Raw genomic sequence first — 57671 nt, forward strand, 5'->3', positions numbered from 1 at the left:
ACAACCAGAACCAACCCGCCAATCAGGCCTCCTGTTAAAAAAGCCCTGCGCGCTTGATCAGGCTGATCTACAAACGGAAAAATCATGAGAAAAACAATATGGGTCAGAAACGCAATACTAATAAAGGACAAGGCGGCAGACCAAATGGGTCCAACTCCCTTCTCCAGCATCGGTTGGATGTTCTCCAGCTTGATATTGGATACGATTAAAACGACAAAAGCTGTATACAGCAAAATGAACAAGGGAAACAATAGTTCAGCAGAACGGGCTACCGTTTCCAGTCCCAGGCGCACGCCCATCAATACAATGAGCGCAAAGAGGATGTTGACCGCTTGCATCGGCGTTTCCGGCATCATTTGAGTAGTCAAAAAATTCCCCAAATCATACAACACCGCAGCAGGACCCCCCAGAAAAAACATAACCATAAACAGTAGAGCAATGGATTTCCCCAACCACTTGCCCAAAAGGGTCTCCATGATTTCGATCAGGGTCATCTGCGGATACAGGATGGTGATCGTGTTGTACAGCCATATCAACAGCAGCCCGGCGCCCACTCCGACGAGTGCAGCGATCCATGCATCCTGTTTAGCTGTAGCGGCCATAACAGAAGGGATGACGAGAATTGCAGTGCCGATTGTAAATAATATCGTTAAGATCAACAATTGACGTGTGGAGATTTTGACTTGCTTATGCACCATCCTCACCTCTATTTTCACGTTTATCATCCGGCTTGTTATTCTTGTTTGTCCCCAGCCTTTTCAGGGCATGTATACTGAGCAGCAGTAAGGGTAAAAACACCCCGAACGATAGTGCATAGGGAATCCACGTCTTGGTATCATAAGCTTGTTGATAAGGCACATTGGGATATACGATGGTCGACAAGGCGACTAAAAGAATGCCGAGAGGAAGCACTAGCTGGCGGTCATTTTTCAAGCGAAAGATTTGGGCTATGGCTGTCACAATGGAGTGCATATACAACGTGATCCTGAAAAAGAGCGAAATAAACCACATCGTAGCCATGATCGCTTCGATACGTTGTAGAAAATTGCCGATGCTAATTTTTTTGGCTAACGCATAGCTTGGATATATATTTCTTGCGGTTAGATCAGGACCTAGTACCAAAATAGCCAATGAAACGACCACGACCAACATTAATCCGCCAATCAGGCTTCCTGTGAAAATAGCTTTACGGGCTTGGTCGAAACGATTGACAGAAGCCGGGAAGATCATGAGCAGAATGATGTGAGGCAGGAACGCTGTGCTGACAAAGGACAGGGCAGCAGACCCAATAGGCCCGACTCCAGCCTCCAGTACAGGTTGAACATTTTCCAATTTAATATTGGACACTATCAAACCCGTAAAAGAAATATAAAGCAGAATAAATAACGGAAACATCAATTCGGCAGAACGAGCTATCACTTCCAGTCCCAGCCGGACAGCCAACAATATAATAAGCGCAAAAAGAATGTTTACCGCTTGAATCGGTGTTTCCGGGATCATTTGAGTGGTCATAAAATTCCCCAGGTAGAATAAAACGGGAATAGGAGCATTGATGAAAAATGTGGCGAAAAACAGAAGACCGACAGCTTTGCCTAGCCACTTTCCGAGCAGGGCTTCCATAATTCCAATCAGGGTCTTCTGCGGATACAGCGACGCAAGCTTGATGTACAAATACAAGACGAGAAGCCCGGCCACGACCCCGACAAGCGCGGCCATCCACGCATCCTGCTTGGCTACCTCCGCCATGCCTGACGGGATGATGAGGATTGCGCTCCCGACCGTATATAAAGTCGTCAAGATCATAAGTTGACGTGCTGAGATTTTGATCTGCCCGGGCACTAATTTCACCTCGTCTTATTTTATTAGACCGATATGGGTCAGGAAATCGCTGAATGGTCTATACACGGCTGCGATCCAATCCAGAGGAGTAGGAATAAACCCACTTAATACCTTGGCACTGCTGATCCCGACCCCAAGAAATAGCAGGATGTAAAACAGCCAAAGTTCTTTTTTAAACCCTTTTTCCGCATGTACGGGACCTCAAACATGCTGATTGCAACAGCGACCAGCAGTATGCCCAGCACGTTCATTATTTTAGGCAGCATCTTTTAACACCTTCTTTGGTAGGTTACTCCTTCATATCATTCAGGAATGAGCTGCCAATCGTGCCCAAGCGTCGAATTTTGAAATCGACCTTGATATCTACAGGCAATTCTGCGAAATGCTCACGATCCCAATTTTTTTTCAGTGCACTCCAGGTCTTCGGATCAGCACGGTGAATGGCTTCGCCGAATCCGAAAATGTCAGCTTTGTACGATTTTTGAGCTTTTCTGACGGCTGATTTCATAATCCCTTCGACCTTTTCTTCCTCTTTCTTCTCCAGCTCATAAATCGTGCTCACTTTAGTTAAATCCAGGCCCTGACATTCGACTTCTCCCACATTGGCCTCAACATGCATTTTAATATTGATCCGGGGCTCCCCCCTATGCACGTTTCCTTTTATGGCAGTTTGGGTCCGAATGATCTCCGTGACGACTTTTCCGCCTTCGGGGCAGGCCACAAAGCCGACAGAGCTTTGCACTTTGCCGAGAATGAAGTTGTAGCCCCTGCTTTCCGTTTCGTCTAACCATCCGATTAATTTGTCTTTTTTGAACACTGCAAGTCCCGAGTACTGTAAACGGACAGGTGGGTCGATCTGTTGGACATTGCTGTTCGATTCTCCCATTTCGGTATTGCCAACGATCCGAAGTCCTGTCAAGACAGGCTGCATTCCTTCGCTGGTGAGAGCTGCAATCAATTCATCCAGGGTTACCGTCATACTGGGCGACCAGTTTTTCTCTGATGTTTCCAGGGCGGAGAAAAGATCATTCGCCGGAATCGGGTCCAGGGGTGTCATAATTTTCAATGTGTCCTCCGCACTGGTGCCCTTTGACACCACAATATAAAAGTCGGTGCGAAACTGATGATCCCTGGAGAGTAAATCGAGAGCTTTCGCCATCCCTTCCGTTGCTATCGACTCACCGATTACGCATATGCGCAGGTGAGAAAAATACATTTTTCGGGGACTGAGCGTCGTAATTTTCCGGATGGCTTCAAACACAGTATCCGCTTCCGTGGTGTACAACGTGGCTGGAGCCCTACTGCCTGATCCTTTTTTGGATGCTGCTTCTCCGGGGTCCACAACCTGGACGGAGACACGGAATTGATCTCCATGTTTATCGATCCCCATCCCGACGGCGATAGCAAGCTCATTCAGCTCCCTGCGGTTCCAACAGCCCGTCAGAAGCAAGACGAGTGTAAGCATCAGGAACAGAAATGCCGTCTTCTGTTTCATGCTTGTCTACTCCTTTCCGTCTGTTCCTGTCTTCTTCGCTTTATTCCCGTGGTTTCCGAGGCGGGGTGCTGTTTCGGCGATTCACATTTTTCTGATTTATCAGCCGGGGACGTGTAATCATCATCCAGTGAGGAAGCCGAAAGATGGTATCCTTGGTGTCCGACGGTATTAAAGGGGCAAAAGGAGCCATATAGGGAATGCCAAACGAACGAAGGCTGCACATATGCAGGATGAGGGCAATGCCGCCGACGATAATCCCGAATAGTCCAAATGAAGCGGCAAGCCCCATCAAGGGGAAGCGCAGCATACGAAAAGCGATGGACATATTATAGGCAGGCAGGACGAAGCTGGAAATCGCAGTAATGGATACGACAATAACCATCGCCGCTGATATGATCCCGGCCTGGACAGCCGCTTGTCCGATGACGAGCGTGCCTACGATAGAGACGGCTGCCCCGATATACTTTGGCATGCGGACGCCGGCTTCCCGTAATATTTCAAAAGTCAATTCCATCATGAGCGCTTCGATAAAGGCGGGAAAAGGAACGGACTCCCGCTGTGCCGCCAGACCGATCAGCAGTGAGGTTGGCAGCATTTCCTGATGAAACGTAGTGATGCTAACATATAAGGACGGACCAAGCAGGGAAATGAAGACCCCGGTGTAACGAAGAACCCGGATGAAACTGCTGATGTCCGCACGCTGATAATAATCCTCCGCCGCATGTAGAAAGGAAACAAACAGCGCAGGTACGACAAGCACAAACGGGGTTCCATCTATCAGGATCGCGATCTTGCCTTCCAGCAGCTCGGCGGCGATGACGTCCGGGCGTTCGGAGTTGTATACTGTCGGAAAAGGGGTAAATGTTTCGTCCTGAATTAACTCCTCGATATATCCGCTTTCAAGAATGCCGTCTACATCAATGCGATTCAGCCGTTCATGTACTTCTTCGACCAATTTATGGTCCACGATTCCCTTGATATACATGACTGCGACATCGGTTTGGGTCACGCGGCCCAATTTGTTTTGTTTCCAGCCACAGGTTCGGATCTTTAATCTTACGTCGGATCAAGGCTGTATTCGTGCGCAGTGTTTCCGAAAATCCTTCTCGCGGCCCACGGACGACATTTTCCGAGGCGGGCTCGGTGACCCCGCGATCCTTCCATCCTCGTGCGCTGGCCACGATTCCCTGCGTCTCACCGTCAACCAAAATGATTGCATCTCCGGATAACAGAGCGTTATATAAGGTTTCAAAGTCGGTAACATCCCGGATGTCCCCGATGGTCAGGGCGTAATCTTTTAAAATCTGCAATACATGGGAGGAGGTTTGGATGCTACGCTCCACGTCGCTGGACAAGCTGCTATCCAGCATCATCGACTCCATAATGAAGTCAGAGACTATATTTTTATCCGCCAAACCGTCGGTATAGAGGATCGCAATGATTTGTTCACCATCCTTGCCGATACGAACCTCTCTTATGATGATGTCGGTGCTGTTACCGAGTGCTTGTCTGATCCGCTGAAGATTTGACCCGATATTTGGACTGAGCTGCGCCTCTGAATGTGCAGGCTTACTCTCGGTGTGCTGGACAGGTGGCTTTTTAAACTTGTTGTGGATGCTTCTATTCCGAAAACGCATGAATGTTCGCCCTCTCCTTGCGGATGTTTTTTAATCCAGTATGGACGCAGTGGGCTTCTCATAAACTTACTATTGGAATTTCGATGGGTAGAAGGGGAATATGAAAAGAACCTCTTTCACAAGAATGAAAGAGGTTCTCAGGCATTTGCACCAATTACAATTTAGGATTTTTCCCATATTTGTTCTCAGCGGGTTGACTGTCTTGGCATAAGAATACAATCAGGATAATAGTACCAACAAGAGGGATTAAACTGATCAAAATCCACCATCCGGTTCTGCCTGTGTCGTGCAGTCTACGGGCTATAACGGCCAGAGACGGCAACAGGACAGCCAAAGAATAAAGGTACGTCAAGATCGGAGTTAAGCCCACAAGACCATCGATCAAACCGATTATAAAAGCCGCGATCACATTGAACAGAGCAAACATCCAGTATTCTGTACGTCGTGCTCTACCTTGGAATCCTACATAGTTTTTTAATCCATTTAAATACCATTGCATATATTTTCACCTCCTCAAAAAAATTTAAAGGTTTACTTTAAGGTAATTCAAAATTGTTCTTTTAGGTATATCGGCAGGAAGGAAATAGAATTTTACTTGTAAAATTATGGTTCTAAAATGGGCGTATACACAACTAATTTATTAATGTTAATAATTTAATGAATAATTTATAAAAATATAAAATTATATATTGAATTTTCCACATTCATTGAATAATATAGAGGTACGGTTAACCGTCAGGTTTGAATCCGCCTTCTTAACAGAAGATACTTTTATTTTCCGAATGAATTGAAAGCGCTTTAATTCAAGATGGGGGGATGAGCGACATTTAATTCGAGGGTGAAGAAGCTAATACAAACATAATCCTGACCGCCTTACTTAATATCGTCTTATGTTTAACAATCAGGTATGTTCAAAAACGAGAGGAGATTAGTTTATGAAGCCATTATTTTTTCGCAAGGTAACGGCAGCTTCTCTGGCGGGTGCGCTGCTGCTGCCTGCCTCTTATGCAGGCGCCGAACAAATGCTCAATCCGGATACAGATGGGATTCAAGCTGCAGGGCAGATTACCCTTCAAGATCAAAACCAAGAGAACATTTCCATTCAAAGCAAAAAGACCGTTTCTTTCAAGGAAACTTCCGTACATGATCCATCCATTCTGAAAGTGAAAGATACATTTTACATTTTTGGTTCCCATCTTGCTGCTGCCAAGTCCAAGGACCTCATGAATTGGGATACGATTGCCACAGGAGTAGCGAATGGTAATGTATTGATTCCCAACGTCAAAGAGGAATTAAAAGAAGCGCTGGATTGGGCCCAGACAGACACGCTGTGGGCAGCGGATGTCATTCAACTGGCCAATGGAAAGTTTTACATGTACTATAACGCCTGCAAGGGTGACTCCCCGCGTTCAGCAATGGGTCTAGCAGTTGCCGATAAAATTGAAGGGCCTTATAAGAATAAAGGCATTTTCCTGAAATCTGGCATGTGGGGTCAACTGGGTGAGGATGGGACGATCTATGACGCAACCAAGCATCCGAATGTCGTGGACCCGGACACTTTTTACGATAAGAGCGGCAAGCTCTGGATGGTATACGGCTCCTACTCAGGAGGCATTTTCATTCTGGAAATGGATGAAAAAACAGGGAAGCCGCTGCCCGGACAAGGCTACGGGAAAAAGCTGACAGGCGGTAACCATGCCCGTATGGAAGGGTCGTACATACAGTACAGTCCGCAAACGGACTATTATTACTTGTTCCTGTCTTATGGGGGCTTATCGGCAGATGGAGGATACAACCTTCGTGTGGCTCGATCCAAAACACCGGATGGTCCTTTTTACGATGCTGAGGGCAACGATATGATCAAGGTCAAGGCGAATCCTGACAAGCCTCTTTTTGATGACGCTTCCATTGAGCCGTACGGTGTCAAGCTGATAGGGAACTATCTGATTCCAAGAGAAATTGGGGACTCGGGTACTGGACTGGGTACAGGCTATGTTTCACCCGGACATAACTCGGCTTATTACGATCCCAAAACGAAAAAGCATTTTCTGATTTTTCACTCCCGTTTCCCGGGCAGAGGCGAACAGTTTGAAGTGCGGGTGCATGAAATGTTTATGAACGCTGACGGTTGGCCTGTAGTTGCTCCTTATCGTTATTCTGGGGATGAGGATTCACTGAAGAAGTTGTCGGAAAAGGATGTCCTCGGTCAATACTCGTATGTAAATCACGGGAAAGAAATCTCGGCCAATATTAAGCAAGCCGTGACCGTCAGTTTGGAAAGCGGCGGCAAACTGTCCGGCGGCGCGAGCGGTACATGGAAGCTTGGTACAGGTAATCAGCTGGAGATTACGGCGGATGGCACGAAGTACAAAGGTGTATTCCTGCGGCATCTTGATCCAGATACGGGCACCAAGACGCTTGCCTTCACTGCCCTGTCCTCCAAGGGTGTTGCGGTCTGGGGTACGTTGAAGCCTGAGCAGAAGGCCAGCAAAATTGTAGCCGCGGTGCAGAAGGATTTGAGCTTGGGCGATACGAGCAACGTTTTTTATAATCTGACGCTTCCTACTCAGGGAACACAAGATACCACCATTTCGTGGGAGTCCTCACGTCCCGAGAACATTTCCGTGACAGGTGAAGTGTACCGTCCAGAAGCGGGCTCCCAGCCTGCAACGGTCACATTGACCGCGACCATAAAAAAAGACAAAGCAACAGCGAAGAAAAGCTTTATAGCCACGGTTCCCGAGCAGGCTCAGGGTCCGCAGCTCGCGCACTATTCATGGAGTGAGGATCAAGGGACAACGGTCGTGGATAGCACATACAACAACTATGATGGCAAGGCATTTGGGGGAGCCACATGGGACAAGGAAGGGAAGTCCGGCGGAGCTCTTGTTTTGAACGGCAAGGATGGTTACGTGCAGCTGCCGGGCATGGTAACGGATGCCGAGGACTTTACTTTTTCCGCGTGGGTAAACTGGAAGGGCGGCGCAGCCTGGCAGCGGATTTTTGACTTTGGAAATGGACAGAGCCGCCATATGTTCCTGACTTCATCCCAAGGAAGCGGAGTGCTACAGTTTACGATCCATGAAGGTACGGATCAAAGCTTGCTTTCGAAAGCACCGCTGCCATTGAACCAATGGACGCATGTAGCGGTTACACTGGAGGGGAACACTGGAAAGCTGTATGTAAACGGTGAAGAGGTAGCTGTTAATGATAGCGTTACCTTTAACCCGAGAGAACTGCTGACGAGCGAGGCTTATCTCGGCAAAAGCCGCTTTGCTGCCGATGCCAACTTTAATGGCAGTCTGGATGAGGTTCAATTGTATAACAAAGCGCTTACAACAGATGAAATTAAGGCATTGGCAGGTCTTTGATGCTGGTAAAACAATAACGTAACCGAGTAGATGCAGGAGACGGGCTTATTATAAAAAAAGTTCGTTTCCTGCATAAGTTTTATATATTTATTTTTCTTTTGCTGGTATAATAATAAGCAGTCGTGGATATACTGTTTTAAGTAGGCGTTGATGAATGACTTTCGCCTCATGAATACGGCCTAGAAACGTAAATAGATGACAAGAGCACTCTGCATAATTTAAATTCCCCAGTGCTTGCGTTTTCAATACACTTATGGTAATATGAGTATATTGAAATTGTGACCTGAGATTCGCATATTGTAGAGGGTTATTGTTTTAGGTTGAAATAACCTTGTACAATATGTGAATTTTTATTTGTAAAAAATAAAGGTCATATAAATATATTTTGGAGGTAATTCCATGCAAACAGGTACAGTTAAATGGTTTAACGCAGAAAAAGGTTTTGGTTTCATCGAGGTTGAAGGTGGAAGCGACGTATTCGTACATTTCTCCGCAATCCAAGGCGACGGCTTCAAATCTTTGGACGAAGGCCAACGCGTAGAATTCAACGTAGTTGAAGGAAACCGTGGACCACAAGCTGAGAACGTTGTAAAACTGTAATTTAAAATTACAGCCTACTTCAAATGCCCCGAACATAGCGTTTGGGGCATTTGTTTTTATCTGTTCACAGGGCCGTTTTTGAACTGATTACATCTTATCGCTTTATAAATCATGAAGAAAGAGGGATGTTTATGTACAATTCACGGAAAAAGCCAATGGATGAGATTCCTGAGGAAATTACAACTGTCTGGAATTGCGCCAGTGATACGTGCAACGGATGGATGCGGGATAATTTCGCTTTTTCTGTCGAGCCGACATGCCCCATTTGCGGTTCTGCCATGGTGAAGGGCGAGAAAAAGCTGGCCGTTTTGAATAATACGAGCTTTAATCATACCAAACAATCCTAATTGGATATATGTTTGTAGTAAAGGATGCCCCATAGCCGCTAACGGCGCTGAGGCGTCTTTTTTGTTTTTTGGAGAATGCACCGCAAGGTGCTATTTTTTTGTACATCAGGATTTTGCAAAATCCTCACGTATGAATGTCTTGGTTCTCCGATTATGGCATGGGGGAAGGTTGAGATAGTATGCTCAGTAAGGTGGAATTAAATTCGGGGAGCGCGTCGTAGAATACAGCATGACCGCTTCGTTCAAAAGGAATAAGCCTCGATCCGGCAATTCCTTTTTGGGTTTCGATTGCCAGCGGGAAAGGGCAGACCTGATCCAGCTTCCCGTGTAAAATCCAGGTAGGTACACGGATATATGGCAGATCCGGACGTAAATCAGAATCACGCAGTGAATATAAAGTGAAGGCCATGCTGTTGACAGAGGATGCAAAGCCTTGGTCACGTATCCAATCGCGTAAGCTCTGGCTGACGGGGTTGGCAAACAATAGTTCGCCAAATGAAGTGACCAGTTGCGGTCGATCTGTATAGGCTTGCTTGATGAGCTTATCCACCTCCGTGACCGGAGTGCCTTGAGGAAAGTCGCTGGATTGAGTGAAACGGGGCGTAGCTGCTCCAAGAAGAATAAGCTGAGTGACTCCAAATCCCCGGTGCCTGCTCATATAGCGTACGACAACAGCCCCTCCCATGGAAAAACCAATCAGCCGCACCTGTCTTAGCTGGAGCGACTGAATGACAGCTAGCAGATCGTCCGCAAGCCGATCATAGTTATAGCTTTGCCACGGTCGATCTGACCTGCCGAATCCCCGAAGATCCACCTGAATACAGCGATACCCGTAAGAAGGCAGCAGAGCCGCCTGATATTCGTACATTCGATGATCCAGCGGCCATCCGTGCACCATCAGAATGGGGATGCCATCTCCTGTATCTTCTACATACAGCTTGACGCCGCGTTCTACCTCAACATAATATCCCATTGCTTTCACCCCTTTAGAGTCACGAAAATTCGTTCTTTTTCACATATATGTACCCGGGGCTTAGCTCATTCGAAAAAGGGATGGCAGCAGTCACGATTTGAACGTATTGATTGTTAAAAAATGTATGTCATCCCGTATAGCGATAAGATATAATGATGGGATGAAATAGCAACGGGAGAGTGGAACCATGGCACCATCAAAAACTTTAAAATGGATTACAGGCGGTCTAGAGCTATTTTTAGCTATTCCTGTTTTGGGTGGATTCATCGTCTTAAACTCTGCGTATACCGTATTGTTTTTTATGATGATTTTCCATATTGTTACATTAGTGCTCTCGGTGGTAAACAAGGAGGCCTATTATGGATCTATCTTAGGGATCGTGACCTCTGTTGTCGGATGGATTCCGTTCGTGGGATGGTTAATGCATTTGTTTTCAGGTATATTTTTGATGATTACCGCAGCACAGCAGCCGCGTTATCAAGATCGCAACTCCTACGATGATTATTATCGTTACTAAAGTACAGACAGTTGAATCAGCAACCTGCTCTGTGGGATTACGCCGCTTGTGAACATTTTGTGTGAAGTGAGAAGAAGGCTCTGTTGTTAAGAGAGCTTTGCGAAACGAATACAGTATCTGTAAAATGAAAATATAGTTACTCGTTGTTGCATAAAGCTAGACAAGTAACTACATCATTTCATACAGAGTTGTACAAGCTCGTGCCGGAAGATCCGGTATCGGACGTTTCGCAGTTGTCACGTTTCCGAAATCATCGGTTGGGAAGTACGTATTGAAACATGTGGTCCGTCAGTGCATTGAGCAGGGCCTGGAGATAAGCAAAACCATTCTCATGGACGCGACATACGCGTATGTAGGCAGCCAAAAACAGAGGCCGCTCAACGTACTGGGAGTGCAGCTAAGCGCTGTTTTGCTTCGTCGCCAAACAGCAGTCAAAGCTGGTAAGAAACTGCCCAAGTTGCCGTACGTCAAAAGCAACAAGTAAAGAAAAAATCGAGCAGAGCAAAAGTAGCCCCTCCTCGGTAGAGGATGGACTACTTTTTTTGTATTACATTAGCTTTAATTCCGGTTCTGAGTCTCGTTTATGAAAAAGCTGAGAATCTCGAAATAGCTACATGACCTGAGCTGTTAGCTATTACTGGTGAATTAGCAATGGTAATAGGAAACCCAGATATATTTCTAAATTGAATTGTATCTCCGACAGCAAGAGCCTCAATTTGAACTAAAACCAATTGACCACTTGTTGCCGTGGTTACAGCAGGAGCGAGATATGCTGTAGAATTATTTAGTGATAACCCAATTGTTGCTTCTGGTAGTGTGGCAGTTGCAAGATTTATTACAACACTAATGTTATACAACCCCGCATTTTGTATTGTGAAAACACTTGTTACTGCGTTATAAGTAAGTGCAGTAGATTGGTTTGGAGTAATATTTAAAATGTTTGATCCCGAAGCAATTGTCTGAGGTTGAATATTACCGTTAAAGTATGCGTCTATAAACGTAGGAGGTGGGCCAGTGGGGCCGGTTGAACCTGTTGAACCTGTTATACCAACACCTGTGGCACCAGTAGGTCCAATAGCCCCGGTAGCACCGGTGATGCCAGAAACTCCGGTAACACCCGTAACGCCAGTAACACCCGTGACTCCAGTAGCGCCAGTAGCCCCGGTAGCGCCAGTGACTCCGGTAACACCCGTGACTCCAGTAGCGCCAGTAGCTCCGGTAGCGCCAGTGACTCCGGTAACACCTGTGACTCCAGTAGCGCCAGTAGCTCCGGTAGCCCCAGCCCCGGTAACGCCAGTAGCTCCGGTAACTCCGGTAGCGCCAGAAACTCCGGTAACTCCAGTGACTCCAGTGACTCCGGTAACACCCGTGTCGCCAGTAGCTCCGGTAGCCCCGGTAACACCCGTGACACCAGTAGCCCCGGTAGCGCCAGTGACTCCGGTAACACCCGTGACTCCAGTAGCGCCAGTAGCTCCGGTAGCGCCAGTGACTCCGGTAACACCTGTGACTCCAGTAGCGCCAGTAGCTCCGGTAGCCCCAGCCCCGGTAACGCCAGTAGCTCCGGTAACTCCGGTAGCGCCAGAAACTCCGGTAACTCCGGTAGCGCCAGAAACTCCGGTAACTCCAGTGACTCCAGTGACTCCGGTAACACCCGTGTCGCCAGTAGCTCCGGTAGCCCCGGTAACACCCGTGACACCAGTAGCCCCGGTAGCGCCAGTGACTCCGGTAACACCCGTGACACCAGTAGCCCCAGTAGCGCCAGTGACTCCGGTAACTCCGGTAGCCCCAGTGACTCCGGTATCACCCGTGACGCCAGTAGCGCCAGTAGCTCCGGTAACGCCAGTAGCTCCGGTAGCGCCAGTAACTCCAGTAACTCCAGTGACTCCGGTGACTCCGGTAACACCCGTGACGCCAGTAGCTCCGGTAGCCCCAGTGACTCCGGTAATACCCGTGACGCCAGTAGCTCCGGTAGCCCCAGTGACTCCGGTAGCCCCGGTAACGCCAGTAGCTCCAGTAGCACCAGTAACTCCGGTAACGCCAGTGACTCCGGTAATACCCGTGACGCCAGTAGCTCCGGTAACGCCAGTAGCGCCAGTGACCCCAGTAGAACCCGTGACGCCAGTAGCTCCGGTAACGCCAGTAGCGCCAGTGACCCCAGTAGAACCCGTGACGCCAGTAGCGCCAGTAGCTCCGGTAGCGCCAGTAACTCCAGTAACTCCGGTAGCACCTGTGGCTCCAGTAGCGCCAGTAGCTCCGGTAATACCCGTAACTCCTGTGGCTCCGGTAGCCCCCGTGACTCCGATAGCGCCAGTGACTCCAATAGCCCCGGTAACTCCAGTAACTCCGGTAGCCCCCGTGATGCCAGTAACTCCGGCTGCACCTGTTACGCCAGTAACTCCGGTAGCGCCAGTGACTCCAGTAACTCCGGTATCACCCGTGACGCCAGTAGCTCCGGTAGCCCCAGTGACTCCGGTAACACCCGTAACGCCAGTAGCTCCGGTAACGCCAGTAGCTCCGGTAGCGCCAGTGACTCCGGTATCACCCGTGATGCCAGTAGCTCCGGTAACTCCAGTAACACCAGTGACTCCGGTAACACCCGTGATTCCAGCAGCTCCAGTAGCGCCAGTGACTCCGATAGCCCCGGTAACTCCAGTAGCCCCTGTTACGCCAGTAGCTCCGGTAGCGCCAGTGACCCCGGTAGCCCCCGTGACTCCGATAGCGCCAGTGACTCCGATAGCCCCGGTAACTCCAGTAACTCCGGTAACTCCGGTAACTCCAGTAACTCCAGTAACTCCAGTAACTCCAGTAACTCCAATAACTCCAGTAACTCCAGTAACTCCGGTAACGCCAGTAGCTCCGGTAACGCCAGTAACTCCGGTAACTCCGGTAACACCCGTAACGCCAGTAGCTCCGGTAGCGCCAGTGACTCCGGTAACACCCGTGACGCCAGTAGCTCCGGTGACACCAGTAACTCCGATAGCCCCGGTAACTCCAGTAACTCCGGTTGCACCTGTTACGCCAGTAACTCCGGTAGCGCCAGTGACTCCTGTGATGCCAGTAACTCCGGTAGCGCCCGTAGCCCCGGTAGCACCGGTGATGCCAGTAACTCCGGTAACACCCGTGATTCCAGCAGCTCCAGTAGCTCCAGTAGCGCCAGTGACTCCGATAGCCCCGGTAACGCCAGTAACTCCAGTAACTCCGGTTGCACCTGTTCCGCCAGTAACTCCGGTAGCACCTGTAGCGCCAGTAACTCCGGTAGCACCTGTAGCGCCAGTAGCTCCGGTAACTCCGGTATCACCCGTGACACCAGTAGCCCCAGTAGCGCCAGAAACTCCGGTAGCCCCGGTAGCGCCAGTGACACCGGTATCACCCGTGACACCGGTAGCCCCGGTAGCCCCGGTAACACCAGTAGCTCCAGTAGCGCCAGTAACGCCAGTAACTCCAGTAACGCCAGTGGCTCCGGTAGCGCCAGTAGCCCCGGTAACGCCAGTAGCTCCAGTAACACCAGTAACACCAGTAACTCCGGTAACGCCTGTGATGCCAGTAACTCCAGTAACGCCAGTAGCCCCGGTAACGCCAGTGACTCCGGTAATACCCGTGACGCCAGTAGCTCCGGTAACGCCAGTAGCTCCGATAGCCCCGGTGATGCCAGTAACTCCGGTAACTCCGGTAACGCCAGTAGCCCCGGTAACTCCTGTGACTCCAGTAGCGCCAGTAGCCCCAGTAACGCCAGTAGCTCCGGTAGCGCCAGTGACTCCGATAGCGCCAGTAACTCCAATAGCCCCGGTAACTCCAGTGGCCCCCGTAACTCCTGTGGCTCCGGTAGCCCCCGTGACTCCGATAGCGCCAGTGACTCCGATAGCCCCGGTAACGCCAGTAACTCCGGTAACTCCAGTGACTCCGGTATCACCCATAACGCCCGTAGTTCCGGTAGCGCCAGTGACTCCGGTAACACCCGTGACGCCAGTAGCTCCGGTAGCGCCAGTGGCTCCCGTTAGCCCTGTCGGTCCCGCGCCTTTTGCTACAAGCAATTCGGAAGATACAACACGGTGAGCTGTCACTAACTGCCCCATTGAATTTTTACCCCAGACTGAAACTTGAATCTCATTTTCTGTAACACTTTCAGTGGTAAAAACAAACTCAAATGAATTAAAATCAGCATAATAATCTTTTGTAATCACTTCATTTGAATTTACAGTTATAAAATCAAGCACATATAACGTTCTTGTACCATTTAGATAAAAACCCTGAATCAATACCGTAGAAGAATTCACAGTATCACGATTATCAATTTTCACGGTAACTCGATGAGTAGGCCGAATACCACTGACATAATTATTTTCTATGGGTCCAGTTGATATAACCGCCATATATTGGATTCTCCTTTTGTCTAAAGTAACGAAGCTATAATCCTATCACTAATGCCACCTCTTCTATAACTAGTATTGAGATTCGAATGTTCACGATTTATATAATATGTAACATCTATATATACGTGTGGACATTTCCTATGTGATAAAAACCCCTTTTGATAAGGGAGCCTTTTTTGTGGGGCACAAAAAATACCGCTCCGCCTGCCGAAAAAGCAGGGGAGCGGTATTTTTTTAATTCGTATGCTTTTGTATGGGAAAGCCGGATCATGAGAAACGTTACGGGTAGCTGTATGTGATGACAGGTTACTTCGTTGCCGCTGACTTAGCTGGAGCTTTACTTGTTCCTACTGGCGGTTGGGACGGTTTAACGCCGTTTACTAAATCCGTAACTATTTTCTCTAGGTTAGAGATTCGATTGTTGTATTCGGTGTCAGTAACTTTACCGTTTTTCTTTTCTTCAGCCATCCTCGATTTCGTGTCGGAAACGAGCAAACTAATGACTTCTTTCACGTTCACGCTTTGTGCCTTTGCGATCGCAGCGAGCGTTTTACCGGCTTTCAATTGTGTGTTCAGTTCGCTGGAAGATAGACCTAGCAGCTTCAAAAGGGCTTTATTCTCCGCATAATTACCGCCCGCCGCTTTCGGGCCGTTGGCATCGCCAGGAAGTACATTCCCTTTGGCGGCGAGCAGTTTCTCGGCCATAGCGGAATAGTCCGTTGTATTGGATGCGTTAGCTCCGGCAGGAGGATTTTCCTTCAGCCATGTGGAGAGATTCGTTTTCAGCTTTTCTTTGGACACGCCTTGCTTCTCAGCCACTTCACCCAAGGTGTTTTGTTTAAGTTGGGTTCTAAGCGCATCGTTATCAAGGGACAATAGCTTGCCCAGCTTGTCCTGAAATTGACCGATTTGTCCAAATTGTCCTTGTGCATCCGTAGGCGGCTTTTGTGAAGCATTAGCAGATTTGTCAGCTGTAGCGGCAGCAGCGTGAACCGCGCCCGCAGAATAAAGTGCTCCACCTCCTAGAAATGCCAATGCCATCGTTCCAGCCAAAATTGCTTTCCTGGTGTTCTTCATCTTCATTTTCCACCTTTCGGTTAGGGTGTGTTTGGTACGAGATTTATCATAAGATATGAACTTGAATGCTGTCTGAGTGCAAGCTGAGCATTTGCTGAATAGGTTTTTTTTGGGCGGCATGACTAAAATTTTAACTGAACATTTACTTGTATTATGTGTATTAAGTGATATAATACACTATATGCACGATAGATGCAGCGGATTAGGGGGAAAAACCCATGGAAGAGCAAAGGGTTGGCTCGCTTCGGTTTTTAATTGATTTTAGCCAGCCATTATATGAACAAATATTAAATCAGGTACGAAGCTCCATTGCCAAAGGGGAGATTGAAATGGGAAGCAAAATGCCGTCCGTTCGTGATCTGGCACAGGAATTGCGTATGAATCCGAATACTGTGATGCGGGCGTATCAGGAGCTGGAGCGGGACGGACTGACTGAGAAGCGGCGCGGCTTGGGAACCTATGTTACGTCGTCCAGTGAGCGGGTAGACAGCTTTCGGGAACAACTGGCCCTGACGTATATAGATCAGTTCCTGGGACAGATGAGCAGTCTGGGGCTGTCATGGGAGGATGTACAGCGGTATATAGGAAGCAAACAGAACGGGAAAGATGACGAAGGAGGCGAAGGGGCATGACGGAATCTATTGTGGTTGCGAGTCATCTGACGAAGCAATATGAAAGTAAAAAAGCGCTGGACCACTTGGATGTCGTCATTCCGGCGGGACGCATTGTAGGGGTGCTTGGACCCAATGGTTGCGGGAAGTCAAGCTTGTTTCGGGCGATCACCGGATTGATTCGGCCGGACGGAGGCGAGCTTTACGTGTTGGGGCAAAAGCCCGGTTGGGAAACCAACCGTGGCATATCCTACCTGCCTGACCGGGCCCGCTGGTACCCCAATCATACGGTGCAGCAGACACTGGAGTGGGGACAGTCCTTTTTGCCCGGCTTTAATATGAAGGATGCGCATAAGCTGGCTGATCATATGGACGTAGAGTTGGAGTTGAAAATGACCGGGTTGAGCCGCGGGCAGGAGGCCCGTGTGCTGCTGATTCTGTGTCTGGCGCGTGAGGTTCCGCTTATGATCCTGGATGAACCCTTTGCTGGCATTGATGTCCTTTCCAGAGAAGCAATCGTGGCCGGTATTATTGATTATTTGGAGGATCGGCAGCAATCCATACTCATGAGTACACATGATATTCAGGAAGTGGAAGGTTTATTTGATTACACGATTATGATGGACCGCGGACGGGTGATATGGTCCGGTGATTCGGATGATCTACGTGGAGAGCATGGATCACTGAATCAGGTGTTCCGCAATTTGTACAAAAAGGAGTGGAAGGCGTGAATTCATCAGGGCTGTTCAAAGATTTGATACGCCATGAATTTCGAAATAAAGGAAGCTGGAGAAAGCAGAGCCGCAATCGACTGCCCAGAACGTGGAGACTTGTATATTTCTCACTATTTCTAATTGCGGCGTTCGTTATTTCCTTGTATTTCGCGCTTCACAACCAACTCGAATTGACAAGGCTGTGGTATGTCACCCTAGGCTTGCCGTACATGATCATTTTCATGGGTGTGGGAAGTCTGAGAAGAGAATGGGAGAATGACACCTACGGATGGTGGCTGACCCTGCCCTATCCGCGCATGTGGCTGATTAGCGCCAAATGGATTGCTGCTATTTTACAAGCCATGGTCGTGACATTGTTCCTGTTTGTGGTAGGTTCTCTGTACGCGCTGTTCATCTCATCAACCATCCAGCCTTATACGTTTGCGGATGCAGCGTCCTTTATTATAGCTGGATTGAACTGGTTTGTGATGATTATCGCTTTCACACCGTTTGTTATTGCGCTGGGTCTGCTGACGGCCAGTACCAAATACAGCACTTTGCGGCCGATTAGCCCGATACTGTGGATTCTTTTGATGGGTGGTGGGAGTGTCTTTTATTGGTCAGGCGATCAGGGGCTTTATGAGCAGTTTGACCATGTTCAGACAGGACAATGGTTTCCTTTTACTTGGCATTTCCCGGTTGCGGTGTTGATCAGTTGGGTTGCTGCATACGCATTAATCCGCTTGAACGCTTATTTGCTGGAGAAAAGGCTGTCAATTTAGCAAACGATCCAATGACATATATATAGGAAGGGAGTTTCACTATGGCGACGATATTCATCTATGCATTGTTGGCTGTTTTGGTGGGGCTGATGATCTGGTTGAGAACCAAAAGACGAGGGGGGCCGGTCAAAGGAAACGGAGTGCGTCTTTTGCTTCCCTTGTTTATAGCATTCCCACTCATGATGATGTCTGTGTACCAATTGATGCATATTCCCGGCCAAACGCATGCGCTTCCCGCCTTTTGGGAGCTGCTGGCTGCCGGGCTGTTAGGTGCGGTGTTTGGTTACGTCATTCTGCTGCATACGGCATATGAGAGACGGGACGACGGACACATTTATCCCAAGCCGAACCAATATTTTAAATACATTATTATCTCCATTATTTTGCTTCGCGTCGTTTTGACCCAGTATCTTAGTAGCTTGGGTACGACCGAGATTAGTCTACTGGCGATTACGATGGCGGTCGTCTACATCTCCATCTGGCGGATTGGGAGCTTCGTTAAGTTTCGGAGAACGTTATCGGTATAAATGGTATAAATCGTGTAAAGAAGCGGGTTTTCTGTTCAAAAGCGTTCATTCGCTTGGTGATAGAACCTGTTTCTTTGTGGCTTCATCATAAATTCAACGGGCCACAAGTATAAAAATTTGAAAGGAGGGAGCATTGAGGTTTCAAAAGAATCGATTGGGGTTTAAAGGATAGGAGAGGATGTTGTAAATTATTTTTTTTCGTGGTAAGCTGTAACCATATTAGTTACATAAAAGGGAATCGTTTTCCATATTATTTTATAAGATGAGAGGGGCTTACATTCATGAAAAAACATACGGTTACCGCTGCACTCGCGGGCTTGCTTGTGCTATCTTCTGCTGTACCGGCCTTAGCTGCCGAGGTAAAACCCGCTACAGGTATTCAGGTTTGGGTAGATGGCAAGAAAGAGGCTTATCAGATCGCTCCTATTGTGAGAAATAAGCAGGTCTTAATTCCTTTGAGACAATTGGCCTCCAGTTTGGGAATTCCGCTGGATTCCAAGCATATTACGTTCAACACAGCGCGTCAAAGCACGACAATCCGTTATGGTCAGGCTACCGTTGTCCTGGTATCAGGAAGTCCGGAAGCGCAAATCAATGGAATTAAGGTGCCACTGTCCACTTCGACGATTTTAACCAAACAAGGGGTGACCTATGTTCCGGTGGATGTCGTTAAGGAGGCATGGGGCAAGCAAGTGACTTGGGACCCGGCCAGCCAAACTGTGCAAATCGGGATAAGCAACAAGGATAAGGTTGTTGAGATTCTGACAAGCTTTGAAACCGGAGATACGAAAGCGGCCGAAACTTGGGTTAGCAAGGATCAATATATCCAGCATAATCTGAGCTTTGCCAACGGTAGAGAGGGCCTGATCGAAGGTATTAAACAAATGAAAGGAGCCAATACACAGGTTGATATCCAAAGAATCATTCAGGATGGAGACTATGTAGCCGTTCATTATAAGGAAACTGATGATGGCAAACCAAGCGTATTGTTTGATATTTTCCGGTTCGACAAGAACGGTAAGATTGTTGAGCATTGGGACAATAGTCAGGAGCTGGCTCCAGCCAATCCGAGCGGCCGTACGATGATTGACGGAACGACAGAAATCACAGATCTTAACAAAACCGAAGCGAACAAAGCGTTGATTCGTAAGTTTGTGGATGATGTTCTGGTGGGCAAGAACCGCGCTGCACTGGAAAGCTACTATAACGGTGATCATTACATTCAGCATAATCCTTTCTTCGGGGATGGCGTAGCCAATCTGAAACAAGCATTTCCTGCTGTGAGTACCACGGGAACCACTTCTGGATACGATAAGGTTCACATGATCATTGGAGAAGGGAATTTCGTACTGGTTGTGAGTGAAGCGAAAACGCCTCAAGGTACTTCCGGCGCTGTCTACGATCTGTTCCGGGTGGAGAACGGCAAAGTAGCAGAGCATTGGGATGTAGTTCAGGACATTCCGTCTAAATCTGAGTGGAAAAACACAAACGGCAAGTTTTAAAAATGGCATTCACGGCATGACTGATCCTGAAGGTGATTCCCTAACTACCCTATCCTTGCTAAAATGATGGAAACATGATGAGTGGGGATGGGATGATGGGGAGTTTTAAACAGCGGGTAGGCTGTCTGCATGCGCATCACTCGAACATTGCCTATGTGGAAAGGGCTTTTGCCCCTTATGAGGTGGAAGTGAAGCATTTTGTGGACCCTGCACTCATGTACAGAGTTTCAACTGATCCAGACTTCTCGGCGGTGGATGCCAGTCGAAAGGTAGAAGAGCAACTGGAATGGATGGCTCAAAGCGGCATAGATGTTATTTTGATTACATGCACGAATTATATAGTCTTCGCGGAAAGGGTTCAATTGACGATGCCTACACCCGTGATAACGCTGGATGAACCCTTTTTCCATGAGATATGCGATGGATCCGTTGCCACAAACCTTGGTATTTACGAATCCGGCTACTGTAGAGGGGACGATGAAACGTCTTTATCATATAGCGGCCCTGTTAGGTAAGTCAGATATCTCTTCGTTGATAGAGGTCAAGGTGGTGGAGCACGCTTTTGAGCTGATTATGCAAGGTCGCAAAGACGAGTATATGGAAGTGCTGGTCCGTTCATTGCATGAACTGAGAGAGGCTGATCCAGACAGAACGCTGGCTGTGGCGCAGTTATCTATGGTTGATGCTGCATTGCAGGTGGAGCTGGAGACGGGTCAGGCGATTGGCAATCCCTTACGGTCGTTGATGAATTTGCTTGAGAATTTGTTAGGTTGAACAATAAGCATGACCAAAAGAACTTCCAACCCGTATTCCGGGGCAGTGGAAGTTCTTTTTTTGCAGGATAGCGTGTGATTAGGCGTGCTTCTATGGTGTTCGTCATAAGGTATTCTGTTGATCTGGAGTGCTTAGTACTGCGCCTGCTGATTCTCTCTGGATGAGCGTAACGTATAGCCGTTCATGCTCCACGTCTTCCCCCGCTATGATTTTGAGAACTTGTTCGGCAGCTACTGCGCCCCATTTATGTTTGGAGTAATCAATGGTCGTCAGACGGGGCTGAATATATTGTGCCAGCTCGATATTATCAAAGCCAACGATATGAATGTCTTGGCCGATTGTAAGTTCCGACTGAGCCATTCGATTGTAAAAGCCTACTGCCATCTCATCATTGAGGCAGAATACCGCGACGGGTTCAGAATCCGGGCTGACATGTTGCTGTAAAATGATCTCGGCCGCCTGTTCACCGCCCGATTTTTCAAAATCGCCACCAATCTCGATCATTTCGGCGGTGCCGCTGCGCTCGATCGTCTGTTTGACCGCCTGCATCCGCTGCCGTGAATCATAAGAGCCGTCCGGCCCGGTGACAACGTACAGCTTGCGGTGTCCCATTTCCAGCAAATGCTCTACCGCAAGAGCGGCACCTGCTTTGTTATCCAGCAGTACCTGATTAATGTTAGGATGATTCAGCTCACGGTCCAGCACGACCATTTTATGCCCGCGCTCGGCGTAATTCAGCAGTTCCTGACTATCGAACGTCTGATCCAGTATGATGGCTCCATCAATCATGCGCTCCGGCAGCATTCGGTGAGACTGCTTGCCGCTGCATACGATGAGGTCATAGTCTTTTCGGTTCAAAATTTCCTTGATGCCGTACAACAAATCTCCATAAACGTCTCCACGGAAATCGGTCAGGAAGACGCCGATAATTTTGGTTTCCCTTTTTTTGAGATTACGCGCGGCGGCATTTGGCACATAGTTAAGCTCTTTGGCAATAGCTAAAATACGTGCGCAGGTCTCTTCCGTTACCTTATCACTGCCGTTCAATGCGTATGAAACGGTAGATATGGAAACGCCCGCCTGTTTGGCGATATCTTTAATGCTGACCACATCGTTTCCTCCTTTTCGCCAGTCTTATACTTGCTATTGTATACCTGATTATTAAACTTGTATTTATTTCGAATATCGTAACTGGACGTGCAAGCAGCAAAGGGCGATCCCGCAAGATCGCCATTGCTTTGTTGCCTATACCTGATTTAGAATCGCTCTTGGGATTTAAGCAAAATGCTCTTTATAAAAAAATCTCCAGACGGTGTACACCGTCATGGTCTGCTAACGCCAGCTCGAAAGTCTTGCGCTTGATGCGCAGGGCACCCGAACGGTAGCGATTGTCGTCGACTGGCTCGCTCTTCAGTGGTGTTCCGTTCAATACCGCGCGGCCTTGCTCATCACTGCTATGCTCTTGCGGCATGCGGTAGACGAAGGTAACGGGTTTACCGGCAAAGGAAAATTCGAATTCCAGTCCGTCGAGATCATCCGGCAGTACAGGGTCCAGGATCAGGTCTTCGCCCGACTGACGGATACCAAGGACATTCGATATGAGCTGATTCATATAGATCCCCGGACCACTGGAGTAAATTCTCCAGCCGCCTTTGACTGGAACGGCTCCTTCACGCAGTTCACCAAACCGCTCTTGTGCTTCGTAGCGGGTATTAAACTTTCCGTCCGAGCTGCTGAAATACGCATTGCTCTGACGCCATTCGGCGTTCGGAACGGACGCGCGAATGCCGACCGGGTTGATGAGCTTCAGGCTGCGCCAAGCGTCATCTTTGCGACCGAGCTTGGCCATGGCTTCCGCGAAGCGGATATGGGCATGCACATATTGCAGCCCGACCTCGCGTCCGAAGTTGGCTGCTTGCTCTGCGCGCTTGAAGTGCGAACTCACACCGCCATCGTACTGTGCAGGGCGGTTCATCAGACGCACGCCATCCGGGCACAGGAACTGCTCGCGGATGAGCTGCTCATGAGCCAATGCTTGCTCCGGCGTGAGCAACTGGCTGATCATGCTGCGTGTCATCGGCAGCAAGCGGTAGTGAATCCCCGTCTCCGTATCGGACGGATGGAGCATCAGCTTGGGCTGACCGGGCTCTTCCATATACACGAAGCCCGGGATAATACCGCTCTCCAGCATGTAGCGGTTAAAGTCCTTGCGGATGCCTTCGGCCATCTGGTGCAGATCCCGTGCGATCTCGGCGGCTCCACTAACGACGCCTGCCGGGGCCTGCTCCAGTGCAGCAGCAAAGTTGCTAACCACCTGATAGGTGAGTGCAACGGTCCAACTGCTCGCCATGTATTGCTTCAGTTGAGCGTTAGCTGGCTGGAGCGTGTCATCCCAATCGCCGTCGCCGTAGGCCGACAAATGTGTATCATGAAGGAAATTCGCCCGAATATATTCGATTTCCTTCATCGCATGTTCCATGAGGGTCGCGGTCTGTTTTGTATAATCAAAAGTATGCCGGTTGGTGTAGGGTACATTTTCTTCCAGAATACTGTAGTCCCGGGTAGCGGTCAAATAATCTCCCAGTACCTTGAGCGGCCAGACGATAATATCGCCATGGCTTTCTTCTTGTTGAACGCGAGTATAGTTGTCAAACATAAACCATTGCGGCCAGTTTCCGCTATCCTCGTACTGATGGCTGAACACGGTCAGTAGAATGGAACGGACTTCGTCAAACTTTTGCACGGCTGAAAAATATTCCACCGGACCCTGACATACATCGCGTGTTCCCCAAGCTGCACCACCGTATTGTTCCAGACCATGAGGCACGGAATAGTGGACAAGCATATTGTGGGTATACCACCAGGCCACCGCATTCACACGGAACAGCTCGCTGGTTTCATGTCCGCTATGCGTCAGATGGAAGCCGTTCATCAGCCCGGAAAAATATTGCCGATAGCGCTCGCGCTCAGCTTCGAAAGAGGCATCTTGTTCCGCATGTGCTTGACCTTTTCCGGATGGATAGCCATGCAGCCAGCCTTGTACGGTGCAGGTCCATTCGCTGCTGTCGCCTAGCTCCAGCACGACCAGAGATGCGTCGGGGGGAAGCTGTACCCTGTAGCAGCGTGTGAGCGTCGCTCACTTGCTGTAACGGAGCGCCTTGTACCTGCATTCGGTACAACAGGTCCGGATAGGTTTCGGCGCTCAGGGAAGCCTGGTCTGCGCGGAAGAGCAGGTCCTCACCGTCCCGTTCCATATGAAACGGAAGCTCATATTCGTTCACATGCATGGACATTTGCTGAGTAACAAGGAACGGATAAGCTTTGCCGCTTGTCGAGCGAACGTGAAGCTGTACTTCTGGCGTGTCGGCGTTGGTATGGTTTGTAATGATGAGCGTATCGTCAGCAGTTTTGTAATACCAGCGCACATAGTTAAAGCCAATCTCGAACAGGGAAGGCATCGTGAGCAGATGGTATCTCCCGTGGATTCCGACATAGATACGCTGACCGGATGTTTTGGGAATATTGAGTGCATTACGCGCATTTGTGATCATTTTATTGAAATTCGTGTTGCCAATCACAAGCTGGGAATTGAACACTCCGTACATATAGGAGGTAGTTGTAATGGTTTCTTCCTTACCTCCCGCGTAATGCCCGCCCATTAAAATATGCCCATGGGGACGCTCTACACGAAGCTCTTTGGATTTGAGTACGACATGTTCATAGCTGTTTGTGAAAAAGGAGAGCAACGTGTCGTCGTCCCGTTCTTCTTCCTGCCGTTTCGGGAAGAGCTGATCCAGCTCGGCTGCGGTCATATCCAGCGTGCGCAGCGGCTCTCCGATGTTCTGGGCTGGAGCCACCCGCCCAGTTTGGAGATGACTTGTGACGTTCGCCGGGATGGCGGTCCCGGAAGCAGCTTCCATAATAGTCGCTACTTCTTCGCGTGCTTTCGTCACCAGTTCCTGGTATTCCAGCTTTGTAACGGCTGCCGGATGATTCGGCTGGAACAGGCCGTAAAAGGTAAAGTGTGCATCCCCGGCGAGCTTTGCCCGCTCGGATTGCAGCGCCGTATAAGCAAATTCGTATTGGTACACTTCATTGGCAAGCGAATCGCGGCGCAGTGCTTCTGGCTCGTTCGTTTCTTTATACGAAAGCCCAAAGAATTGAAATCCGTCCGTCGAATAACCGACGTTGCGGGTCAACGAGCCTTGCTGGATGTAAGGGAACGCTTGACTTTGCGGCTGGTTTTGACGGGAGCAGACCGTATAGCCTCTTTGTTCGTCATGGTAGACGGTATGGTCGATATATTGAGACAGATAAGCTTCATTACTGCGTACAGCCGCTGTATCCGCAATCCCGATATCCTGACCGTACACGATATCAGCTTCCACGTCATCGCCCTGTAGAGTTACATCCCAGAACCATACCCCAAGACGACTTAGCGTGAATGTCACCTGATAGCCGACACCTGATGTAAAGCCTTCCCAAATAATCTGTTGATCCGTTTGTCGTACTACTCCGGGTGAACGGACTCCCAGCAGAGGAGTGATGCTGACGTCGGACGGACGGTACAGTCGCAAGTACAGGTTGTTCAGGGAACCGTCGACAGAGTTGGTCAGCAGTTGATTAATCATGGTCGAGCCATGGGCGATTTTATATACATCACCGCTGCTCAAGAAGGTGAAGGACAGGTCTCCAACCCGTAGCAAAATATTTTGATCCAGACTTGTATTCATCAAAGGTTACGCCTCACTTTCCTGTTTCTTTCACTAAACGAAAACGTCCTTCGGTAGTATCTCGGCTGTTAGGTCCTGTAAAGACGGCGAATTCACCGCTGTCACTATCAAAGCTCAGGTCTGCATGGTGATAGCGCAGTTGAGGCTCGGCCAATGCAAATTCCACTTCCCGGCTTTCGCCCGGGGCAAGAAGAACCTTGCGGAAATCCTTCAGCTCTTTCATCGGGCGAACCGTATCTCCGCTGATATCACGGACATAGAATTGAACCGTTTCCTCGACAGGACGTGTTCCTGTGTTCGTTACCCGTACCTTCACGGTCAGTGCTTGACCGGGATTGAGGGTGTCGCTGGAAAGCTGTACGCTATCATAGGCTACTTTCGTATAGCTCAAGCCATAGCCAAACGGGAATAAAGGTTCGTTCGGTACGTCCAGGTATTGGGAAACGTAGCGTTCCTTTGTATTTGGGTCCAGCTGAGGACGTCCTGTATTAAAATGATTATAGTACACAGGCACCTGCCCCACCGATTGCGGGAAGGACATCGTCAGACGACCCGTTGGTTCAGCATCGCCGTACAGCAGATCGGCAATCGCCGCGCCGCCTTCACCGCCGGGGAACCAGGCTTCCAGTACGGCGTCTGCTTCTTCAATAACACCGTGCAGATCCAGTGGACGACCGTTGAACAGCACGGCTACCATAGGCTTGTTCAGCGTTTTCAGGCGTTTCACCAGCTCCAGTTGGGCTTGTGGCAGGCGAATATCCGAGCGGCTGCCCGCTTCGCCACTCATATCCGAGCGCTCACCGAGCGCCAGTACGATGACCTCTGCCTGGCTGGCAGCTTGCAGCGCTTTTGCATATTGTTCTTCAGATATTTCGTCTATAGAGCATCCAGTCGCTACCGAGAGCAGCGAGGAGGATATTTTCGATTTGAAGCCGTCAATGACTTGAACAGCTTCTTCTTGCGAACCGCTCCACGACCAGGAGCCAAGGATATCACCACTCTCTGCAAAAGGCCCGATCAGTGCGATATGCTGACTGCGATTCAGTGGAAGAACGGAATCGTTTTTGAGCAGTACGCATGATTTGATCGCCAATTCCTTGGCAACCGCACGGTGAGCTTCGCAGAACACGACTTCACGTTCCCGCTCAGGGTCTGCGCCACGCAGCGGATTATCGAACAAGCCCAGCTTTTGCTTGAGCTTCAATACGCGCATGACCGCCTCGTCGACGAGCGCTTCATCCAGCTGCCCGCTGCGAACCAGCTCAGGCAGATGCCCGTTATAGCAGGAGGTCATCATTTCAATGTCTACGCCCGCCAGCAGTGCTTTCTGTGCTGCCTCGCGCTCATCCTCGGCAATGCCGTGGGGAATAAGCTCCTTGATGGCGGCCCAATCCGAGATGAGCACACCGTCAAAGCCCCACTCGTCGCGAAGCAAATCGCGCATCAGGCGCTTGTTGCCCGTTGCAGCTACACCTTCTACGGTATTGAAGGAGGTCATCACCATTTCGCAGCCTTCATCTAGCGCAGCTTTGTAGGAGGGGAGATAATATTCGCGCAGCTGCCATGCGGACAGATCAACGGTATTGTAATCCCGTCCGCCTTCGCCTGCGCCATATGCGGCAAAATGCTTCACACACGCCGCCACCCGGTCCGTATCGTTCGTCAGGTCTTTGCCTTGAAAGCCGCGTACGAAAGCACGGGCAAATACACTATTGAGGTAAGGGTCTTCCCCTGTAGATTCCATTACACGGCCCCAGCGCGGGTCACGTACCAAGTCCACCATCGGAGCAAAGGTAACATGAACACCGGACACAGAAGCTTCTCTGGCAGCAATGGTAGCGCTCTCTTCTGCGAGCTGCACATTCCATGAACAGCCAATAGCCAACGGTATGGGAAAAATCGTTTTGAAGCCATGTACAATGTCTGCCATAATTAGAAGCGGAATACCTAGACGATTTTTGCTTAGATGTGCTTGTTGAACACGAATAGCTTCCTCGGCTCCTGCGATGCCAAGCACCGATCCGACGTTACGGACCGTTTCTTCTGTGATCCCTAAAGATGCCATAGGTCCGGTAATTTGGCCGTCCGTTTCCGCATCCTCAAAAAAGGCTCCGACGAGTTGGAGCAGTTGATCGACTTTTTCTTCAAGTGTCATATTTTGCAGATAGGAATTCAGTTGTTGTTCCATCATATAATCCTCCGTAAGCTGCTATGGTTGCAGCTTTCTTTTTCAGATCCATGAGATTTTTTGGTAAAGAATGATTCAAAGAAGCGACGAACAGGCTACTTTACATAAAAGCTTAGTTTCCTGTCGTATTATTAATCGAAACGTTTCTATTGTTGAACTCAGTTGGATTATATACGCTTTCAAATAGAGAGTCAAATCGAAATGGAGGGTCATTTTACCGAGAAAATAACGATTTATAGATGAAATGAAAGAAAATTGGGCATAATTCTATACGAATAAAAAATAATATCCCTATTGAATACGGTTTCAATTTGTTTTATAATGACTATCGAAACGTTTCTATTGATGGGTATGGTCCTTAGGCTTTCCACATATTTTTTATAAAAGGCAGGATTTAATTGGCTTTAAACGCTGTATGCTTTATCGTGTGTAATCGAATCCGTTATCATATTTGAATGATCGGTGAGCCGGTCATCTCGGGAGGAATTTGTATGATGAAAAGAACGTTAGGGATCATTTTGGCAAGCACCTTATTACTGGGGGGCGCGTTGGCAGGCTGTTCGTCCAAGGATGAATCATCCGGCAAGGATGCGAATGGAAAAACGACGATTACCCTATGGGGCATGGGGGCGGAAGGTAAGTTGCTGCCTGTGATTGCAAAGGATTTTGAAAAGGAAAATCCTGATATTCATGTAGATGTGCAGGCACTGCCTTGGGATAACGCTCACGATAAGCTGCTGACAGCAGTTGCTTCCAAATCCGGTCCGGATGTGGTTCAGTTGGGTACATCATGGGTTCCGGAGCTTGCATCTGCGGGTGCATTGACGGACATCACCCCTTATATCAGTAAATATCCTGAGCTGGAATCGAAGAATTTCTTCCCGGGTGCTGTGGATACGGCAAAATTTGAGGGAAAACCTGTAGGAGTTCCTTGGTATACCGAAACGAAAGTTTTGTTCTACCGTTCAGATCTATTGAAGCAAGTTGGATATAATGAAGCCCCTAAAACGTGGGAAGAACTTTCTGATGCTGCTCAAAAGCTGGCAGCGCGTGGCAAAGGGAAGTATGGTATTGCCATTAATTCGAAGGAGCAGTCTCTGGGCTTTATGTTCGCTCTTCAGAACGGCTCCAAGCTGATCGATGAGCAGGGCAATCCGCTGTTCAACCAGCCACCGTTTGTAGAAGCTGTGAAGTATTTGAACACCTTTTTCCAAAACGGCTCCAATGCCCTTGATCTTGGGATAGATTCCGTTCAGGGATTGCAAGGGGATGGTATCGTTCCTATGTTTATCAGCGGTCCCTTCATGATTAGAGAAATCAAGAGCAAGGCACCTGAGCTGGATGGAAAATGGAATATAGCCGAGCTTCCTGGCAAAGTAAACAATCTGTCTGTTTTGGGAGGGTCGAACCTTTCGATTATGCAGTTTAGCAAGCACCCGGAGGAATCGGCCAAATTCCTGGCTTTCATGAGTAAACCGGAAACGCAGCTGAAATGGATGGAGCTGTCCAGTACCTTGCCTGCCGCTACCAAGTCATGGGAAGATGCAAAACTGAAGAATGATCCGATGCTTCAAACGATTCGTAAGCAGCTCGATCATTCCGCAGCATTACCGCAACTGGCAGCATGGGAAGAGGTTTCTCAGCAATTCATCAAGAGCTTCGAACGCATTTACCGTGGTCAAGCCGACGTACAGAAGGAAATGGATGACTTTAACCAGCAAGCTGCAAGTATTATGAAAAAATAATGATCCGTATCCGTCATTGTCAAAGGGAGTGAAGGCATGAAAGGAAGCTCGCAGAAGCTTGCGCCATACTTGTTTATCGGTCCCTCCATCATTCTGCTGACGCTGTTTTCGCTGTTGCCGATTTTACTGGCACTCGTGATCAGCTTCACAGATATGGATCTGTCAGGACTCGTTAATTATGATAATATTCGCTTTATAGGACTGGAAAATTACAAGAATGTGCTAATAGACCCTTCTTTTCTAAAGTCCATTGGGAACACTCTATTTTTCGTCATCATCGGGGTTCCTTTAGTGCTATTGTTTTCACTCAGCATTGCAATCCTGATTAACATGGGTAAATCACGTACTTTCAAAGTTTTCCGCGTGGTGTTCTATCTGCCGTCCGTAACGAACGTGGTGGCGGTAGCGGTGGTCTGGAGTTATTTGTATAATCCGACCCTCGGGCTTTTCAACTATGTACTGGGCATGATGAATCTGGAGCCTGTCCCTTGGCTGACCGATCCTACGATGGCGAAAATTTCGCTTATTTTATTGGCTGTTTGGCGGGGAATAGGCTTGAATATGATTATTTTCATTGCTGCCATTAAAGGGATTCCGGGTTCTTACTATGAGGCGGCTCAGCTTGACGGGGCCAGCACATGGCAACAAATTCGTTATATTACCCTTCCGCAGCTCCGCTACGCTATTTTCTTCGTGTCCATTACAACGATGATCGGCTGGCTGCAATTTTTCGAGGAACCGTTCGTCATGACCAAAGGGAAACCGCTTGACGGCACACTATCAGCATCCCTGTTTATATACAATAACGGTTTCCAATTTAGTAAATTCGGTTATGCCGCGGCGGGATCGTTCATTCTGTTCTTTGCGATCATCGCGGTGACGCTGATTCAGTTCCGTTTGCAAAATAAAGCGGAGTCCTGATAGAGAGAGGTGATGAACGTGAAAACAGCTGTTCAGCAAGCCCGCGCCAATTCGCGCAGTGGAGAAAAAACATTTCAATGGTTCGTGGCGATTCTCCTGACCGTGGGAGGTCTGTTGATGGTGCTGCCTTTTGCGTGGATGATTTTATCCTCCTTTAAGACGGAGAGCGAGGTAACCCAAATTCCTCCAACCATCTGGCCGCAGCATTTCACATTGGACAATTTTAAAACACTATTTGATAGCATGGCTTTTGGCACCTATCTGACCAATACGCTAGTGATTGTATTAGCTTCCTTTTTTGGATTATTCCTGAACGCCATGGCAGGCTACGGCTTTGCCAAATTCAAATTTAAAGGTAAAGGTTTCCTGTTCTATTTGGTGCTGGCCACGATGATGGTTCCGGGGCAGGTGACGATGATTCCTGTATATTTGATTTTGAACCAGATGGGATTAACCAACACCATGATGGGGATTGTACTTCCCGGCTTGGTAGGCGCCTTCGCCATCTTCCTGTTCAGACAGTTCATGTCCGATATTCCGGAAGAACTGCTGGAGGCAACGCGCCTTGATGGTGCAGGGGAGTTTCGTACTTTCCTGCAAATTGTACTGCCTATCTCAACACCGATTTTGGCAGTACAGGCCATTCTGACCTTTATCGGCGGTTGGAACAGCTTCCTGTGGCCGCTCATTATTGCGAACGATGAGAAGCTGTATACGTTGTCCGTGGGACTGTCGTTGCTCAAAGGTCAAAATGAGAGCCAGTTCGCGCTCCAGATGGCAGGCTCGACCTTCATGGTTGTACCGATCATGATCATATTCATTGTTTTCCAAAAGTATATTATCGAAAATTATACGATTTCGGGCATTAAGTAGTAGTTGTAGCGCGGTGGGTTATAGGCTACACATAGCAACGGCGGAGTTTCTTGGTTTAATACCGAGGAACTCCGCCGTTTTGTTGTTTTACTTTTATACTTGAATGGATTTAATTTCTTGTTCAGATAATCCGGTAGCCTTTGCAATCGTTGCTATGTCCAGGCCCATGGACAGCATGTTTTTGGCGATATTCTTTTTCTCTTCTATTTTTCCTTTCGCCATACCGACGGATTCTGCTCTATCGAGCATGGAAGCTTCATCGTGCAGGTATTTCTGCCGGGCTTCATACAGACGTCTTGCTTCCGAATCCTGACTCAAGAATTGCAGCGTGTCCATGGCTTTTTCCAATCCTGGTTCGTTCATTTTCAAAACCTCCCATTTGGATGGATCTGCGCCTTTAAGAAACAACAGCCAGTTGATAAGCCCTCCTTCTTCGAAGGATGCGGTTTGCTCATCCAGCTTCAGCAGTTCCAAAAAGTGTACTTCAATATCATCAATAAGTGATATCCCTGTGCGGTCCTCACGTAAATGGAATACATTGTGGTATTCATCGTTAGGTAAAAAAGAATAGTTGAGGATGTTAATGGTCACACATTTTTTAGTTCCTGGTATTTTTCGCCCTCATGAAGCTGTCCCGCATATCGCTTACTCCAATAAAACAATGTCCGCTTCTCAATATCGTATTTGTTGAAAAGCTGCATTTCGATATCAATTAGTTTGCCCTCTGCGGTCTTGGCATAGACATCAAAGATAGACTGCTTGTCGAGCGGATCGTCCTTATCCGTATAGGGATTCATTAAAATAATTTCGGTTAATTGAGCTTCTCCAGCTCCCGTTTAGTATTAATTATATCATCTTTTTTAAGATATCAGAATGTCTGAACTTCTTTTCCGAATGATACTGTTTTGGGGCTTCACAACATAATCTTAGGGTAAAAACCAACCTAGGATGTGTATTCCATGAACGATAGCTCATTTTCCCCCCGAGCCTTTGATAAACCTAATTTTCTGGTACTCCTTGTGGATGAGGAACGGTATCCTGCGGTTTATGAAAACCGGGAAATCAAAGAATGGAGCAGACAAAATCTTATTACGCAAGGACTCTTGAGGTCTCACGGGCTGGAGTTTCACAGGCATTATATTGGAAGTGCTGCATGCAGCCCCAGCAGGACAACCTTATTTACTGGCCATTATCCGTCACTCCATGGTGTAACTCAGACAGATGGGGTGGCCAAGGGAGCATTCGACTCAGATATGTTCTGGCTGGATAGAAACACGGTGCCTACGATGGGGGATTATTTTCACGCAGCCGGATACCAAACGTATTATAAAGGAAAATGGCATATATCCGATGAGGATATTATCATCCCAGGCACGCACAAAGCCCTCCCCAGCTATCATCCGCTGACGGGTGTACCCGACAGAAGACTGGAAGGCATATATGAGCAAGCCGACCGCTTGGATAACTTTGGATTTTCCGGGTGGATCGGTCCGGAGCCGCATGGGAGAAACCCACGAAATTCCGGTTCCTCCGCCGCTGTTGGTTTAAGCGGGCGAGATGAGGTGTATGCCGCAGAAACCGTTGAGCTAATCGAAGCCCTTGACCGTCGGAAAGAACATGACAACCATGCAGAGCCTTGGTTAATCGTAACTTCATTTGTGAACCCGCATGATATTGTTTTATATGGTGCTATTACTGCACGGTTGCCCATGTTTCGATTTGAGGTGGAGCCGATGCCAGCGGTCGCTCCTCCACCGACGATCAACGAATGGCTGGCTACAAAGCCGCGCTGTCAGGCAAGCTACAGGGATATTTACCCTAGAGCGTTACAGCCCATTATTGATCAGCCCTTTTACCGAAAGCTGTACTACCAGTTGCAAAAAAATGCAGACCGTCAGATGCTTAAGGTATTTGAAGCACTGACCCGTTCTTCTTTCTATGATAATACCATAGTGATTTTTACGTCCGATCATGGAGATTTGCTAGGCGCTCACGGCAATCTTCATCAAAAATTTTACTGTGCGTACGAAGAGGTTGTGCATGTGCCTTTGGTTATCCATAACCAACATCTGTTTCCTCAATATAAAAGCGAGCATACCCTGACAAACCACGTGGATCTCCTGCCTACAATGCTTGGACTGGCGAATGCTGACATCGCTGCGATCCAGAGCGGCCTGCAAAACAGTTTTAGCGAAGCCCGTCCCTTGGTGGGACGTAATCTTACTCCTGTTATCCGAGGACAGAACCAGGGGGAGATAGCTGACCAGCCGGTTTATTTTATGACCGACGACGATGTGACCCGAGGCCAGCAGCAGATCAATATACTGGGAGAGGCATATCCGTCTGTTGTTCAGCCCAATCATATCGAGACTGTCATTATGACCCTGCAAAGAGATGGTGTGAAGGAGTTGTGGAAGTTTACCCGCTATTTTTACAGTACTCAATTCTGGAGCCAACCGGGGGTGAAGGATGTTACTATGCGACCCGTGGGTGATCATACATGCGGACAATACTCTCAATGGGCTACACAGGTCAAAACAAAACCGGATCGTGACGAATTTGAATTGTATAACCTAACCAACGACCCTTTGGAAACATGTAACCTTGCCCATCCCGCATTTGCAACGCAGCAGACCAGAAGCGTTCAACAACAGATGATGCACTTACTGGAGGAACAACGTAAACAAAAGCGTTTATATCCCGCTCAATCAGGCATATGGTGAAAACTACGCGTTTCCCCTTTTGTATCTGGCTACAATGTCACAATACGAACAGCGGAGCTTCTCTTTGAAGGAGGGGCTCCGCTTTTTCGGGCTCACATAGCCATGTTTTGTATATGGGTTAGACAATATTGATGGGATCATGTACGAAGATAGAGCGTGTATTCATTTTTTGAAAGCTGCATCCAACGTATACAAGGGCAGATTTTCCGGCAAAGCTGCCGGGCGCAGGCATGTGCTCTGCATCGGATAGAACGACTGTTCATCGGAGGAATCATGGAACGCCCACATCGCCTCCAGCACATGGTAGGCCAGTTCACCGCTGGCGCGGTGAGGCCGTCCGCTGCGGATAGCGTAGGCCATATCGGCAACGCCGATGCCCCGTGTATTCTCCTGGTAGCCCGGCAGCAGCGGCGCCTCTGTCCATTCCTGCTCGCCCAGCAGCCTGTAGCGAACCGGCCCTCCGAACGTGTTCGGGTCAGGCACCTGCAGCGTGCCAAGAGAACCATATACCTCAATCGGTGGCAGGGAGCTTCCACCAAAGATGTCAAAGCTGGTAATCAGCGTGCCGACAGCCCCCTGCTCGAAGCGTAGCAATCCGGCCACATGGGTCGGAATGTCGACCGGGATGGTCTGGCCTCTCTTTTTCTCGCTTGTAATCATTCGCTGGTCCAGCGCCCTGCCTGTCATGCCGGAGATGGTGGCAATCGGACCAAGCAATTGCACCAAAGCTGTCAAATAATAAGGCCCCATATCAAACATCGGGCCGCCGCCCACAGCATAATAAAATTCAGGATCGGGATGCCAATGTTCATGTCCACGGCTCATCATGAAGGCCGTAGCGGCTACCGGCCTGCCAATGACCCCGTCCTCAATCAGCTTCAATGACGTCTGTATGCCGGAGCCGAAGAAGGTCTCCGGTGCGCAGCCAACAAGCAGTCCCTTGCGGCGGGCCAGCTCCAAGACTGCCTGGCCCTGCTCACGGGTGACTGCAAGCGGCTTCTCTACATAGACATGCTTGCCTGTCTCAAGAGCTCTGAGGCACACGTCGGCGTGAACGGCCGGAATGGTCAGATTAATGATGAGTTCGATCTCTGGATCAGCCAGGATCTCGTCTACCGAATATACGTTCGGAACGTTGTACGCTGCTGCCTGCTCCTTAGCCCGGCCTTGGTCCAGATCCGCTACTGCGGACAGCTCCAGAATGTCGAAGCGATGGCAATTTTCCATGTAAATTCCGCTGATTTTACCACAACCGATAATGCCCACCTTCATTTTGTTCATGCCTGGACTCCCTTCACCTTCAAAAAATGGATAATGGAATTTCCTACTGCATCCGAACCATCCTGTCCACGCTACCGCTGCTGGTTGTCTGCCATGCCAGTATAAGCATCTGCCAGGGAGCTTCCCCGGGCAGCCGCCGTCTGTTTGCCTGCTGCCGCCCACAGGAACCCGCTGCGCATCATCTCGGTCACTTGAGGCATATCTATGATATCCGCGTGATGTCCCAGCGAATTGTAGAAGACGCGGCCGTTCCCCCAGCGCTTCGTCCATACAACGGGCATATCCACCAGCCCGTTGGCTGAATGTGGTCCCGGTACGACCGGGAAGCGTGTGGTTGCCAGCACTTCAACCGCCGGGTCTACGTGGAGGTAGTACTGCTCGCTTTTGACCTGAAAATCCTCAATATGGTCCAGCAGCGGGCTGGAGCCGCGCTTCATGTTCACCATATACTCCACCCCGTCATTGCCGGGATGTGCAACCCATTGCCCGCCTGTCATGAACTGCCAGTCCACATTGTTCCGGAAGGCATCACACATGCCGCCATGGCAGCCTGCCAGGCCTACGCCGCTCTGAACTGCTGCCGAGACATTATTGACCAGTTCCTGCTCAATCTGTCCCATGGTCCACAACGGAACGATCAGGTCCAGGCCTAGCAGCTTCTCCGCATCCTGGTAGGCTTCAAGGCTATTAGACACCTCCACCTCGAATTGCTCTTCCTTCAGAATCCGTTCAGAAATGGCCGCCACCTGTTCCGGCTCATGTCCGTCCCATCCGCCCCATACAATCAGTGCCTTGCTCATCTGTAATCCACTCACCTTTCGGAATGTGATAGTTATATTACATTTCTTCAATGGATACCCAGCGGCGCTCCTCTATGGATCGTTCCACTGCTTCAAGCACGGCCTGACAAGCGACCCCGTCGTGGAAGTTCGGTACAGGCTGCCGTCCCTCGGAGATGGCACTCATCAGCTCAAGCATCTCGTGGGTGAAGGTATGCTCGAATCCGATCGTATGTCCCGCAGGCCACCAGGCCTCGGAGTACTTGTGTGCCGGATCGGTGGCGAGCACGCGGCGGAAGCCCTGAACGTCCTCCTCATCTTGCGTGAAATACACTTCCAGTTCGTTCATTCGTTCAAAGTCAAACCGCACACTGCCCAGACTACCGTTGATCTCGAATGAATTGGTGCTCCGGTGTCCAGCCGCAAACCGTGTGGCCTCGAAGCTGCCCAGCGCACCTTCGGCGAAGCGTGCCAGGAACAGCGTGGCATCATCGACCGTCACTTCTCCCATCGGCGCATTCGCCCCGGCGCTGCCCTTGGCGCTCAATCCGGTCATCTCCGAAGCCAGCGGGCGCTGCTTGATGAACGTCTCGCTCATACCGATCACTTCATGGAACTCGCCGACCAGGAACCGGGCGAGATCAATCAGATGGGCGCCAAGATCACCATGAGAGCCAGAACCTGCCACTTCCTTTTGCAGCCGCCACACCAGCGGGAAGGACGGGTCCATGATCCAGTCCTGAAGGAAAAAGGCACGGAAATGATAGATTTTGCCCAGGCGACCGCTCTCGACTAGCTGCTTAGCCAGTTGGACAGCCGGAGAGAAGCGGTAGTTGAAGCCGATCATATGTCTGACACCCGCTTCCTCCGCTGCCTGTAGCATGTCACGGGAATCCGCCAGCGAGAGCGCAAGCGGCTTTTCACAGAACAGATGCTTGCCATGGAGGGCAGCCTCAACGACAATTTCCTTATGGGCATTACTCGGGGCGTTGATGTCAATGAGATCAATATCGTCACGTTTCACCAGATCACGCCAATTGGTAACGCTTTCGGTCCAGCCGAACTGGCGGGCAGCCGCCTGAACCCCCTGCTCGTTGCGTCCACAGATGACGGACATCTCCGGCTGCAGCGGGGCACCCGGGAAGAACATGGGCAGGCTACGGTAAGCGTTGCTGTGAGCCTTGCCCATAAATTTGTAGCCAACCATTCCGATACGAAGCCGATTAGACATGTCGTTATCCTCCTTATGGGTCTGAGTTCCAGCGAATTGTTGACGAATGCGGCTATTGACGAATGGATGATGCCCTGATAATCAACTCTGTGGACAGAAGCTCTCTTATCGAGGCGCGTCCGGTCAGTTCCAAGGCTGAAATGCGGTCCAGAGGATCCGGTATAAGCTTCGAGGCCGCAAGCACCCCCATCTCATAAAAAGGAACGCGGACACTGCTCAGCGGCGGAACGGCCATCTCGGCCACATCCGAATCGTCATAGCCAATGAACGCCGGGAACCGGTCAACTCCCAGTCCGAGCTCGCGCAGACCCTGCATCACCCCGATGGCCATTCGGTCGTTCGCCGCAAATACGGCGTCAATATCATTCAGCCTGCCAGCGATTGTAGCCGACGCTTCGAGCCCGCTTCGACGGCTGTAATTGCCCTCCAGAAGCAACTCGCGATCATATTCAATACCGGCATCCTGAAGCGCGGTGCGGTATCCCTTCAATCGCTCTGTACTGTTGGAATAGATATCCGGGCCGTTGAGAAAGGCAATCCGCTTGCATCCCTGCTCAATGAGGTGACTTACAGCCGTCCGGCTTCCCTCCACATGGTCTGCATCCACTTCACAGAACGATTGTCCTGCAAAATGGTGATTCATGACGCAGAACGGACGCCCTTCTTCCTGAAGTCTCTTCAGCGCTTCCAACTCATCGTGGTCATCTCTGGCCCCAAGGATGATACAGGCATCGACCTTTTGCTGGCGGAAAAGACCGCTGTAATCCATCTTTTCCCCCGGCTTCCGGAACAATAGTAGCAGATCAAGCCCGCTGTCCCTGGCCTTGCTTCCGATGCCGCTCAGCATCTCGGAGAAAAAATAGGCTGAGAACAGGTGCGCCTTCGGTACATAAGGCATAACCACACCAAGATGGCCGCTCTTGCTTCGGGCAAAGTTGCGGGCCAGCGCGCTGGGAACATATCCAAGCTGATTGGCGGCGTCCTTGACCTTCTTGCGGGTCTCTTCCTTGATGGGACCGGCCGCGTTCAATACCCGCGACACCGTCGCTTCAGACACGCCGGCGAGCTCTGCTACTTCCTTGCGCGATACGATATTACCCACCTCCAGTCATTTTATGTACGCGCGTACATTTTCTCATGCAGCCCTGCCTTTGTCAATCCCACTTTCCTTAATAAAATTTTGATCGCATCTGTACAACTATAGCTACTTCAGGATTTTACAAAATTCAATTCCAGCCGCTCCAAAGTGCAATATTGTCGATTACAGGTCGCTTCCCGGATTTTTGCAAAATCCTTACTTAACAAAGAAGTTATTTGCTAAACGTAACCAATTGCTTATCGTTTATTAATATAGTTAATAAATATATTAAGTATTTAATAATAATATTGACTATAATATTTATGGTGTGTTATATTAAATTCGTAAATGAGCATTTTGCAACAATCCCAAGAGCGATTTCAAATCAGCAATATAGAGATCGAAACGGTTTAGTTCGTCTATCTATTGTACTTTCGAGCGTTGGGAATCGAATGATGCAAAATGCTGAAATAAAACGGTTTGTTAGTCTTAGAGGTACAACGGATTTTATTTTCGCATTCAGAGAGGATGGTTTAGGTGGCAGCAGCTGTAAAAGCAAAAATGATTGTAGACAAGTCATTTCGTATTGCTGAAGTCGATAAACGCATTTATGGTTCTTTTGTAGAGCATCTCGGGCGTGCTGTATATGGTGGTATTTATGAGCCTACTCATTCAACTAGTGATGAAAGCGGTTTCCGTAATGATGTAAAAGAGCTGGTGAAGCAGCTTGATGTTCCTATTATACGCTATCCGGGCGGGAATTTTGTGTCCGGCTACAATTGGGAAGATGGTGTCGGTCCTGTCGCGTCCAGACCTAGACAGCTAGAACTGGCGTGGAGAACGGTCGAGCCGAATGAAGTGGGTACGAACGAATTTTTCAAATGGGCGAAAGATATCGGTTCAGAGGTCATGATGGCGGTTAACCTGGGTACACGCGGGATTGATGCGGCACGTAATCTGGTGGAATATTGCAACCATCCAGGCGGCTCCTACTGGAGTGATCTGCGTCGTAGTCACGGTGTTGAGCAACCGCACAAGATTAAAACCTGGTGTCTCGGCAACGAAATGGATGGCCCGTGGCAGATCGGACACAAGACAGCGGAAGAGTATGGTCGCCTTGCGGTAGAGTCCGCAAAAGCAATGAAGCTGATTGACCCTGACATTGAGCTTGTATCATGCGGCAGTTCCAGTTCGACAATGCCGACGTTCCCTGAATGGGAAGCGACGACGCTGGATCATACCTATGAGGTAGCCGACTATATTTCTCTGCATCAATACTATGGCAACCACGACAATGATACGGCCAATTATTTGGCACGCTCCATGGATATGGACCATTTTATTCATACAGTTATTTCGACCTGTGACTATATCAAAGCGAAGAAACGCAGCAAGAAAAAAATGATGCTCAGCTTCGATGAATGGAATGTGTGGTACCACTCCAACGATGCGGACAGCAAAATTGATCCGTGGTCTGTGGCGCCGCCCCAACTTGAGGATATTTACAACTTCGAGGATGCACTACTGGTGGGAAGTATGCTTATTACGTTCCTGCGTCATGCTGACCGTGTAAAAATGGCTTGTCTGGCCCAACTGGTCAATGTCATTGCGCCAATCATGACTGAAAATAACGGCAAAGCGTGGAAACAGACGATTTTCTATCCGTATCTGCATGCATCCCGTTATGGTCGCGGTGTATCGTTGATGCCCGTGGTGGACTCGGAAAAATACGATTCCAAGGATTTCACAGACATTCCTTATCTGGATAGCGCTGTGGTCTATGATGAAGAGGGAGACGCTCTGACCGTCTTTGCGGTAAACCGCCACTTGTCCGAGTCGCTGGAGCTGACAGTGGATGTGCGCAGCTTCGAAGGCTATCGCATTGTGGAGCATACCGTGCTGGAGCATGACGATCTCAAAGCAACTAACAGTCCGGCAGGAGAAAAGGTAACGCCTCACAACGGCGGTAATGCCAAGCTCGACGATGGCATCGTAAAAGCTCATTTGGGCAAAGCCTCGTGGAACGTAATCCGTTTCGCCAAGTCTCATTAATCCTTTTTCTGCAAAAGGTACAGCCCCGGCTGTACCTGAAAAAGCCCGCATTCTCTCTTGTATGGGTATACAGGAGCAGCCATGCGGGCTCTTTGTATAAAATGAGCCATTTGTCCCTCAGCAGATATAGCGATACAAGAACAGGCTGATTTTTAAATAAAAATTATTTTAATTACTAAATTTAACTAAGCGAAGATGATACTTATTAACTATACACTCATATTACATACATTTTTATGAAGTTAATTAGACCCATTTACGATCAGCCAAGGTGAAAAAAGACCCTATTATAGCGTTGTCAACGTATTGATATCTGAAATGCAGGGTGTACAATCCGTCTGTAATCCACGTTATAATTTACATGATGGTTTATTCAAAAGCCAAGGATTGTCGTAGCATTTCCAGAAAGGAATGATCTGTATGAGTCAAACGAACGAATATCGTTTTCAGGTGAACTTGGGCGGGATGATTGATATTTTGGCCAATCATTTATATAGCAGCCCACGCGTGTTTATACGCGAGGTACTGCAAAATGCAACAGACGCAATTACGGCTCGCAAGGAGCTAGGGGAGACTGCTGCTGAAAGTAAAGGATTTGAAGGTAAAGTGACCGTGGAGTTATCTGGCTCCGGTGAACAACAGGTTTTGATGATTCAGGATAACGGCATTGGACTGTCGGAAGAAGACATCCACCGCTTTCTGTCGATCATTGGCCAGTCTTCGAAGAAGGGGGCAGATTTACTGGCCTCGGAGACATCATTTATCGGGCGATTTGGGATTGGCTTGCTGTCTTGCTTTATGGTGAGCGATGAAATTGTGGTGCTGACGCGTTCAGTAAAGGAAGGCATCTCCATGGAATGGAGAGGGAAACCGGACGGAACGTATACGATCCGTCGATTGGAGACTGAACTGCCTGTAGGCACGCAAATTTATTTGCGCTGCAAGCCGGGGAGCGAGTTTTATTATGAGCCAGCTCAGGTGGAGGAGTCTCTATTTTATTATGGGGCGTTGCTGCCATATCCGGTCATGCTGTCTGTAGACGGGGAGACCAGGCGCGTCAATCTTCCATCTACCCATTGGATGCAGGACCCGGAACAATTGCGCAGTCGTCGCGGTGAGGTGCTGGACTTGGGCTATCGCCTGATGGGTGAGCGCTTTGGCGATTTTATTCCACTGCGGACGGCATCGGGCAGAACAGGCGGGATTGCATTCATTTTGCCGCGTAGCATTAATCTCAACAGCAAGCGGCTGCATCGGGTGTATCTGAAGCATATGCTGGTGTCCGACAAAGCAGAAAATGTATTGCCGGAGTGGGCTTTTTTCATTAAAAGTCTGATCTGGACAGATGAATTGCAGCCGACGGCATCACGTGAGTATTTTTATGAAAATGAGCAGCTTGACGGTGTTCGTTCTGAACTGGGAACCTGTATTCGGCAAGAGCTGCTACGCATGGCGGAGTATGAGCCAGACCGCTTGCAGCACTGGATTCGTTTGCATGAGCTTTCCATGAAGGCGCTCGCGGTGGAGGATGATGAATTTCTGCGGATTATGCACCGCTGGTTTTCCTTTGAAAGTACATTTGGGCGGCGGGAGCTGAGTGAACTGATCCGCGAGGCGGGCGGGCGTCCGCTCCATTACACATCGACGGTTGATGAGTATCGCCAGATTACCCATGTGGCGGCGGCGCAATCCATGCTGGTGATCAATGGCGGCTATATTTACGATACGGAAATTTTGGAAAAGCTGCATTGGATCGACCCTGCTCTGCAAGCCGAGCGGCTTAGTCCCGAGGATGTATCTCTTTCATTTACCGGGCTGACGCAGGAAGAGCGCGAGCAGTATTACAGCGTGCTGCGCGTCATGGATGCTGCTTTGCAACCGATGCGCTGCCGTACTGAATTGAAGCGTTTTGAGCCTGCGAGCTTGCCTGTGCTATATACCATTTCGCAGGATGCGCTAACCTTGCGTTCAATGGAAAACACCGTCGAAGAAACAACGGCGCTTTTTTCCAATGTACTCGATAGTCTGAAAGCCGGGGTCCAGCAGAATGCGGGCTACTCGACCTTATATTTTAATCTGAACAATCCGGTGGTGGCGCGTATTTTTGAGGCTACCGATACACAGATGATTACGGCTGCAACGGAAATGATGTATGTGAACGCACTTATGATGGGCCACTATCCGATGAATCGGAGTGAGTTGGGGCTGATGAACCGGAGTGTGCTGCATTTTATCAATTGGGGATTAGGGAACGGACAGAACATGTAATTGCATAATTACAGGAGGCTAGTCGAATGGAAGATACGATATATGATTTGATGGAACAGGCGCAGGATCTGCCCGGTGGGGCGGCAAAGCTGGCGATTTTGGAGGAAGCGGCCCGCTTGGCGGATGCTTCCGGTTTGAAGGAGCTCGCCTACGAAGTCCGGGGAGAAATTGTGGACTGCGCTATTTTTAATGGATATCCGTTGAAGGCGCTGATCGCTTTTTCGTGGCAACTGGGTCAATTTGATCAAACCCCCGACGAATATGATGAGCAAGAGTTGCTGTGGACTTATAAATGGATTCTCGGCAAGGTGTGCAGCTTTCCCAATATACCGAAAACCCAGGTGGAGGATCTTGTCGAGGATATGCGCAAACGTTATGCCGAATACGGGTATAATGAGCGTCCGTATCAATACTATAAGTTCCGTATCGCGATGGATATGGGGAGACTGGATGAAGCACGCCAGTATCTGGATACCTTTCGTACGATTGAACGGGATAGCATGAGTGATTGTGAAGCCTGCGAGCAGAGCCAGATCGTACGGTTTTACTATTTGACCGGAGAGGACGAGCAGGCGCTTTCCGTGGCCAAACCGATTTTGTCGGGACGGATGACATGCGCGGAAGTGCCGCATGTGACGCTCTCACAGGTGCTATTGCCGCTTTACCGTCAAGGGGAAGCAGACAAGGCGAAGGATCATCATCGTAACGGGTATCGCCTGGTTCGGGATGACCGTGATTTTCTGAAAACCATAGCGGAGCATATCGAGTATTTGGCGGTTGCGGACCCGGTTAAGGGAATTGAAGTGGTAGAGCGTCATTTGCATATGGCGCTGGATTATGAGAGCGGGCTGGAACAAATGTATTTTTACGCGGCAATGGTAGGTCTGCTGCAAAAGCTCGATGCTTCGGGTGATAGTAGATTGATCCGTCTGCCTGCTTCTTTGGAGTGGGGCAAAGAGGAGCGTACGCTGACAGAAATTATTGCGTATTTCAGACCACTGGCAGAGTCGGCGGCAGCAGCATTTGATCGACGGAACGGGAATACGTTTTATACCGATTGGATCGGGAAAATTGTTCAAACCGCGTAGAAGAAGACGCACCAGTAACGAACATTTTATACAGCCCAAACAATGAGGCGGTATAATGTTCCTGTGAAATGACAGGAGGGGTTATGTAGTGACTGTAACCGAGAAAGTTATTAATTTTGCACATCGCGGTGCTTCGGGTGTATGCCCTGAAAATACGATGGCGGCGTTCCGCCACGCTTTGGAGCTGGGGGCAACCGGCATAGAGACGGATGTGCAGCGTACCCGGGATGGGCATTTGGTGCTTATTCACGATGAATCGCTGGAACGCACGACAGGTTCCCCGCTGGATGTACGCGATATTACACTGGAAGAACTGAATGGGTTAGATGCAGGCGGCTGGTTTGATGAGAAATTCCGGGGTGAGCGTGTGCCGCTGCTGGATGAACTGCTGGAGCTGGCGCAGGCTTCGGATGCAATCATTAATCTGGAATTGAAAAATAGCATTTACCTCTATCCCGGTATGGAGGAAGAGGTGATTGCCGCTGTACGGCGTTTCGGTTTAGAGGAGCGGGTGATTATCTCCAGCTTCAATCATGAATCACTGGCGCTCTGTGCGCAATTGGCCCCTGAGATCAGGACGGGAGTGCTGTATATCGAGATTATGGTTCGCCCGGCGGAGTATGCAAGCCGATTCGGGGTCACAGCACTGCATGCTTACAAGCATTCCGTCACACCGGAGGGAGTATCTGAGGCACTGGCAGCAGGTGTAGTCTATCACCCGTGGACAGTGAATGAGCCGGAAGAAATGAAGCGGCTGCTGGAGGCGGGGGTGAGTGGTATTATCACCGACTACCCTGATCGCTTGGCATCTCTATTGGCTGTCCGCTCTTCCTAAGCCGACGCCGAAGATACCACGGAACTGCGACTAAGATTCGCAGGGACATGAGTGTGGCTATTTTTTTGAAGCCAAAAGACTCTCCTGTACGCACTCGTTTTTACGAGGCGAAGGAGAGTCTTTTTTGGGCTTGAGCTGAAGAATATATCATCACAATGATCTTGTTTCCTTTCTATTTGACGCCGAGCCGCATACGATAGCTGAACAGGATATCCAGTGTTCTGTCCTGAAAATGATCTTCTACGAGCTTCACAAAGCGGGCCAAATCTTCATCAAGCGCTCGATTGCCGAGTTTGAATAGCGTTTGTATACCGCCTTGACTAAGAACAAGCCCTATATAACGAGCTGCGTCACACTGCTCATGGTTATGGAAGACAATCTCCCGGGTATATCGGAATTGTCCGCTGCGCTGTAGATTAGGCAAATGCTGTTCCTTGCTCCATTTATGGGCTTGCTGCTCTACAGGTGCTTCCCGATTCAGAATCTCATCTGCTTTGGCGATCAGCTGTACATAAGCTTGGTCTATCTCCCATTGCAGCACCGGAGGCCAATCGCAGTCAAAGGCAGCGAATACCCCGCCCTGAGCCAAAACTCTGCCCGCTTCCCTGAGCGTGCTGTCGGGGTCCATCCAGTGAAAGGATTGAGAGCAGGTGATGACGTCTACAGTTCCATCCTCAAAGGGCAGGTTGTTGGAGAACCCGCTTTTGAAGGAGATGGTGCCTGCAGTTATCGCTCCTGCTGTCTCCAGTTTGCGCTGCGCTTTTCCTCTCATGTCCGGGTTGGGCTCGATGCCGACAATTTGCCGGGCCGTCTCTTTCCAAATGAAAGTCGAAAGCCCTGTTCCACAGCCAATATCGGCCACAAGCTCCACTTTTCGTTCCAGATAGCGGGTAATGATCTCGACAACGAGCGACGGTGCTTCCGGACGGTGTTGGTCGTAGTCATCGGCAAAGCCGTTGAAACGGTCTACATTATTTTGCAAATTCCCCTCAGGTATCATATGGACTTTTTCCTCCCTGATTTCGGCGGACAGCCGAGCATATTCCGATGGTACTGTACTTTTACATTGTACAGGTTTATATGTTTATCCTTCCACTCTCGTGGTTCCACAACATGGATTGGATATCAGAATATGCACAGGAGGAGGGGATAGGTGAATCTTGTGTGCCTATTTTATCGGGAAGCCAGCGCCCACTCGCGCATCATGGAGTCAAGCATTGGACGAAGATCCTCACGTTGCATACCCATGTGAAGCACAGCTTCCAGATATCCGGCCTTATCTCCAATGTCGTATCGCGTGCCTTCCAGCTCAAGTGCCAGCAGTTGATTTTGCAATGCTACCTGATGAAGGGCGTCAGTCAGTTGATATTCGCCGCCCGCACCCGTGGACAGATTCTCCAATATCGAGAAAATAGAAGGCTCCAATACATACCTCCCAATGACTGCTTGCCGTGAAGGGGCTTCTGCAGGAGATGGTTTTTCAACAAGTCCGCCAACTTCGTGAATAAGACCGTTCTGATGGATAGAGTCAATAATGCCGTATTTACTTACATCCTGTTCTTCCACTGTGCGTACGCCAACCACTTGCTTGCCAGTCGCTTCGTAGACATCCATCATTTGGCGAATCGCCGGAGTGGAGGAATTCATAATATCATCGCCCAGCAACACAGCGAATGGCTCATCCCCAATAAACTGACGGGCACAACGTACCGCATGTCCCAAACCGAGGGGTTCTTTTTGGCGGATATAGTGAATGACCGCTTTGCCCCCGATGCTTTGAACCTCGCGCAGAAGATCATACTTGCCTTTGCTCTCCAGCACTTGTTCCAATTCCACGGACTTGTCGAAATGATCCTCGATGGCTTTTTTATTACGTCCAGTCACGATAATGATGCTTTCAATCCCGGATTTGATGGCTTCTTCAACAATATATTGAATAGCTGGCTTGTCGACAATCGGAAGCATCTCTTTAGGTAAAGCTTTCGTAGCAGGTAAAAAACGTGTTCCTAATCCAGCGGCTGGAATAACGGCTTTTGTAATTTTTCTCATAGAGATTCACTTTCCTTTCGGGATGGGGAACCGAATACCCAGTATCGGCTCCCGATATAATTGATGATCATTCCGGCTGCGGTGGCGATCAGCTTGCATACGGCAAGCGGCAGCCCGGTTCCACTGTGAAGCATTTGCAATAATAAGGAGGTCAGTCCCAATACGATCAGGTTGATGACGATAAATTTAAGCAATTGACGTTTGTGAGTATCGGGTGCTGGTTGTTTGTTGAATGTCCATTTGCTGTTCAAAATGTAACTGTTGGCTGTGCCGCAGCTGTATGAAATGATCTGCGACAACACAACCGGAACTCCGGCCCAAGCCAGCAGCATGAAAATGATGTAATCTACTCCCGTATTCACCAGTCCTACCATGCCAAAACGGATCATAGGGAGTAGCTGAGCCATGCGACTTTCCATAGGTTATGCTCCGTGACCGGATTTAGGTCCGGTATATACCGCGCTGTTGCCGCGTACTGTGCGGCTGGCGGATATTAGGCTGTCACGGGAACCTTGCATGTACAGGGATTCACGTTGTTCAGGGGCCTTCATGGCATGGGTCGGGCCGTTTTCGTATTGTCCACCCAGATGTTCACGGACAATGTAGAGCGGGCGGGCTTTGGTTTCGTCATAAATCCGTCCAACATATTCACCCATGATACCGAGAATGATCAGGATCACTCCGTCAAAAATCAGGCTGATGCTAATCATGGACGACCAGCCCTTCATGACATAGGAATCGGTGAAAAAGTTGAGAAACAATACGTACATCAAATACAGGAAGCCGGACATGGACAGGAGTGCGCCGATATAACCTGCCAGCTTGAGCGGTTTAATGGAAAAGGATGTGATTCCGTCCAGACTGAGCTTGATCATGCGTTTCAGCGGATACTTGGTTTCACCTGCGAGCCGCTCATCGCGCTCATATTCAACAGCCGTCTGCTTGAAGCCGATCCAGCTAACGAGTCCACGGACAAACCGATTATTTTCCGGCAGCCGTTTCAATTCGTCTATTACCTTGCGATCCATCATGCGGAAATCGCCGGTGTCTACCGGGATATTAATATCCGTCGATGCTTTCAATACACGGTAGAAGAGACTGGCAGACCACTTTTTGAAGCGGGTTTCGCCATTGCGTTTCAGCCGTTTGGCGTAGACTACCTCATAGCCTTCCTTCCACTTGTTGGCCATCTCAACGATCAGTTCCGGCGGGTCCTGGAGGTCGGCGTCAATAACGACGACCGCCTCTCCCACCGCATAATCCATCCCGGCGGTAATCGCTAGCTGATGACCGAAATTACGGGAGAAATCAATCAATACTATGGTATCGTCTCTGAGACTGAATTCCTTGATCAACTGGACGCTGCGGTCCGAACTGCCGTCATTTACGAATATCAGTTCGTAGGGCTCGCCCATCGAGCCCATGACTTGTTTCAGCCGCCGATAGGTTTCGGTAATGACGGCTTCCTCGTTGTACATCGGAATAACTATGGAATAACGGATTTGTTCACTCATTAGTAGTTCCTCCTTATTTATAATGTGATTTCGTATAAAGTACCGCTTCCGCCACGTTCGTCTCCGCCAGGTCCGCCTTGACCATCCTGAGCGTTCGAGTTGCTGTTCGTGATGTCGCTTCCGCTGTCGGATGCTTCAGCATTGGTACTGGTTTCGCCAGTTGTTGTTTTCCATTCATCTGTAGGAATCACTTTGCCATGATCTTTGATCCATGCAGTGACTTCGGAGTTACCGCTATCCGGTCCACCGCCGCCTCCACCAGAAATCATGAAGTACTTCACTTGACCGCTTTCCACCAGCGCCTTGATCTTATCGACGGTATATACCGGATCGGAGGATACAAAGCCGTTCATAATAATCACTTTTTGCCCGGCTTCAATCATGTAAGGAGCGGCTGTTGAATAATTGCTTGCTGCGAAAAGGTAGGTTTCACCTGTGTTATGCTTTTGTAAATAGCTCAGCGTTTTGCTGTCCAAGCTTTGACTACCGTTTGGTCCACCCATTCCTCTGGAGCGGGTAGAAGATCTCTGTTCTCTGTCTGTGCTTGTTCCTGTGCTTGAAGTAATACCATCAGAGCTGGATTGCTCTGCATTGTTGGTTTGGTTATTCGTTTGAGTTCCTTCAGCTTGTTGCCCATTTGTACCCTGGCCTCGGTTGCCCAAATTACCTCCCGGCATTCCGCCACCGCCTCCACCGCCGCCAAATTGAGACGGTCCGGCTTGTGGAATCATGCTGTTCCCCCCGTAGGTAATTGGCGTCAATGCCCAGTACACAGGGCCGATGAACATTGCGAGTACACTTGCAATGATGGCATATCTCGTGAACTTCTCAGATTTCAATCGTGCTACTACCAGTAGCGCCGTGCCTATGATACCGAGGATCAATACGGCGATGGACCAGCCACTGCCAATGGTGTCGTTGTAATTTTGCAGGACGAACCAGCTAAACACCGAGGTTGCCAGTACCGCTGCGGGTAACAGCCAGGAGAGCCAGCCGGAACGCTCACGATATTGCTCCCATAATTCCACGAATCCGGCTCCGAAGAGCGCTGCAATTGGTGGTGCGAGCATAATCAGGTAATAATGATGGAAGAAACCGGCTACGCTGAAAAATGCAGCTACGGGAATCAGCCAGGCCAGCCAGAAGATGACCTCTTTGTGTTTTTGCGTGATATTACGGCGTCGAATGCTTGCAAGCAGACCAATTGAAGCAATCAATGCGAATGGGAGCAGCCAGCTGGCCTGACCTGACAGGGCAGCTTGGAACAACCGTAAAGGTCCCTTTTCACCAGTGCCGAACATGCCGCCACCAGAATTTCCACCAGGTCCACCCTGACCACCGCCCGGACCGCCTTGACCGTTACCGCCAAATCCGCCCGGCGGCATTTGGCCACCAGCGCCGTTGCCGTATGATGATGTGCCATCGGTACTGGAAGCGCCTGTTGTAGTGCTATCCGTTGATGTAGTTGCTTGAGCTTGATCCGAATTGGTATTGCTGCTGGTTGAAGCGTTTTGTTTCCACTCCGAGCGTTGACTGCCACCAGCGCCCCCGCCTGTTCCTTGGTTTCCCGTCAGACGGGACAGGCCGTTATAGCCAAAGGCCAGATTCAGTACGGAGTTCGTACCGCTGCTTCCCATATAAGGGCGCTGGTCTGCTGGAGTGGAGTCGACCACGACTGCCCAAGAGAGCGACACGGCCACGAGAACGACTGCCGATGCTGCCAGTGTTATCGCTTTTCGCTTCCAGTTAAACTTGGAGGCCAGCAGGTAGAAGAGTCCCAAAGCGGGAACAATCATATAGGCTTGAAGCATTTTTTCGTTAAAGGCGATACCTACGACTGCGAAAGCCCAGAGGATCGGTCCCATTTTGTGGTTTCTAATGCCTCTGAACAGCAACCATGTTGCGAGCAGTAGTGTGAAAACCAGCATCGCATCAATGTTATTGGTGCGGCTGACCGCTACTGCAATTGGTGTAGTTGCCATAGCGAAGGCGGCCAATCGAGCGGCCATCGTACCGAAGCTCGGCTTGACGAGCAGGTAAACGAGCAATACCGACCCGACCTGAGCGAGCGCTTGCGGCAGAATAACGCTCCAGCCGTGAAGCCCGAATATATAGGCGCTCGCGGTCTGAATCCAGAACACGACGGGCGGTTTGTCTACCGTTACCGATCCGGCCGAATCGAGTGAGGCAAAGAAGAAGTTGTGAAAGTTTTCTAGCATGCTTGCTACGGCCGTCGTGTAGTAGGTGTTAACATATTTGTCTTGCCAGATGTTGTATCCGTTCAAAATCGCGGATATCAGCATGATGATGATGAGGGGGACGTCCGCCCTGCTCTTGAACCATTTCTTAATCATGTACATTCCACTCCCTGTGAAATTTCTTGGTATTTTCCGTTGCACTAGCCGCTATCTTCAGGACTGTGGAATGATCAGCCACTTCCGATCTTGGGCCCGGTGAACTACCGGCTTGCTATTATCATGCCTGACGTAGCTGAAATGGTTATGAGCGCTCCCTGAATGTTAGCTGAAAGCTGGATAGGGATGCTTTTTTTACGTAAATATTCAGGTATATTAGATACAGGTGAAGATGAATCGATCTTTTATTAAGAAAAAAAGTGGTTTCATGAAAGGGAAGATAACCGATGAATCCGATACACGGGGTTAAAATTATGCTAGCGGACGATGAGCCGCACATTTTGCAATTTTTGGAGCTTGGGCTGATTAATGAAGGCTATGAGGTTAAAACAGCTGAAAACGGCAGTGATGCACTGGATTTAGCAAAAGAGTTTCGCCCGCATGTTGCAGTGCTGGATGTTATGATGCCTGAAATGAACGGCTTTGAGGTATGCCAATGTCTCAAGGAGACAGAGGATAACATTGCAGTTATTATGCTGACAGCCAAGGATGATGTGGATGATCGGGTAAAAGGATTAAAACTGGGCGCGGACGATTATGTCGTGAAGCCCTTTAGTTTTAATGAACTGCTGGCCCGGATTGAAGCGCGTCTGCGCAATCAGTTTCCCGATCTGCTCGGAGAAGTGGTTCACGGACCCTTTCAGGTGGATGATCGACGAAAGGAAATTCGCTACCAAAATCAGGTGCTGGAGCTGTCGCCTACCGAATATGAACTATTGAAGTTTTTGGTGTTGAATCACGGGATTGTTCTTAGTAAAAGTCGAATTCTGGATCGAGTATGGGGGTACGATTTTGGGGGCGAGGACAATATTGTCGAGGTGTATATTCGCTCCTTACGTGAAAAGCTCAAAGACAAGGAGCATCGGGTCATTCGTACGCTGCGTGGTGTTGGGTACCGGGTGGACTTGCTATGAAGGCGGCGGGGAAAAGTCGGAGAAGAACTGCGCTCCGTTCTCTCCGCTCCCAGCTTTTGGCCAGAACGTTGCTTATTTTGGCTCTACTGCTCGTCTTGATCGGATTTTTACAATATTTCCTGATGAAGGATTTTCTGTATCGCAGTCGGGCGGATGCGATGGGGACGCAGTTAGGTTCAATTCCTGCCGATTTATTGATTAAAGATTCGCAGGAGAAGAGCGGAAGCTCCACCCCAAAAGAAGGAACCAATCGGAAGGATAACCGACCGAGGCCGTTTCTGTTTTGGCCGGATATGTCGCTTGCTTCCATAGATACAGCTGGAGCCTTTACGAGCCTGTCTAACGAAAATGGACTTACGCCGCCGAGGCTCACCACTCCGCAGTATATTTCGATGCAGCAAAACAAGCACATGCGTTATGGCTATCAATTGCTCACGGATGCCCAAGGGAACGAGCAACTGGTCGTATTCCGTCCGCTCGGTCCGCCTGACCATTCGAATGGGCTGCTTCAAATGGGTGTATCCACAACTTCCATGCAAGAGCAGCTGATTAACCAGTTGCGCACCTTCATTTTGCTATCTCTGATTGCACTTGCAATTGGTCTGGCACTCATGCTTCCAGTGCTGCGGCGCACGTTGGTGCCTCTTTCGAGGATGGTTGAGGCGGTCAAACGCATTGATGCGGGTAATCTGGCCGAGCGCTTTGACGCAGAGCAGGGGCAGTATGAGGTGGACCGTTTGGCGGTATCCTTTAACGGGATGCTGGAACGGCTGGAGCATTCTTTTGCTGCCGAGCGTGAGTTGCAGATGCAGATGAGACGGTTTATTGCCGATGCTTCCCATGAACTGCGCACCCCGCTTACGTCAATTCACGGTTTTTTGGAGGTGCTGCTTCGTGGAGCGGCATCTAATCCTAAGCAGCTTCAATCTGCATTGGAGAGTATGTATGGTGAATCCAAGCGGATGAATAAGCTTGTCTCCGATTTACTGCTGCTGGCTAAGTTGGACCGGACGCCCGAATTGAAGCTGGAAGATATGTCGCTGGATACGTTGCTGCTGGAAATGAAGCCGCAGCTTCTGATGCTGGCGGGCAAGCGAAGAGTGATTTTTGATATGACGGCGGGTGTGAGAGTGCTGGCGGAAGGGGATAAAATCAAGCAGGTCATGCTCAACCTGTTCCATAATGCTGTTCAGCATACAGATATGGAAAGAGGTGTGATCCATGTAAACTTGTCTGCCGGGAAAAAGCTGGCGGATATTCAGATTCGGGATAACGGGCCAGGTATGAGCAAAGAGCAGTTGGAGCGGATTTTTGAACGCTTTTACCGTGGAGATGAGTCACGTACACGCAGCTCGGGCGGAGCTGGTCTTGGTCTGGCGATTACACAGTCCATTGTGGAAGCACACGGCGGGAAAATCACCGCTGCAAGTACGCCGGGAGAAGGTAGTGTATTCAAGGTTGCGCTACCGTTAGCGGGGACGGTATAACATAAAAGCAGCCTCCCGAACCGTGACGTTGTCTATAACGCGGCTCGGGAGGCTTTTGGGTTAGTTAATCAATGCAGCCTTTTGTAAAAGCACATGCAGCACCTTGGCAGATGCTTCACGCGTTGTAGGTGCATCCGGCTGGAAGTAGGAGGAGCCTTTGATGGTTTCCCCGTTGATAATGCCTGCTGCGCTCACTTTTTCAATGCTATCCTTGGCATAGCCTGCAAAAGATGAAGCATCATGATACGGTGTGCGCGCAGGGCCATCGACAGACGCTTTGATCTTGAGCAGATCTACTGCCTTGCTCAGCACGACAGCAATTTCCTGCCGACTGATGTTAGCGTTCGGATCGAATTTGTCGCCGCTGCGACCTGTGATCAATCCGGCCTCATAAGCGGCTGCCACATCGCCAGAATACCAGCTACCTGCTGGAATATCGCCGAATGGTGCGGCAGTACCCGGTGTCAGGCCAAGAGCCCGGGTTACCAAGGCTGCAAATTCCGCACGTGTCACGTTCTTCTTCGGTGAGAAGGCCGTGTCTGTGGTGCCGTTGATCAGCAGCTTGTTCGCAAGCGACTGAATCTCGGATTGAGCATACGACGATGAAATATCTTCAAAGCTAACGGGACGAGTCGCCGCTGCATACGTCGAGAAGCCCGGACGGCTTACCTTAACGACTGTTGATCCATCTGCCTGCTTGGTAAAGACGGATGGAACCGGGTAGACATTTCCGTTAGCTGTATAGAGAACACCGGCTGTATTCGGCTCAATTTGGCCAGGTACGGTGAAGGAACGACTAATGAACTGTCCTGGCGCAACTTTAAGCGGTTCGCTCTTGCCTCCAGTGACAACATTAGCTTCAAACCCTACAGGGGTGCCAATCACAGTCGCCCCTTTCAGCTTGCTCGTAAATGTGTTGCTTTCCTGTACCTGGCTGCTGATTACCACTTCAATGCCTGCACCGGCAGGAGCATTTTTCAATGCGGATATCGGCAAAGCCAGGGAAGATCCTGTGTTGCTCACAATCAGGCTGCTTCCTGCCGCAGCCTTGCCCAGTGTTGTCAGTTGGGCAGAAGTCAGCGCTGCTTTGGTCGTTTGACCCGCTTGGCTACTGGCCGACAGGACAATGGCTATTGGGCTGGAGCCTGCTGCCGTCACAGTAGCCTGCAAATCTGCATCGGTTACAGTCAGTGACTGTACATTGTTGTTAACCACGACAGTTGTGGCTACCGCTTTTACCGCCTGTCCTTGCTTCACTACGGATTGAAGTGAAGGTGCAGATGTAGCGACAGGGGTGGATGTGGTGGTTGAAGCGGAAGGTGTAGTATTACTTCTGCCGCCACCTCCACCACTTCCTCCACCGCTACTGCTGCCGGAAGCGGCACTATTGTCGACGCGAATGGCCTTCATAGCGCTGAAAAATTTAGGACCGTCAGTATTGGTCTCGACTTCGCCTTTCGCATTCAGTTCCGGCGAATTAACCTCCAGCTTATACACACCGTCCTTCAAATGCTGAATAACGGGCTGACCGCTGGCATCCAGAACAGGTTTTCCGTTAGCATCGTATTCGACATAGCTTCCGTCAATGTCCTTGAAGGAGTATGCGCCTTGCTTGAGACGGGCGTTAACTCCTTGCTCCTTAGGAGTCGTAATTCCATTAATAAGACCAATCAACTTATCATCTATGCCATATACATAGAGCGCAATTTGGTTCGTTTTATCCGTGGTCAGGCGGAAAGCGAGATCTGTTGAGCGTTGGGCACCTGTACGATTCGGGTAAATAATCGGGTTGGTTACACTCAGATCCTGCAAGCCGAAGCCTGTAGTCGGATTTTCCTTGCCAACATGAACGACGAACGGCAGATGCATTGTAGGTAGTCCGGCGCTTTTCAGGATGACTTCTCCCTCATATACGCCTGTAGCTGCACTTGAGCTTGGCTGCACGGACAGGAAGAACGGTTGGGATTTACCCGCTTCTGCCGAGATCGCTCCATTCGTGCCGACACCTTGCAACTGAACAGCGATATTGCTCACGTCAGGCGTGACAATCGGGTTCTTGGGATCAGAGGTTACATGATCATGCAAAATGTAGCTGGCTTCATACTGTACGCTGTTAGCGGACAGATTTTTGAGCTGCAATTGAATTTGCTTCGCATCACTGCCTGGTTTTAACACCCCGAAGCTGGCGGAAGGATTGTAGTTCACGACCTCCTGCCGATTGAAGTTCTTATCGAGAATCGTAATCTTTTCAACAGTTTCCAGCAGGGCTGGTGTCTGAATCGCATTGGCGATGTTTACAAGTCCTGCACCTTGGGAATACACATCGTATTGGATTTGATCCTCATCGTAAAGCGTATCCGACGTGTTCGCCAGAGCAGCACGGATATCGAACGGCGTCCAGTTTGGATGCTGCTGCTTCAGCAATACAGCAAGTCCGGCTACATGCGGAGAAGCCATACTGGTTCCGTTGCTACGTTTGTAAGCATGATCATAAGAAGCATCCGGATAGAACTTGGCGAAAGCAGGATAGGTTGACAAAATGCCGACCCCCGGTGCACTCACATCCGGCTTGATGCTAAGCAGCTCGTCGCCGTTCGGCCCACGGGAGCTGAATCCAGCCATCGTGTTGCCTGCATTATCTGTGCGAATATAATCCTTTCCGAAGGAGACAGAGAACTTCTCTCCGGCGTTGTCGACGAGTTGTTTAGCCAGCGCGCGACCTTCCTTACCTTTCATATCAAAGGTCGGAATAAAATCAAAGCTGTCGCCCTGGTTAGCGTTTACGTAGCTATCTAGACTCGGAATGGAGTCTGTCAAATCAGCCTGCATGATGTCAGTCGTTTTTGCTCTCCCGTTAAAAATGATTACGGCCTTTGCGCCGTTTTCTTTTGCATTTGCAATTTTATCCACGAATGCCAGGCTTCCACGTGACACGAGGACAATTTTTCCGGCTACATCTTTTCCTTCAAAATCATCAGGCTGCCCCAAATTTGCATATACCAGTTCATAAGGGGCAGTTCCCATAATTGAAGCAAAATCCTCTTGGCCTGTTCCCCAGCCCAACAGATTAAACCCGTAATGTGCATAAGCATCAGCGGTTACTGTTTTCTTCAATTCACCATTCGCTTCCCAATAGGAATCACGGGTAACTGAAGCTGTGCCTGAAAAGCTTTTGCTTGGCGAGGTTGCCGCACCGACGGAAATGGCCAACTGGGATGAGGCAGGGGAACCCATTGAATAATAATAATTCCCGTCTTGTGCCGCATTACCATTCGCAATGACAGCAACTACACCGGAAAGCACCGCATTATTGATGGCAATGGAGTCCGGGGAGTTCGGGTCCTTCTCGGAGTCTGAGCCGAGGGACAGGTTAATCACGTTCATGCCATCCTTGACAGCGCGTTCAATACCGTCAATGACCTGTGCGGAGGAACCGGAGGAACGCCCCGTCTTGGTATTACGTCCAAGTACTTTATACACGTATAAGTCCGATTTATAGGCAATACCCTTTTGTACAATATCTGCCGTTTTATTAGCGGCCTGGCCAGCAATCGTACCGGAGACGTGTGTACCGTGTGTTGTTCCGGCAAAACCTGTGCCGTACGGGTCATTCTCTTTTTCAAGGAAAGGCTCCTCGTAAGGATCATTGTCCTGCTCAAAAGAGTCATATCCACCTTTGTAAGCTGCTTTCAAATCCGGGTGCTCATAATCGATCCCGGTATCAATAACCCCGACCTTAATCCCTTCGCCTGTCAAACCTTTAGCCCAGGCTTCAGGAACGCCAATTTGATCCAGCGGTGCGTTATCATACGTTGCTTCGCTGACGGTGAGTGCTGGCGGGTCCTGTACGGGGATGGAATAATACGTTTTGTTTTCGTGGATGGATTTTACACCTGGCAGCTTTGCCAGTTCCGGAATTTTATTGGCTGGCAGCGTAATCTCCAAACCGTTAAGTACCGTATTGTACTTGTAATTCACTTGGAGCGGAATACCGTTCTGTGCTGCTTTGTCCACGAACGTTGTTTGCTCATTGACGATAGCCGATTCCGCTTTTTGCTCGGATCGTGCCGTGAAAGTCTGGTTACCCGACCGTGCCGCATATTGGTCCACGGCTAGTGGCTCACCATCAAGCTGCACGATGACTCTGACCTGCTGGGAGGAAGTGGTATTCAGCTCGGGTGAAATGAACGCCGGAGTCGCTTCGGAAGTCAAAGCTTCCTGTGCTTCTAAAAATGAACGAGTTTGCAGGTCTACGGTAGCGGCAGAACTGACAGACGGAAGAGACAAGCTTACCATCAAGGCAAGAGCGAGTGTTACGACAGGAATTTTTTTCGAAATGATCGGATTTTTCAAAGATTTCCCT

General features: G+C 49.4%; 39 protein-coding genes and 4 pseudogenes (1 of these 43 only partly in view). 21 read left to right on the forward strand and 22 right to left on the reverse strand.

All coding sequences use genetic code 11. From position 1 onward, the window contains the following. The 5 genes and pseudogenes from QMK20_RS01070 to QMK20_RS01095 all read right to left on the reverse strand — a co-directional run. On the reverse strand, positions 1–698 hold the 5' portion of the coding sequence (locus tag QMK20_RS01070) for a GerAB/ArcD/ProY family transporter (RefSeq protein ID WP_283654222.1). Its footprint begins 424 nt before the window's first position; only the first 698 of its 1122 coding nucleotides appear in the window; it begins with the start codon at positions 696–698; its stop codon lies off the left edge, out of view. Beyond that, positions 688–1839, reverse strand: coding sequence for a GerAB/ArcD/ProY family transporter (locus QMK20_RS01075; protein WP_283654223.1), 1152 nt, complete (start codon positions 1837–1839; stop codon positions 688–690). The genes QMK20_RS01070 and QMK20_RS01075 overlap by 11 nt, the downstream gene beginning before the upstream one ends. 289 nt (positions 1840–2128) lie before the next feature. Beyond that, a complete protein-coding gene (locus QMK20_RS01085; protein WP_283654224.1) occupies positions 2129–3334 on the reverse strand; it encodes a Ger(x)C family spore germination protein in 1206 nt (401 codons plus the stop codon). A 40-nt stretch (positions 3335–3374) separates the two neighbouring features. Continuing rightward, positions 3375–4971: pseudogene (locus QMK20_RS01090) on the reverse strand (spore germination protein). A 154-nt stretch (positions 4972–5125) separates the two neighbouring features. Beyond that, a complete protein-coding gene (locus QMK20_RS01095) occupies positions 5126–5470 on the reverse strand; it encodes a DUF805 domain-containing protein (protein WP_283654225.1) in 345 nt (114 codons plus the stop codon). A 436-nt stretch (positions 5471–5906) separates the two neighbouring features. On the opposite strand from QMK20_RS01095, the gene abnB reads away from it, so the two are divergent. The 3 genes from abnB to QMK20_RS01110 all read left to right on the forward strand — a co-directional run bounded on the left by abnB (position 5907) and on the right by QMK20_RS01110 (position 9289). Next, a complete protein-coding gene (gene abnB, locus QMK20_RS01100; RefSeq protein ID WP_283654226.1) occupies positions 5907–8342 on the forward strand; it encodes an arabinan endo-1,5-alpha-L-arabinosidase AbnB in 2436 nt (811 codons plus the stop codon). Between the two features lie 399 nt (positions 8343–8741). Then, positions 8742–8942: a cold-shock protein CspD gene (cspD, locus tag QMK20_RS01105; protein ID WP_013308356.1), complete on the forward strand. Its 201-nt coding sequence runs from the start codon at positions 8742–8744 to the stop codon at positions 8940–8942. A 131-nt stretch (positions 8943–9073) separates the two neighbouring features. Then, complete coding sequence (locus QMK20_RS01110; RefSeq protein WP_013308357.1) at positions 9074–9289, forward strand: cold-shock protein; 216 nt, start codon at positions 9074–9076, stop codon at positions 9287–9289. Between the two features lie 151 nt (positions 9290–9440). Here QMK20_RS01110 and QMK20_RS01115 read toward each other — a convergent pair whose 3' ends face one another. Further along, a complete protein-coding gene (locus tag QMK20_RS01115) occupies positions 9441–10262 on the reverse strand; it encodes an alpha/beta fold hydrolase (protein WP_283654227.1) in 822 nt (273 codons plus the stop codon). Positions 10263–10449: 187 nt separating this feature from the next. On the opposite strand from QMK20_RS01115, the gene QMK20_RS01120 reads away from it, so the two are divergent. Then, the gene (locus QMK20_RS01120) at positions 10450–10779 is read left to right on the forward strand and encodes a hypothetical protein (protein ID WP_283654228.1); all 330 of its coding nucleotides are present in this window, start codon (positions 10450–10452) and stop codon (positions 10777–10779) included. A gap of 271 nt (positions 10780–11050) precedes the next feature. Continuing rightward, the gene (locus QMK20_RS01125) at positions 11051–11263 is read left to right on the forward strand and encodes a hypothetical protein (RefSeq protein ID WP_283654229.1); all 213 of its coding nucleotides are present in this window, start codon (positions 11051–11053) and stop codon (positions 11261–11263) included. A gap of 97 nt (positions 11264–11360) precedes the next feature. Here the strand turns inward: QMK20_RS01125 and QMK20_RS27490 are convergent, their stop codons facing one another. Beyond that, positions 11361–14852 carry a beta strand repeat-containing protein gene (locus QMK20_RS27490; protein WP_481857799.1) on the reverse strand — a complete coding sequence of 1164 codons (3492 nt, stop codon included), beginning with the start codon at positions 14850–14852 and terminating at the stop codon, positions 11361–11363. Positions 14853–15455: 603 nt separating this feature from the next. Then, positions 15456–16226 carry a hypothetical protein gene (locus QMK20_RS27495; protein WP_404521667.1) on the reverse strand — a complete coding sequence of 257 codons (771 nt, stop codon included), beginning with the start codon at positions 16224–16226 and terminating at the stop codon, positions 15456–15458. 218 nt (positions 16227–16444) lie between these two features. Between QMK20_RS27495 and QMK20_RS01155 the strand changes: the two genes are divergently transcribed. The 6 genes and pseudogenes from QMK20_RS01155 to QMK20_RS01180 all read left to right on the forward strand — a co-directional run bounded on the left by QMK20_RS01155 (position 16445) and on the right by QMK20_RS01180 (position 21135). Then, positions 16445–16858, forward strand: a complete 414-nt coding sequence (locus QMK20_RS01155; protein WP_283654234.1) for a GntR family transcriptional regulator — start codon at positions 16445–16447, stop codon at positions 16856–16858. After that, positions 16855–17568, forward strand: a complete 714-nt coding sequence (locus QMK20_RS01160) for an ABC transporter ATP-binding protein (RefSeq protein ID WP_283654235.1) — start codon at positions 16855–16857, stop codon at positions 17566–17568. Before QMK20_RS01155 ends, QMK20_RS01160 begins: the two co-directional genes overlap by 4 nt. Further along, positions 17565–18332, forward strand: coding sequence for an ABC transporter permease subunit (locus tag QMK20_RS01165; protein ID WP_283654236.1), 768 nt, complete (start codon positions 17565–17567; stop codon positions 18330–18332). Before QMK20_RS01160 ends, QMK20_RS01165 begins: the two co-directional genes overlap by 4 nt. 41 nt (positions 18333–18373) lie before the next feature. Next, a complete protein-coding gene (locus tag QMK20_RS01170) occupies positions 18374–18859 on the forward strand; it encodes a cytochrome c biogenesis protein CcdC (RefSeq protein ID WP_283654237.1) in 486 nt (161 codons plus the stop codon). Positions 18860–19140: 281 nt separating this feature from the next. Continuing rightward, positions 19141–20361, forward strand: a complete 1221-nt coding sequence (locus tag QMK20_RS01175) for a stalk domain-containing protein (RefSeq protein WP_283654238.1) — start codon at positions 19141–19143, stop codon at positions 20359–20361. A 95-nt stretch (positions 20362–20456) separates the two neighbouring features. Beyond that, positions 20457–21135: pseudogene (locus tag QMK20_RS01180) on the forward strand (hypothetical protein). A 102-nt stretch (positions 21136–21237) separates the two neighbouring features. Here the strand turns inward: QMK20_RS01180 and QMK20_RS01185 are convergent. From QMK20_RS01185 to QMK20_RS01195, 3 genes and pseudogenes are all read right to left on the reverse strand, one after another. After that, entirely contained in the window at positions 21238–22245 is a 1008-nt protein-coding gene (locus tag QMK20_RS01185; RefSeq protein WP_283654239.1) for a LacI family DNA-binding transcriptional regulator, read from the reverse strand. 181 nt (positions 22246–22426) lie between these two features. Beyond that, positions 22427–25868: pseudogene (locus QMK20_RS01190) on the reverse strand (GH36-type glycosyl hydrolase domain-containing protein). A 13-nt stretch (positions 25869–25881) separates the two neighbouring features. After that, a complete protein-coding gene (locus tag QMK20_RS01195) occupies positions 25882–28056 on the reverse strand; it encodes a glycoside hydrolase family 3 N-terminal domain-containing protein (protein ID WP_283656172.1) in 2175 nt (724 codons plus the stop codon). A 491-nt stretch (positions 28057–28547) separates the two neighbouring features. On the opposite strand from QMK20_RS01195, the gene QMK20_RS01200 reads away from it, so the two are divergent. The 3 genes from QMK20_RS01200 to QMK20_RS01210 are packed head-to-tail and all read left to right on the forward strand — an operon-like array spanning position 28548 to position 31595. Next, complete coding sequence (locus QMK20_RS01200) at positions 28548–29801, forward strand: extracellular solute-binding protein (RefSeq protein WP_283654240.1); 1254 nt, start codon at positions 28548–28550, stop codon at positions 29799–29801. 36 nt (positions 29802–29837) lie between these two features. After that, complete coding sequence (locus QMK20_RS01205; RefSeq protein ID WP_283654241.1) at positions 29838–30722, forward strand: carbohydrate ABC transporter permease; 885 nt, start codon at positions 29838–29840, stop codon at positions 30720–30722. 18 nt (positions 30723–30740) lie between these two features. Continuing rightward, positions 30741–31595, forward strand: coding sequence for a carbohydrate ABC transporter permease (locus QMK20_RS01210; RefSeq protein ID WP_044646507.1), 855 nt, complete (start codon positions 30741–30743; stop codon positions 31593–31595). Positions 31596–31688: 93 nt separating this feature from the next. Here QMK20_RS01210 and QMK20_RS01215 read toward each other — a convergent pair. Continuing rightward, positions 31689–32425: pseudogene (locus QMK20_RS01215) on the reverse strand (Rpn family recombination-promoting nuclease/putative transposase); the annotation flags it as partial. A gap of 129 nt (positions 32426–32554) precedes the next feature. Between QMK20_RS01215 and QMK20_RS01220 the strand changes: the two are divergent. Beyond that, the gene (locus tag QMK20_RS01220) at positions 32555–34318 is read left to right on the forward strand and encodes a sulfatase family protein (RefSeq protein WP_283654242.1); all 1764 of its coding nucleotides are present in this window, start codon (positions 32555–32557) and stop codon (positions 34316–34318) included. A 162-nt stretch (positions 34319–34480) separates the two neighbouring features. On the opposite strand, the gene QMK20_RS01225 is transcribed toward QMK20_RS01220, so the two are convergent. From QMK20_RS01225 to QMK20_RS01240, 4 genes are all read right to left on the reverse strand, one after another. Continuing rightward, positions 34481–35599 carry a Gfo/Idh/MocA family protein gene (locus QMK20_RS01225; RefSeq protein WP_283654243.1) on the reverse strand — a complete coding sequence of 373 codons (1119 nt, stop codon included), beginning with the start codon at positions 35597–35599 and terminating at the stop codon, positions 34481–34483. 71 nt (positions 35600–35670) lie between these two features. Beyond that, positions 35671–36399, reverse strand: a complete 729-nt coding sequence (locus tag QMK20_RS01230) for a ThuA domain-containing protein (RefSeq protein WP_283654244.1) — start codon at positions 36397–36399, stop codon at positions 35671–35673. Positions 36400–36436: 37 nt separating this feature from the next. Beyond that, positions 36437–37609, reverse strand: a complete 1173-nt coding sequence (locus QMK20_RS01235; RefSeq protein ID WP_283654245.1) for a Gfo/Idh/MocA family protein — start codon at positions 37607–37609, stop codon at positions 36437–36439. A 52-nt stretch (positions 37610–37661) separates the two neighbouring features. Further along, on the reverse strand, positions 37662–38717 hold the full coding sequence (locus tag QMK20_RS01240; RefSeq protein WP_404580103.1) for a LacI family DNA-binding transcriptional regulator: 1056 nt from the start codon (positions 38715–38717) through the stop codon (positions 37662–37664). Positions 38718–39224: 507 nt separating this feature from the next. Here QMK20_RS01240 and arfA point away from each other — a divergent pair. The 4 genes from arfA to QMK20_RS01260 all read left to right on the forward strand — a co-directional run bounded on the left by arfA (position 39225) and on the right by QMK20_RS01260 (position 44930). After that, positions 39225–40739, forward strand: a complete 1515-nt coding sequence (arfA, locus tag QMK20_RS01245) for an arabinosylfuranosidase ArfA (protein ID WP_283654247.1) — start codon at positions 39225–39227, stop codon at positions 40737–40739. 420 nt (positions 40740–41159) lie between these two features. Beyond that, positions 41160–43007 carry an HSP90 family protein gene (locus QMK20_RS01250; protein WP_283654248.1) on the forward strand — a complete coding sequence of 616 codons (1848 nt, stop codon included), beginning with the start codon at positions 41160–41162 and terminating at the stop codon, positions 43005–43007. A gap of 26 nt (positions 43008–43033) precedes the next feature. Further along, the gene (locus tag QMK20_RS01255) at positions 43034–44095 is read left to right on the forward strand and encodes a hypothetical protein (protein WP_283654249.1); all 1062 of its coding nucleotides are present in this window, start codon (positions 43034–43036) and stop codon (positions 44093–44095) included. An 88-nt stretch (positions 44096–44183) separates the two neighbouring features. Continuing rightward, complete coding sequence (locus QMK20_RS01260) at positions 44184–44930, forward strand: glycerophosphodiester phosphodiesterase (RefSeq protein WP_283654250.1); 747 nt, start codon at positions 44184–44186, stop codon at positions 44928–44930. Between the two features lie 172 nt (positions 44931–45102). Here QMK20_RS01260 and QMK20_RS01265 read toward each other — a convergent pair whose 3' ends face one another. The 5 genes from QMK20_RS01265 to QMK20_RS01285 all read right to left on the reverse strand — a co-directional run bounded on the left by QMK20_RS01265 (position 45103) and on the right by QMK20_RS01285 (position 50847). Continuing rightward, a complete protein-coding gene (locus QMK20_RS01265) occupies positions 45103–45930 on the reverse strand; it encodes a class I SAM-dependent methyltransferase (RefSeq protein ID WP_283654251.1) in 828 nt (275 codons plus the stop codon). Positions 45931–46103: 173 nt separating this feature from the next. Beyond that, positions 46104–46979 (reverse strand): UTP--glucose-1-phosphate uridylyltransferase GalU, encoded by an 876-nt coding sequence (galU, locus tag QMK20_RS01270; RefSeq protein WP_044646488.1) that lies wholly within the window; start codon positions 46977–46979, stop codon positions 46104–46106. Next, a complete protein-coding gene (locus tag QMK20_RS01275; protein ID WP_283654252.1) occupies positions 46976–47398 on the reverse strand; it encodes a GtrA family protein in 423 nt (140 codons plus the stop codon). The genes galU and QMK20_RS01275 overlap by 4 nt, the downstream gene beginning before the upstream one ends. 3 nt (positions 47399–47401) lie before the next feature. Then, entirely contained in the window at positions 47402–48493 is a 1092-nt protein-coding gene (locus QMK20_RS01280) for a glycosyltransferase family 2 protein (RefSeq protein ID WP_283654253.1), read from the reverse strand. A gap of 17 nt (positions 48494–48510) precedes the next feature. Further along, positions 48511–50847, reverse strand: a complete 2337-nt coding sequence (locus QMK20_RS01285) for a glycosyltransferase family 39 protein (protein WP_283654254.1) — start codon at positions 50845–50847, stop codon at positions 48511–48513. Positions 50848–51134: 287 nt separating this feature from the next. On the opposite strand from QMK20_RS01285, the gene QMK20_RS01290 reads away from it, so the two are divergent. After that, complete coding sequence (locus QMK20_RS01290) at positions 51135–51821, forward strand: response regulator transcription factor (protein ID WP_283654255.1); 687 nt, start codon at positions 51135–51137, stop codon at positions 51819–51821. Further along, positions 51818–53308 carry a sensor histidine kinase gene (locus tag QMK20_RS01295; protein ID WP_283654256.1) on the forward strand — a complete coding sequence of 497 codons (1491 nt, stop codon included), beginning with the start codon at positions 51818–51820 and terminating at the stop codon, positions 53306–53308. Before QMK20_RS01290 ends, QMK20_RS01295 begins: the two co-directional genes overlap by 4 nt. Positions 53309–53368: 60 nt before the next feature. Here the strand turns inward: QMK20_RS01295 and QMK20_RS01300 are convergent, their stop codons facing one another. Then, the gene (locus QMK20_RS01300) at positions 53369–57661 is read right to left on the reverse strand and encodes a S8 family serine peptidase (RefSeq protein ID WP_283654257.1); all 4293 of its coding nucleotides are present in this window, start codon (positions 57659–57661) and stop codon (positions 53369–53371) included. Positions 57662–57671 lie beyond the last annotated feature (10 nt).

The organism is Paenibacillus sp. RC334 (assembly GCF_030034735.1).
Classification (GTDB): domain Bacteria; phylum Bacillota; class Bacilli; order Paenibacillales; family Paenibacillaceae; genus Paenibacillus; species Paenibacillus terrae_A.

Excerpts from the sequence above, each read along its gene's own strand:
- QMK20_RS01085 (WP_283654224.1), bottom strand. The coding sequence starts at position 3,334 with ATGAAACAGAAGACGGCATTTCTGTTCCTGATGCTTACACTCGTCTTG.
- QMK20_RS01095 (WP_283654225.1), bottom strand. The coding sequence starts at position 5,470 with ATGCAATGGTATTTAAATGGATTAAAAAACTATGTAGGATTCCAAGGT.
- abnB (WP_283654226.1), top strand. The coding sequence starts at position 5,907 with ATGAAGCCATTATTTTTTCGCAAGGTAACGGCAGCTTCTCTGGCGGGT.
- cspD (WP_013308356.1), top strand. The coding sequence starts at position 8,742 with ATGCAAACAGGTACAGTTAAATGGTTTAACGCAGAAAAAGGTTTTGGT.
- QMK20_RS01110 (WP_013308357.1), top strand. The coding sequence starts at position 9,074 with ATGTACAATTCACGGAAAAAGCCAATGGATGAGATTCCTGAGGAAATT.
- QMK20_RS01115 (WP_283654227.1), bottom strand. The coding sequence starts at position 10,262 with ATGGGATATTATGTTGAGGTAGAACGCGGCGTCAAGCTGTATGTAGAA.
- QMK20_RS01120 (WP_283654228.1), top strand. The coding sequence starts at position 10,450 with ATGGCACCATCAAAAACTTTAAAATGGATTACAGGCGGTCTAGAGCTA.
- QMK20_RS27490 (WP_481857799.1), bottom strand. The coding sequence starts at position 14,852 with ATGGGGCAGTTAGTGACAGCTCACCGTGTTGTATCTTCCGAATTGCTT.
- QMK20_RS27495 (WP_404521667.1), bottom strand. The coding sequence starts at position 16,226 with ATGAAGAACACCAGGAAAGCAATTTTGGCTGGAACGATGGCATTGGCA.
- QMK20_RS01155 (WP_283654234.1), top strand. The coding sequence starts at position 16,445 with ATGGAAGAGCAAAGGGTTGGCTCGCTTCGGTTTTTAATTGATTTTAGC.
- QMK20_RS01160 (WP_283654235.1), top strand. The coding sequence starts at position 16,855 with ATGACGGAATCTATTGTGGTTGCGAGTCATCTGACGAAGCAATATGAA.
- QMK20_RS01170 (WP_283654237.1), top strand. The coding sequence starts at position 18,374 with ATGGCGACGATATTCATCTATGCATTGTTGGCTGTTTTGGTGGGGCTG.
- QMK20_RS01175 (WP_283654238.1), top strand. The coding sequence starts at position 19,141 with ATGAAAAAACATACGGTTACCGCTGCACTCGCGGGCTTGCTTGTGCTA.
- QMK20_RS01195 (WP_283656172.1), bottom strand. The coding sequence starts at position 28,056 with ATGGAACAACAACTGAATTCCTATCTGCAAAATATGACACTTGAAGAA.
- QMK20_RS01200 (WP_283654240.1), top strand. The coding sequence starts at position 28,548 with ATGATGAAAAGAACGTTAGGGATCATTTTGGCAAGCACCTTATTACTG.
- QMK20_RS01205 (WP_283654241.1), top strand. The coding sequence starts at position 29,838 with ATGAAAGGAAGCTCGCAGAAGCTTGCGCCATACTTGTTTATCGGTCCC.
- QMK20_RS01220 (WP_283654242.1), top strand. The coding sequence starts at position 32,555 with ATGAACGATAGCTCATTTTCCCCCCGAGCCTTTGATAAACCTAATTTT.
- QMK20_RS01225 (WP_283654243.1), bottom strand. The coding sequence starts at position 35,599 with ATGAACAAAATGAAGGTGGGCATTATCGGTTGTGGTAAAATCAGCGGA.
- QMK20_RS01230 (WP_283654244.1), bottom strand. The coding sequence starts at position 36,399 with ATGAGCAAGGCACTGATTGTATGGGGCGGATGGGACGGACATGAGCCG.
- QMK20_RS01235 (WP_283654245.1), bottom strand. The coding sequence starts at position 37,609 with ATGTCTAATCGGCTTCGTATCGGAATGGTTGGCTACAAATTTATGGGC.
- QMK20_RS01250 (WP_283654248.1), top strand. The coding sequence starts at position 41,160 with ATGAGTCAAACGAACGAATATCGTTTTCAGGTGAACTTGGGCGGGATG.
- QMK20_RS01255 (WP_283654249.1), top strand. The coding sequence starts at position 43,034 with ATGGAAGATACGATATATGATTTGATGGAACAGGCGCAGGATCTGCCC.
- QMK20_RS01265 (WP_283654251.1), bottom strand. The coding sequence starts at position 45,930 with ATGATACCTGAGGGGAATTTGCAAAATAATGTAGACCGTTTCAACGGC.
- galU (WP_044646488.1), bottom strand. The coding sequence starts at position 46,979 with ATGAGAAAAATTACAAAAGCCGTTATTCCAGCCGCTGGATTAGGAACA.
- QMK20_RS01275 (WP_283654252.1), bottom strand. The coding sequence starts at position 47,398 with ATGGAAAGTCGCATGGCTCAGCTACTCCCTATGATCCGTTTTGGCATG.
- QMK20_RS01280 (WP_283654253.1), bottom strand. The coding sequence starts at position 48,493 with ATGAGTGAACAAATCCGTTATTCCATAGTTATTCCGATGTACAACGAG.
- QMK20_RS01285 (WP_283654254.1), bottom strand. The coding sequence starts at position 50,847 with ATGATTAAGAAATGGTTCAAGAGCAGGGCGGACGTCCCCCTCATCATC.
- QMK20_RS01290 (WP_283654255.1), top strand. The coding sequence starts at position 51,135 with ATGAATCCGATACACGGGGTTAAAATTATGCTAGCGGACGATGAGCCG.
- QMK20_RS01295 (WP_283654256.1), top strand. The coding sequence starts at position 51,818 with ATGAAGGCGGCGGGGAAAAGTCGGAGAAGAACTGCGCTCCGTTCTCTC.